Origin of the sequence: Paenibacillus cisolokensis (assembly GCF_050481165.1) — a bacterium.
Taxonomy (GTDB): Bacteria; Bacillota; Bacilli; order Paenibacillales; family Paenibacillaceae; genus Paenibacillus_AH; species Paenibacillus_AH cisolokensis.
The window spans coordinates 1-53897 of the sequence record NZ_JBCNFP010000060.1 but is presented as its reverse complement, the minus strand read 5'-3'; the positions used below and the strand labels follow the sequence as shown (position 1 = coordinate 53897).

The following is a 53897-nucleotide window of genomic DNA, read 5'->3' as shown; positions in this document are numbered from 1 at the left end:
GCGGCGCCGGGGCGGGGGGCCCGGCGCCGCGCCCCGCGCGTACACCCGCTGCGCCGAGAAGGCAGCGGGTGTACATCAAGATCGCCGCGCCGCGCGAAAATCCCGAGACGCTGGCGCGGCTCAAGTCGCTGCTGGCCGGTCATGCCGGCCCGCTCGACACGGTGCTGTTCTATGAGCGCGAACAGCGCACGCTGGCGCTCAGCGACAGCTACCGCGTCCGGCCGTCGCCCGAGTTGTTTCGCGCGATCGAGGCGCTGCTCGGCGAAGGCGCGGTCGTCGTGCGCTGACGCCGCCGGCTGGACCGTGACGGCGCATCCGTCGCCGGTACCGTCGGCAGCACAGTGATGGCGCGGCCAGCGCCTGTGCCGGGCCGCGCAGTGGCCCGTCGTGCCAGCACGGTGCAACGGCAGCGCAGTGACAGTGCGGCCAGCACGGTGCCAGCGGCAGCGCCTGTACCGGGCTGCACAGTTCCCCTGCGCTGCCAGCGCCGGCGCCGACGGCAACGCCGTAACGGCGCATCCGTCGTCCGTACCGGGCCCGCGCAATGCCCAGGCGCGTCGGCGCCGCCTGCCGCTCTCCCGACAATGCCGCCCGGGCGCGTTTCTCCGCACGGTAAGACGCGCCCGGGCGGCATCCGTTTTATCCCGCCAAATCTTGCCGCAGCGCCCAAGCTCCGCCTTTTGCGCGTTCCCGATGAAATTTGTTTCCGGCCGGCCACTTTGTTGGCACAGATTCCGATATTCGTGCATACATTTAGGAGACACGGGACAAATCTGGCAAGCGGTTGCCGCCATCTGATACGGAGGGATGCGCTTGATATCCGGTATTGAAAATTGGCTGAAAGAACGGGGAGTCGGACTCGACGATGTGGCGGAAATCGTGTACTCGCTGCAACGGCCGTACAACGCCGACTTATCGATAGACGAATGCAGGGAAAGCGTCGTTGCGGTGCTGTCCAAACGCGAGGTGCAATATGTGCTGTTTACGGGGATCGCGCTGGACGAACTGGCCGAAAAGCGGCTGCTGCCGGAGCCGCTGCAATCGATTATGGAAGCGGACGAGTCGCTCTATGGCGTCGACGAAACGCTGGCGCTCGGCATTACGAACGTATACGGGATGATCGGGTTGACAAGCTTCGGCTATCTGGACAAAGTCAAGCCGGGCATCATTCGGCAGCTCAACGGAAAGGGCGGGCAAATACACGTCTTTCTGGACGATCTTGTAGCCGGGCTGGCGGCCGCCGCATCGGCAAGGATCGCTCACCAGGATCCGAAAGCGCAAAAATACGACATACCCGGTTCGCCGTAAATCATTTTTGCCTGGAGCGGAAAGAAAGCGAGGCGCTGCAATCCGGTCGTCGGCAGGTCCGCTTCCGTCCTTCATCCGGCGTCTCGCGGCAGCATTCCGGAACCGTACCCGCCCTTCCCGGGACCGTTCGGAGCCGCTGCCTTCTGTTGCGGCGAAAAGAGGTCTTGTGCTATCATTATGTCAGCATATGGCCTGATACCGACGGTTTTGTAGGAGGGTGCCTTTCATGTGGACGGTCATTTATATTGCGCCAACGGCAAAAATCGCGGAAAGTATTCGAAGCAGGCTTACGGAAGAAGGATTTCTGGTTCAGGTGCGTCCGATCAATCTCTCCAAGCAGCAATTTGAAATCCTGGTTCCCTCCGGCGAACTGGACGAAGTGCAAGAAGTGCTAAACTCCATTCTCCATTCCTGACGGCCTGATCCATCACTTTCTCGCCCTTGAGAGGTGTCGCTAGTGTTAAAGGACTTGTTTCAGAAACGGAAATACGCCACGATCCCTTCGGAGCGCCCCAAACGGGACATTCCGGAAGGATTGATGAATAAGTGCCCGAAATGCGGCACCATCCAATACAGCAAAGAACTGGAAAAAAACTTGAAAGTATGCTCTTCCTGCGGGTACCATTTCCGGCTTAATGCCTGGGAACGAATCGCCATGACGCTGGACGGGGGCGAGCTTCAGGAATTCGACGCCGGCATGGAATCGGTAGATCCGCTCGGCTTTCCGGGCTATGCCGCCAAGCTGGAGCAGCAGAAGCAGAAGTCGGGCTTGCGCGATGCGGTCGTGACCGGCCAGGGGGCGATCGGCGGTTTTCCGGTCGTCGTCGCCGTCATGAGCTTCGACTTTTTTACCGGCAGCATGGGCTCGGTCGTCGGGGAGAAAATTACCCGGGCGATCGAATACGCGCATAACGCCAAACTTCCGCTCGTCATCTTCTCCACCTCCGGGGGGGCCCGGATGCAGGAGAGCATTCTGAGTCTGATGCAAATGGCGAAAACGAGCGCTGCGCTCGCCAGGTTCCAAGGGGACGGCGGGCTTTACATTTCTGTGATGACGGATCCGACGACGGGAGGCGTAACCGCCAGCTTCGCGAGTCTCGGCGACTACAATTTGGCCGAGCCCGGCGCGCTGGTCGGCTTTGCCGGGCGCATCGTGATCGAACAAACGATTCGTCAGAAATTGCCGGACAACTTCCAGACGGCCGAATTTAACCTGCAGCATGGACAGCTTGACAAAGTCGTTCACCGCAAAGACATGAGAACGATGCTGATCAAGCTTCTCGACATGCATACCGTAAGGGGGGACGTGTCCAATGGCGGGTGAACTTCCATTCGAGAAGCCGCTGAGCGACTTGCGCCAGAAGATCGCCGAGCTGAAACGGTTCGGCGAGGAGAAGGGAATCGACTTCACGGAAGAGATCGAGCGTTTGGAGCAGCGGTGCAAGCAGCTGGAAGACGAGCTGTACAGCGAGTTGTCCCCGGCGCAAAAAATGCATATGGCCCGCCATCATCAACGGCCGACGACGCTTGACTACATTCAGACGATATTTACGGATTTCATCGAATTGCACGGCGACCGTCTGTTCGCCGACGATCTGGCGATCGTGGGCGGGCTGGCCAAGCTTGACGGCGTGCCGGTAACCGTTATCGGCCATCAGCGGGGCAAGGATACGCGCGACAACATCGCGCGCTTCTTCGGCAGCCCCCATCCGGAAGGATTCCGCAAGGCGCTGCGCCTGATGCAGCAGGCGGACAAATTCAACCGGCCGATCATCACCTTCATCGATACGAAGGGCGCATATCCGGGGGATACGGCGGAGGAACGGGGACAGTCCGAAGCGATCGCCCGCAATTTGCGGGAGATGGCTACTTTTGGCGTGCCGATCGTATGCGTTGTCATCGGGGAGGGCGGCAGCGGCGGCGCGCTGGCGCTGGGCGTCGGCAATCGCGTCGTGATGCTGGAGAACGCGATCTATTCCGTTATTTCGCCGAACGGCGCCGCGTCGATTCTTTGGAAGGACGCCTCAAGAGCCGATCAGGCCGCGGAAGCGATGAAGATTACGGCCAAAGATTTGAAAGAACTCGGCGTCATCGAAGAGATCGTACCCGAGCCCAAAGGCGGCGCTCACCGCGATCTGGCGCTTCAGGCCGAGTATATCAAAGCTTCGATCGTCCGCCATCTGGCCGAGCTGTCGGCGATGTCGCGGGAGGAGCTGATCGCGGACCGCTACAACAAGTTTCGCCGCATCGGCCGATTCCGCGAAGAGCCGGTTCAAAGCGACAGCGCTGCCGGGGAAGAGCGGACTTACGATCGGCCGCAGGCATCAGGAGCGCATCCGGCCGAAGAATCCGGCATATCCGGCAAGGCGGAAGCGGCCGCGGCGGAACCCGGACTGCGGATGGACGAGCGGCCCGACGCCGACGTGCCGGAGAGCGCGGAAGGCGCCGCCGATTCGCTTTCCGAATCGGCGAGGACATGACGGCCGCCGGTTCCGCTCCTGTACAAGCTGCGCGGAATCGTGTATCGTTAACAGATAGATAGAAATTGCAAGCAAGCAGCAAACGGAGGAAACGATAACTATGCGCAAAACGAAGATTGTATGTACCATCGGCCCGTCCAGCGAGTCGCTCGAAAACACCCGGAAACTGATTGAAGCGGGGATGAACGTCGCCCGCCTTAATTTTTCCCACGGCGATTTCGAAGAGCACGGCAACCGGATTCGGAACATCCGCCAGGCGGCGGCCGAGCTCGGGAAAACGGTTGCGATTCTGCTCGATACGAAAGGGCCGGAGATCCGGCTCGGCAAGCTGAAAGAAGAGCCGATCGAGCTCGTGCAGGACGAATATATCGTGCTGACGACGGAAGAAATTTTGGGCGACAAAAACCGCATTCCGATTACGTACGCCAACTTGCCGAACGATGTGTCCATCGGTTCGACGATTTTGATCGACGACGGCCTGATCGGCCTTACGGTCGAGGACATACAGGGAACGGAGATCAAATGCCGCATCAGGAACGGAGGACAGATCAAGAGCAAGAAAGGCGTCAATGTGCCGGGCGTACATATTTCGCTGCCGGGAATTACCGAGAAGGACGCAAGCGACATCGTGTTCGGGATCGAACAGGGCATCGACTTCATTGCCGCATCGTTTGTCCGCAAAGCAAGCGACGTGCTGGAAATCCGTGAACTGCTGGAACGGCATAACGCCGGGCATATTCAAATCATTTCCAAGATCGAAAATCAGCAGGGCGTTGACAATCTCGATGAAATACTCGAGGTGTCCGACGGCCTGATGGTCGCGCGCGGCGACCTTGGCGTCGAAATTCCGGCCGAAGAAGTGCCGCTCGTGCAGAAGCTGATGATCGAAAAATGCAACCGAGCCGGCAAGCCGGTCATTACGGCGACCCAAATGCTCGATTCGATGCAGCGCAACCCGCGGCCGACCCGCGCCGAAGCAAGCGACGTGGCCAACGCGATTTTCGACGGCACCGACGCGATCATGCTGTCGGGCGAAACCGCGGCCGGCAAATATCCGGTCGAATCGGTGCTGACGATGTCCCGGATTGCCGAGCGCGCCGAAGCGGCGCTGGAATACCGTGAAATCTTTACGAAACAGGCCATCGCCCAGCAAACTTCCGTAACGGAATCGATCAGCCAGGCTGTCGCGAATTCGGCGCTCGATCTGAACGCGAAGGCGATCATTACGTCGACGGAGAGCGGATTTACGGCGCGCATGGTCTCGAAATACCGGCCGAAGGCGCCGGTCATCGCCGTGACGCCGAATGATTATGTGATGCGCCGTCTGGCACTCATTTGGGGCGTTATCCCGGTTAAGGGCAAAAACGCCGGAACGACCGACGAAATGTTCGAAATTGCCGTTAAGGGCGCCATGGAAACCGGACTGCTCAGTCTTGGCGATACCGTCGTTATTACGGCGGGCGTACCGGTCGGCCGCTCGGGAACGACGAATTTGATCAAAATCCATCATATCGGCGAGCTGGTGGCCAAAGGTCAGGGCATCGGCAGCCAGACGGCGACGGGCAAAGTCGTCGTGGCGCGCACTCCGCAGGAGGCGGTCGCCAAGACGACGGAAGGCTCGATACTTGTGACCGTATCGACGGACAAGGAGATGATGGCCGCTTTCGAGAAGGCGGCGGCGGTCATTACGGAACAGGGCGGCATTACGAGCCATGCGGCTGTCGTTGGCCTGAACCTCGGCATACCTGTCGTACTCGGCATCGAGAACGCGCTCGAGCTGTTCCATGACGGCATGGAAGTGACCGTATACGCTGAAACGGGCGTGATATATACCGGTCAGTCCAAAGTAATGTAACCTTTACGCGACTCCGAAGGGACAAGCTGAGGAGAATAGCGTGCGGACCGCGCTTCAAGGTCCGCGTTGGAGCGATGGCGCGCCGGCGCCGTCGCTCTTCCTCTGTCGGATTGATCTTTGCTGGCTGGCGGCCAGACCGGAAAGGAGCGGATAACGCGCGTCATGTCGACACCATCATTGTTCAACTGGCATCTCCATTCGATCCGGGTGCGCTATCAGGAAACGGATCGGATGGGCGTCGTATTCCATGCGAATTACGCGACATGGTTCGAAATCGGCCGGACGGAGCTGATCCGCGCCGCCGGATTGACGTATGCGGCGATCGAAGAGCGCGGTCTGCTGCTGCCGGTGGTCGAGCTGCGCTGCCGATACATCCAACCGGCCCGATACGACGATACCGTCGTCATCTGCACCCGCGTCGCCGAAAGCTCGAGCGTGCGGATCGCGTTCGATTCCCAGGTTCGCCGCATCGCGGAACAGGAAGCGATGCGGCTGCCTTCTTTCGTTGCCAGCGATGCCGATCTACCGGGCGAACTGCTTGCGGAGGGGGGCACCCGCCACGTCTGGGTCAACTCGCAGTGGCGTCCTGTCCGGCCGGACAAGCTGCTGCCGGACCTGTCGCGGCTGCTTGCGCCGGAACGCGCGAATCGCGAGGAGGAAGCGTGATGGCCAAACGGAGATACGGCGCGCGTGGAAACGCGAAATGGCTGCTGGCCGCTCTGGTGCTCGTTCCGGTTATCGAGCTGTGGGGCATATTGCAGATGAGCGACTGGATCGGAGGCTGGACGACGTTCGGCGTCATCCTGCTCACCGGCGTGCTGGGCGCCTGGCTTGCGCAGGCGGAAGGACGCAAAGTGTGGCGGGAGGCGCAGCTTCAGATGCAGCAAGGCATCATTCCCGGCCGGGCGATGCTGGACGGCCTGTGCGTGGCGCTCGGGGGCTTGCTGCTTATGCTGCCGGGCTTTCTGAGCGATCTGCTCGGCATCGCGCTGCTCTTCCCGGCGACCCGTCCGCTGTTTCGCAACGCGATGCTGCGCTGGCTGGAGAAGCGGATGCGGGACGGCTCGGTCACGCTTCGCCGCTGGTAGCGGCGGATAAGCTTACCGCTTGTCTCCCATAATATAACGGATCAGGTCGCGAAAGACATTGGCGCGGTGCAGCGCCGTCACGAAGACGAGCGCGATCGGCGCGACGATCAGCCCGGGCACGCCGAGCAGCTGCAGGCCGGCAAACATGGCGATCAGCAGAAACAGCGGATCGACCCCGAGCGTGCTTGCCATCACTTTCGGCTCGATCATTTGCCGGGCGATCAGCACGATGCCGTACAGGACGGACAGGCCGATGGCGAGGGTGACGTCGCCGTACAACCATTTGTAGGCGATCCACGGAATCATGACCGCGCCTACGCCCAGGTACGGGAGCAGGTCGACGAGACCGATCAGAATGCCGATCGTAAGCGCATATTCCACGCGAAGAATGATCAAGCCGGCGGTGATCGCCGTGGCCGTGATCGAGATCAGCAGCAGCTGGGCGCGAATGTACCCGGTAATCGCCTGCTGCAAATCGGCCCAGACCGCGCCGCTCGTAATTCGGATGCCGGAGGGAAGCCAGCCGCCGATGCGCTCGGCGTGTCTGGACCAGTCCTTGCTGATGAAGAACGCCGCCAGCACGATAATGACGAGCAGGGTGGCGACATTCGGCAACGATGTCAGCATCAGGCGCACCGTTTGAAAAAACAGTCCGACGATCGAGGTGCTGATATCCGTCAGGATGTCGGCCGATTTGAAGATGCTGTCGTTGATCGTTCTGCGATAATCGGGATGCTCGTTGTAGAAGGATGAGAGCTGGCGGATGAGCATCTGGATTTCCGGCGAGGAGACGAAGCGGTCGAACTGCTCCCTCCACCACCGGATCACGTTCTCGACCGATCCGGACAAGTTGACGACTTCCGCGACGATGCGCGTGATCAGCGCGGCGAGTACGACGAGCAGGGAGGAGATGCACACGAGCAACGCGATCGTAACGGCCAGCCAGCGGGGCAGTCTGGCGCGGCGCTGCAGCGCGCCGACGAACGGCTGCAGCGCATAGGCCAGCAGCCAGGCGATAATAAACGGATAAATAAGCGGCGTCACATATCGCACCGCCAGGACGATCGCCGCCGCGCAAGCCGCCACCCAGCCGGCGCGCATAAGCCGGGACCATATGTATCGTTCCATGGGGCATCCCTCCTTCGAACCGTACAAGTCCCTCTCTAATTACATATGCGGCTTGTCTCCGTATTAGCATCGAAACGGCAAGACCCATTTCGATGCCGGCCGAACGCGCCCGTCCGAGGCGAAGCTTGCCGGGACTCGAAAGCAATGAATCGGGATATTTTCCAGAATACGTTTGCGAACAGGTGCATGAATGACGACGTCAGGAGCGGTTTATGCATCACAAAAAAACTTTATGGTGTCGATAAATCAATTTTATGCCCCTTTCAGTTCACTTCGTCGACAAAATACTTTATTATATAAAAGACGACTGTGTATCGAATAACTTTATATTTTAGACAGAATTCCGATCGTAAAAGGAGAGAGAAAAATGACAGCAACCAAAGGTCTGGAGGGAATCGTCGCTACGACGTCATCCATCAGCTCCATTATTGACGGCGTACTGACGTATCGCGGTATCAATATCGACGACCTTGCGGCGCATGCTACGTTCGAAGAAGTTGCCTATCTTCTTTGGCACGGCAAGCTGCCGACAGCGTCGCAGCTTGCCGAACTGCGCAGCCGGCTTGACGAATACGCGCCCATCCCGGCCGAAATTATCGAGCAGATCAAGCTGTATCCTGACGGCACGAACGCCATGGCCGCGCTTCGTTCCGCCGTTTCCGCGCTTGCTCTCTACGACGAAGCGGCGGGCGACATGTCCGCTGAAGCGAATCTCGACAAAGCGATCAAGCTGCAGGCCAAGCTTCCGACGATCGTCGCCGCTTTTGCCCGCATTCGCGAAGGCAAAGCGCCGGTTGCGCCGAAGAAAGGCGTATCGATCGCACATAACTTCCTGTATATGCTGACCGGGGAAGAGCCGAAAGAAGTGGCTGTGAAAGCGCTCGATCAGGCGCTCGTGCTGCATGCCGACCACGAGCTGAACGCCTCGACGTTCGCCGCTCGCGTCACGGTCGCGACGCTCTCCGATATCTACTCCGGCGTGACTTCGGCGATCGGCGCCCTGAAAGGACCGCTGCACGGCGGGGCGAACGAAGCCGTCATGGTCATGCTCGAGGAGATCGGTTCGATCGATAACGTCGAAGCCTACATCACGAACAAGCTGAACAACAAGGAAAAAATTATGGGCTTCGGCCATCGGGTTTACAAGAACGGCGATCCCCGCGCGAAGCATCTGCAGAAGATGTCCCGCGAGCTTGGCGAGCTGACGGGCAATCTGGAGCTGTACGAAATGTCCGTCAAGATCGAAGAGCTGGTAACGGGACAGAAGGGGCTGAAGCCGAACGTCGACTTCTATTCCGCTTCCGTCTATACGTCGCTCGGCATTCCGCGGGATCTGTTCACCCCGATTTTTGCGATCAGCCGCGTATCGGGCTGGACGGCTCACATTTTGGAGCAGTACAGCGACAACCGTCTGATCCGTCCGCGCGCCGAATACGTAGGACCGGTCAACCAGCGTTACGTGCCGATCGAACAGCGGTAAGAAGCCGGCTTTCGGGAAGAAGGCGGGGATTCCCCGCTTTGTCCGGAATCGGCATGGCGACAGGATACAGCCTATTCACGCAAGGATAAGGAGGACTCTTTTACGATGAAACTTGAAAAATACGCCCTTCCGACCGAAGGCGAGAAAATTACGATCGACAACGGCAAACTTCAGGTACCGAATAACCCCGTCATTCCGTTCATCGAGGGCGACGGCACAGGCCGCGACATTTGGCGCGCTTCCAAGCGGGTGCTCGATGCCGCGGTAGAGAAAGCGTATAAAGGCGAGAAAAAATTGGCATGGTATGAAGTGTATGCCGGCGAAAAAGCCTATAATACTTACGGCGAATGGCTGCCGAACGACACGCTGGAAGTGATCCGCGAATATATCGTGGCGATCAAGGGCCCGCTCACGACGCCGATCGGCGGCGGCATTCGTTCCCTGAACGTCGCGCTTCGCCAGGAGCTTGACCTGTATACATGTCTCCGTCCGGTCCGTTACTTCAAAGGCGTGCCTTCGCCGGTGAAACGTCCGGATCTGGTGAACATGGTCATTTTCCGCGAAAACACCGAGGACATTTACGCGGGCATCGAATATCAGTCGGGCTCGCCCGAAGTGAAGAAAGTGATCGAGTTTCTGCAGAAGGAAATGGGCGTGAAGAAGATCCGCTTCCCGGAAACGTCCGGCATCGGCATCAAGCCGGTATCGTCCGAAGGCTCGAAGCGTCTGGTGCGCGCCGCTATTGAATATGCGATCAAGCACGGCCGCAAGTCGGTAACGCTTGTCCATAAAGGCAACATTATGAAATTTACCGAGGGCGCGTTCAAAAACTGGGGCTATGAAGTAGCCGAGCAGGAGTTCCCGGACAAAACCTTCACCTGGGGCCAATACGACCGCATCAAGGAAGCCGAAGGCGTCGAGGCCGCCAACAAGGCGCAGGACGAAGCGATCGCGGCAGGCAAAATCATCATCAAGGACGCCATCGCCGATATCGCCCTGCAGCAAGTGCTGACGCGTCCGACCGACTTCGACGTTATCGCGACGCTCAACCTGAACGGCGACTATCTGTCGGATGCGCTGGCTGCGCAAGTCGGCGGCATCGGCATTGCGCCGGGCGCGAACATCAACTATGTGACCGGACATGCTATCTTCGAAGCGACGCACGGCACCGCTCCGAAATATGCGGACAAGGACGTCGTCAACCCCGGTTCCGTCATTCTGTCCGGCGTCATGATGCTTGAGCATCTGGGCTGGCTGGAAGCGGCCGAGCTGATCTACAAAGGGATGGAAACGGCGATCAACAACAAAACCGTCACGTACGACTTTGCCCGTCTCATGGAAGGCGCGAAGGAAGTCAAGTGCTCGGAATTCGCCGACGAAGTCATTAAAAACATGTAAAGCGGCTGGGCCGTCCGTCAAACCGGCGGCCCGCTTTTTGTCCTATCCATTCCACCATACGGAGGTGGTCGACCGTGGCGATCAAACGCAAAAAAATTACAATCGTGGGCGCCGGCTTCACCGGTGCGACAACCGCATTGATGCTCGCGCAGAAGGAACTCGGCGATATCGTGCTCGTCGATATTCCGCAGCTTGAAAATCCGACCAAAGGCAAAGCGCTCGACATGCTGGAGTCGACGCCGGTGCAAGGCTGCGATGCCAACATTATCGGGACGTCCAGCTATGATGAAACGAAAGATTCCGACATTGTGATCATTACGGCCGGCATCGCCCGCAAGCCCGGCATGAGCCGCGACGATCTCGTCAACACGAATGCCGGCATCGTCCGTTCCGTCTGCGAGAACGTAAAGGCGACCAGCCCGAACGCTTACGTGATCATTCTGAGCAACCCGGTCGACGCGATGACCTATGTCGCTTACCAGACGCTCGGCTTCCCGAAAAACCGCGTGATAGGCCAGTCCGGCGTGCTCGACACCGCCCGTTACTGCACTTTTATCGCGCAGGAGCTGAACGTATCGGTGGAAGACGTCCGCGGTTTCGTGCTTGGCGGCCACGGCGACGACATGGTGCCGCTCGTCCGCTATTCGAACGTCGGAGGAATTCCGATCGAGAAGCTGATCCCGGCTGACCGGATCGAAGCGATCGTGCAGCGCACCCGCGTCGGCGGCGGCGAGATCGTCAACCTGCTCGGCAACGGCAGCGCCTACTATGCGCCGGCCGCATCGCTGGTGCAAATGACCGAGGCGATCCTCAAGGACAAGAAGCGGATTTTGCCGGTTATCGCCTTGCTCCAGGGCGAATACGGCTACGAAAACCTGTTCATGGGCGTGCCGGTCATTCTCGGCGGCGACGGCATCGAGAAAGTATTCGAGCTGGAGCTGACGAGCGAAGAGAAAGCCGCGCTGGACAAATCGGCCGAATCGGTGCGCAGCGTCATCAAGGTCATTACCGGCTAAGTTGCGGCCGCGATCGAGCCGTTCAAGCTATTCTTGATACAGAGGACCCTGACAGCTTACTGCCGGGGTCCTTCCGTTTTTGCGGAGGAAAGGAGGAGAGGAACGAGATGCTTGACCAGGCTAGGGCGGCGCTGAAGCGCATATACGGCTACGACTCGTTCCGCAAAGGGCAGGAGGACATTATCGAAGGCATTCTCGCGGGACGGGATACGCTGGCCATCCTGCCGACCGGCGGCGGGAAATCGGTCTGTTATCAAATTCCCGCCATGCTGCTGCCCGGCACGACGGTAGTCGTTTCGCCGCTCATCTCGCTTATGAAAGACCAGGTGGATGCGCTGAACCGGCTCGATGTGCCGGCCGCTTTCCTGAACAGCTCGCTCGGCGCCGCCGAATACCGGGACGTGATGCGGCACGCGCTGCAGGGCGATTACAAGCTGCTCTATATTGCGCCGGAGCGGATGGACGCGCCGATGTTCGCTTCGCTGGCCGAGCGGATGCATATTCCGCTTATCGCGATCGACGAAGCCCATTGCGTATCCCAATGGGGGCATGATTTTCGCCCGAGCTACCGGCAGCTGGCCGAATGGATCTCCCGGATGCCGAACCGGCCGGTCGTCGCCGGTTTCACGGCCACCGCTACGCCGGAAGTGTCCGCGGATATCGCGCGGATGTTGGGGCTGCGCTCGCCCAACATTTATGTGACGGGGTTCGCCCGCCCGAATTTGTCGTTGTCCGTTGTCAGCGGGACCGGGAAAAAGGCGTTTCTGCAACGTTTTCTGGCGGAAAGGGCGGAGCAGCCCGGCATCATCTATACGGCGACCCGCAAGGAAGCCGATCAGGTGCATGCGGAGCTGCTCGCGGCGGGCATTGCGGCGGGCAAGTATCACGGCGGAATGAGCGACGACGAAAGAACGGCCGCGCAGGAGAAATTCCGCTTCGACGAGATTCGCGTCATGGTGGCGACCAATGCGTTCGGAATGGGCATCGACAAGCCGAACGTCCGCTTTGTGCTGCATTGGCAAATGCCCGGCGACCTGGAATCGTATTACCAGGAAGCCGGAAGAGCCGGACGCGACGGGGAGGAAAGCGAATGCGTGCTGCTGTTCGAGCCGCAAGACATTCAGGTCCAGCGCTATTTGATCGAGCAAGGAGCGGGCGACGAGACGCGCAAATCGATTCAGCTGTCGAAGCTGTACCAGATGATGAACTATTGCCGCACGCAGCGCTGCCTGCAGCAGGCGATCGTCGCGTATTTCGGCGAAGAGGATGTGCCTCCGTGCGGCAAGTGCAGCAATTGTCTGGACAAGAGCGAACTCGTCGACCGGACGACGGAAGCGCAGAAGGCGCTGTCCTGCGTCGGCAGGATGAAAGGGCGGTTCGGCGTCACGATGGCGGCCAAAGTGCTGAAAGGCTCTCGCGACAAGCGGCTGCTGGAATTCGGTCTCGACCGCCTGTCGACATACGGCCTGCTAAGGGAATGGCCGGAGAAGGAAATCGCCGACTGGCTGTACTGGCTTGTGGCGGAAGGGTATTTGAAGATGAGCGAAGGGGCTTATCCGACGGTCTCGCTGACGGCGCGCGCGCTGCCCGTGCTTGACGGTTCCGAGCGGGTCATGCAGCGGGTGAGAGCGACCGTAAGGCGCTCGTCGTCCGATCCGGCCGCCGCTTCGCCGGCCTTCGAGGCGCTGCGCCAATGGCGGAAGGAAGCGGCGGCAAGGGAAGGCATTCCGCCGTTCATGCTGTTCTTCGACGCGACGCTGCGCGAATTGGCCGAACGGCTGCCGGTTACGGCCGATGAGCTGCTGGGCGTGAAAGGAGTCGGCGCCGCGAAAGCCGCAAAATACGGGGAAGAGGTGCTGGCGATTACCCGGCGCTTCGCCGATGTGGAAAGGAGCGGCGATGCGGACGGAGGAATGCGGATGCCGCTTCCGGATGCGGATGCGCCTTCGGCGAGGACGGAAGAGGAAGGTCCGAGCCATATCCGGACGCTGGAGATGTTCCGGGCAGGGAACACCGTCGAGGCGATCGCGGCCGCGAGAGGGCTGAGCAAGGTGACGGTGGAAGGACATATTATCCGGTGCGCCGAAGAAGGGCATGCGGTGGACTGGGAACGAATCGTGCCTCCGGATCGGGAGCAGCAGATTTTGGATACGGTAAGAGCGCTCGGCGCGGACCGGCTTCGCCCGATCAAGGACGCGCTTCCCGACGACATTTCCTATTTCGCCATCCATGGCGTCATCTGCAAGTACGGGCTGCGCCGCGGCTGATGCCGTCCCGAAAGAGCACGCAGGGAATCGCACATGGAATCCGCGCAGGAAATTCGCGCATGGAATCCGTCAAGAGCGCGAAGGGAATCCGTTCCGTCCGTTCGTCCGTTCGTTTTTGAGTTTCCCGCCGGGTTCGAGTATACTGGACATAAGAATGCCTGTAGGAGGATGAAACAGTGTCTAATGTCATGTGGTTTTTGCACTTGCTCGGCGCTGTCGGCATGGGATTTTACATCGTGCTGCCGGTGCTTCTCGGCAAGGCGCCCAAGCTGGCTGGAGGCGGCCAGGAAGGTTTGGCCGAAGGCTTGTCTTCCGCCAACCGGATCGCACAATATTTTTTGGTCGTGCAATTGCTGACAGGCGGCTACATTATGTCCCAGGGCAACTATTCGCCGCTGTGGATGGTGCTCGTGACGGTGCTCTTCCTCGGCATCGCGGCCGTTTCCGGCATGATGAGCAAGCCGCTCAAGCAAATTGTCGGCTCGATCCGCGAAAACCGGAGCGCAACGGCCTATATCGCCAAAGCGCGGGCAATGAGCTTCGCCGTACTCATTATGTATCTCGTCATTATTTATTTGATGAAATTTCCGTTCTGACGGCTTGACCGGGGAACGGCACAGACGGGGCAGGGAGGAAGAAGCAGTTGAAACAGCAGCTATCGCCGGATTTGGTGACTTTTGGGGAAACGATGGGGCTTTTCATGCCGCCGGAGCATCGGGCGCTGGAACGGTCGGCGCTTCTGGAGCAAAGCTTCGGCGGGGCCGAAAGCAATGTGGCGATCGGAGCCGTCCGGCTCGGCGTATCGGCCGGCTGGTTCGGCGTTCTCGGCGACGATCCGTTCGGCAGAATAATCAAGAAGACGCTGCGCGGAGAGGGCGTCGACGTTTCGCGCGTTCGCCTGGACGGCGAGGCGCCGACCGGTCTGATGTTTCGCGAGACGGTTGCCGGCAAGCTTGCCGTCCACTACTATCGCAAGCATTCCGCCGCCAGCCGGATGCGCCCGGAGCATCTGGACGCCGATTATATACGCGGCAGCAAAATTTTGCATGTGACGGGCATTACGGCTGCGCTTAGTCCGGAATGCCGGGCCACCGTGCGGGAAGCGGTCCGTATCGCCAGAGAAGCCGGCGTCGCCGTCTGTTTCGACCCGAATCTGCGGCTCAAGCTGTGGACGATCGAGGAGGCGCGGCAGACGCTGCTGCCGCTGGCGGAAGAGGCCGACTATTTTCTTCCCGGTTGGGACGAGCTTCGTCTGCTTTACGACAGCGACGATTTCGGGACGATTGCGGACAAGCTGTCGGCGCTTAAGGCCGTTACGGTCATTAAAGGCAAAGACGACCGGACGATCGTGCTGAATCGCGGGCAGCGCACCGAAGTGCCGTTTTATCCGGCGGAGCGGGTTGTCGATACGGTCGGCGCGGGCGACGGGTTTTGCGCCGGTTTTCTGGCCGGCATTTTGAAAGGAATGCCGCCGGAGGAAGCGGTGCGGCTGGCCAGCATCGTCGGTTCGCTCGTCGTTCAGATGCGCGGGGATTGGGAAGCGCTGCCGGAATGGCCGCTTGTGGAGCAGCGGCTCAACAACAAGGCATGGGTGGAAAGGTAAAAATGGCTGAAACGCAATCGTCCCGCAGCCATCGCCGCCGGGAAGCGGTGATGGAGCTGCTCAAACGTCAAGGACGAATTACCGTACAAGAGATGGTGGACCGGTTCGGCTGTTCGGAGGCGACCGCCCGGCGCGATCTGGAGCTGCTGGAGAAGACGGAGCCGATCATTCGTACGATCGGCGGAGCCATGTACGACGGATGGAACGCCGCCCGCGACTTGGCGTTTTCCGAACGGCAGGGGCTATCCTACCTGGAGAAGGAGCGGATCGCCAGACTGGCTTCGACGCTCATTGCCGAAGGCGATGTCGTCGGACTGTCGGGAGGCACGACAACGTACCTGCTCGCCAAGCTGCTGAAGACGAGAAAAGGAATAACGGTCGTTACGAACGCCGTCAACATTGCGATGGAGCTGGCCGGAAGCGATATCCAGGTTCTCGTCACAGGCGGCATCATGCGCCACAACAGCTTCGAGCTGTGCGGGCCGCTCGGGGAGGATACCGTAAGCCGGTTGAATATCGGGAAAATGTTCATCGGCGTGGACGGCATTTCTTCAGCCGGAGGCATTACGACGTATTCCGAGCAGGAAGCCCAGATCGCCAAAGCGCTCATTGCCCGCTCCCAAGCGACCTATGTGCTGTTCGACCATTCCAAGGTAGGCAAAACATCGCTGTTCTCGATCGCGCCGCTGTCCGGCGTGCAGGTCTGCATTACGGATGCGCCGCTGCCGTCCGAGCTGCTGGAGGCGGTCCGAACGAGCGGCATCGCCGTCCATATCGCCGCAGACGGCGATAACGGTTAAGCCCTGTCCGGTTAAAATCCATAATAAAGGACTGTCCTTCTGCCTGATTGATACGCTCCCCTTATCGTAAAAGGAGGGCGGTTCGAATCGGCTTCGGGACAGTCCTTCGTCGTTTCGGTAATGTTCAAGCGCGGGCAACCGTACGGCCCCTCACCCATGTCTGGCGAACGGCGAAACGTTCGTCCGTCCATACGAGGTCGGCCTGCAATCCCGGCGCGATGCGGCCGGTCCGGTCGGCGATGCCGAGCTGCTTCGCCGGATTGCCGCTTGCCATCCGGCTTGCGTCCTGCACGCTGACCCCTACTTGTTCGACCATAAAGCGGAGCGCACCGATCATCGTCAAGGTGCTGCCGGCGAGCGTGTCGCCATCCTTCAAACGCGCGGCCCCGTCTTTCACGACAACGGGGAGCTCGCCGAGCTTGTACTCGCCGTCGGGCAGGCCGGCAGCCGCCATCGCGTCCGTGATGAGCAGCAGCTTGTCGGCCGGCTTCGCGGCGACGAGAAGCCGGATGGCGGCGGGATGAACGTGATGGCCGTCCGCAATTACTTCCGCGCAGATGCGCGGATCGGTCAGCACCGCTCCGACCGTGCCCGGCTTGCGGTGGTGAAGCGGCGTCATCGCGTTGAACGTATGGACGGCATGGCTTAGTCCGCGATCGACTGCGGCGATGATGTCATCGTAGCCGGAATCCGTATGCCCGCAGGCAACAATGACCCCGCGCTCCGCCAGCATGGCGATCAGATCGCCGGCGCCCCGGCGTTCGGGGGCGAGCGTCAGCAGCCGGATCGTATCCGGCCAGCGGGCCATCCAATCCTCCAGCCATGCGGGCTGCGGATCGACGATGTATGCCGGATTTTGCGCGCCCGGCCAGCGCTCGCTGATGAAAGGCCCTTCCAGGTGAACGCCGTGGAGCGCGGCATAAGGCATGTCGCCGGCACGGTACGCGGCGACCTCGCGGATGACGGCCTCCGTTTCGTCATGCGGAGCCGTCACCGTCGTCGCCAGCATGCAGGTCGTACCGTTCGCGGCGTGAAACGCCGTAATCCGGTCGAACGCTTCGCGGCTCGCTTCCATAAATTCGGCGCCGTTGCCGCCATGCACGTGAACGTCGATGAAACCGGGCAGCAGCCAGCCGCCTTCGCCATCGACAACCGGCAGTTCGCCGTATGCAGCGGGAACGTCCGAACCTTCCGGATAGACGCCCGCGATTTTCCCCTCCGCGACGACGAGACTGCCGGAGATGATTTCCTCATCTGCGACGATGCGCACATTGGTTATGCGCCAGCTTTCCTGGGACTGCTTCGTCATTCCAATTCCCTCCCCGCTTCGCGGTCCAGCAGCACGATGACATGGGCATGCGTTTGCAGCAGGGAAGCGGGGCATTTCGTCGTAATCGGACCCTGCAGCGCTTCCTTCACAATTCGCGCCTTGTCTGTGCCGCGCGCCGCAAGCACAATCGTCTTTGCCCGCAGAATGGCGCCGACTCCCATCGTCACCGCATGGGTTGGAACATCCCGGATCGAGGTGAAGAAACGGGCGTTCGCTTCGAGCGTCTCCCTCTTCAGCTCCACGACATGCGTTCCCCCGATCAAGGACTCGTCCGGTTCATTGAAGCCGATATGGCCGTTATGGCCGAGCCCGAGCAATTGGATGTCGATCGGGTGCTTCGCGAGCAGCGCATCGTAGCGGGCGCATTCGGCAGCCAGATCGTCCGCCGTGCCGTTCGGCAGATGGACGTTTTCCGGCCGGATGTCGATATGGGCAAACAGATGCTTCTGCATGTACGTATAATAGCTTTGCTCGTGGTTGCGGGGCAGACCGACATATTCATCCAGATTAAAAGTCGTCACTTCCCGGAAGGAGAGGCCTCTGCGGTGTTCTTCCACTATTTTTTCATAAATTCCGATCGGTGTCGAGCCTGTCGCAAGGCCGAGCACGGCATCGGGCTTCCGGCGCACCGTCTCGGCGAACAGGGACGCGGCGTAACGGTCCAGCTCGCTTTGATCATCGAAAATGCGGATTTCCATACTCCGGCACTCCTATCTTGTTTGTTCTTACTCTTTATTTTAACGGAAGTTTGGAATTCCAACAATTAAAATGACGAAAATAATCAACAATATGATTAAAACGATCATTTATAACGACCTTGCGATAAGGGCCGCCGGTACGTTATGATGAACGGGCAATAGTGGAAATCTCGATTTATGACGAAGGAGGGACGGCATCATGACCGTTGGCCGGGAACAGCGGGAGAAAAGGGAAGACGCGCTGACGGCAAAACGAAAAGGGGAGCATATCCGGATTTGCCTGGAAGAGCGGGTCGAAGGCGAAGGCGTTACGACCGGATTCGAAAAGTATCGCTTCGTGCATAATGCGCTGCCGGAGCTGGATTTTGAAAGCATTCGGACGGAGACCCGATTTCTGGACAAGCCGCTGCGCGTTCCGCTGCTCGTCAGTTCCATGACCGGGGGAACCGCCGCAGCCGCTTCCATCAACCGCCGCTTGGCGGAGGCGGCCGAAGCGCGCGGGTGGGCCATCGCGCTCGGCTCGATGCGGGCGGCGATCGAGCGGGAAGAGTTGGCCGCTACTTTTCGCGTTCGCAAGGAAGCGCCGAACGCGCCGATTATCGCCAACCTCGGAGCCGTGCAACTGAATTGCGGCTACGGCGCCGATGAATGCCGCCGTGCCGTGGAGCTGGCGGAAGCGGATGCGCTGGTGCTGCACCTGAACGGCATGCAGGAGCTGTTTCAGCCCGAAGGAGATACGAACTTCGGCGGCCTGCTGCGCCGCATTGCGGAAGTGTGCCGGACGGCGGGCGTGCCGGTCGGTGTGAAGGAAGTCGGCTTCGGCTTCGATGCCGACACGGCCGCCGCCTTGCACGAGGCGGGAGTCGCGTTTCTCGATGTGGCCGGCGCGGGCGGCACGTCCTGGATTCAGGTGGAGAAATTTCGCTCGGCGGACGGGCTTCGCCGCAAAGCGGCGGAAGCGTTTGCCGACTGGGGATTGCCGACGTCCGACTGCGTGAAGGAAGTGCGTGACCGGTTGCCGGACGCATATATTATAGCGAGCGGCGGCCTGCACGATGGGGTCGAAGCGGCGAAAGCGATCGCCCTTGGGGCCGATTTGGCCGGTTTCGGGCGGACGCTGCTCCGGAATGCCGCTTCCTCAGACGGCACGGAGCCGCTTGAGGAACAGTTCGAACGAATCGAATTCGAGCTTCGCGCAACGATGTTCGGTATCGGCGCTTCGACGATCGAGCAGCTTCGGACGACGGACCGGCTGCGCAGGCTGCCGACGTGAGCGTCAGCCCGTCAGCTGCGCTTTTCGAATATGCCGGGTTCTGCTTACGCCGAAGGCGCAGCCGGACGCACGGAACGTCCTGTCGTCAGCTCGTTCGGCAGTACGATGCGCCGAGGGGGAGCGTCCCGGTTTTCGATCCGCTCGATCAGCAGGCTGATGCCCTGACGGCCGAACTCGTAAGCCGGCTGGGCCACCAGCGTAAAGAACGGATCGAGCACCGACATATACCCGAAATCGTCGAATGTTACGATCGACAGCTCTTCCGGCACCCCGATTCCGCGCTTGCGCAGCGACTGCAGCAGACTGAGAGCCAGCAGGTTGTTGGCGGCGAAAACGGCGGTCGGGGAAGGGGAAAGCGACAGCAGCCGTTCTGCGGCTGCTTCCGCATCCTGGGGCCGGTAGTTCGATTCCATCACATAAGCCGGATCGAAGCCGATGCCGCGTTCCGCGAGCGCTTGCCGGTAGCCGGCCAGCCGGTCCCGGGCCGTCGAAACTTCCGGCGAGCCGTTGACCAGGGCAATCCGCCGGTGGCCGAGGCCGATCAAATAATCGACCAGCTTGCGCGCGCCGCCTACGCTGTCCCCCAATACGCAATCGCAGGCGATGCCGGGCACTTCCCGGTCGAGGATGACGAACGGGATGCCGTGCCGTGCGAGCGTCTCGAGATGGGGACGCGAACGGTCTCCCGAAGGCGTAATCAGGACGCCGTCCACCCGGGTGGACAATACCGTATCGATATATTCCCTTTCCTTGTCGACGCTTTCGTCGCTGTTGCCGAGCAGCAGCTTGTAGCCGTTCTCGCGCGCCGCGTCTTCCGCTCCGCGGGCAACGGTCGTATAGAACGGGTTCGTGATGTCGGTAATGAGCAGCGACAGCGTCATCGTTCGCTGCAGCACGAGGCTGCGGGCCGTCGCATTGGGAACATAGTGAAGCTCCTCCATTACCTTCTGCACTTTCAGCCTCGTTTTTTCGCTGATTCGTCCCGTATTGTTGATCACGCGCGAGACGGTCATAGCGGAAACATTCGCTTTTTTGGCAATATCGTATATCGTAACGATCGCTATTCCCTCCGTTTATTCAAAGGTTCGCAAAAAGACATTTGGTCCGCAAAAAGACACTTGGTATTGCCCGTATCCATCGCGCTCGGCCTGATGGCAGTCGTGGGAATCGGCGCAAAAAGAAACTTCGTTCGCAAAAAGACATTTGATTCGTATAAAGACACTGGATTTGCAAAGTGGGTTTGCAAAAAGATACTTGATTCGCAAAAAGATACTTGATTCGCAAAGACAGTGGGTCTGCAAAAAGAAGCTTGATTCGCAAAAAGATACTTGATTCACAAAAAGACACTTGATTCGCAAAAAGATACTTAATTCGCAAAAAGACACTTCGTTTCTCAAAAAGAAACTTGGTCCGCAAAAAGCCATTGACAGCGGCAGTTTGTTTTTGCTAGGGTAGAGTTACCGATAACACTACATTACACTGTCCGGGAAAAATGCGCAAGCCGCGAAAACGCAAAACAGCCGGATAGATAAGGAGGCTTCTATCGAATGGCCGAGCATGTGCAGGTTGGGGCCGATGTCATCGTGATGAACGCCGTCGATCACGTGGCGACCGCGCTTCGCGATCTTCAGGCCGGAGAGACGCTGAGCTACACCATCGAAGGAAGAACCAATATGATCACTGTTATGGAAGCGGTGCCATTCGGGCATAAAATCGCCATTGTGCCGATCGCCGAAGGCGATTCCGTCCGCAAATACGGCGAGGTGATCGGCCGGGCGACCCGGGCCATCGAGCCGGGGCATCACGTGCACGTGCATAATATCGAAGGCATTCGCGGGCGGGGAGACAAAGCCCGAAAGGAAGGAGAAGCGCCGGTATGAAAACGTTTAAAGGTTATGCGCGCGCCAACGGCGATTTCGGCATCCGCAATCATTTGCTTATTATCCCGACGGTCATATGCGCGAATCAGGTATGCAGCCGCATCGAACAGATGGTGCCGGATACGGTGGCCATTCCGCACCAGCACGGCTGCAGCCAGATCGGCGCGGACAAGGACCGGACGTTCGACGTGCTGGCGGGAACGGGACGCAATCCGAACGTCGGAGCCGTGCTGATCGTCAGCCTTGGCTGCGAAGTGGTCGATCCGCAGGCGCTTGCCGACGCGATCCGCGAGACGGGCAAACCGGTCGAATGGTTCGACATTCAGAGCGCCGGAGGTTCGATCAAGGCGATTCAGCACGGGGTAGAGCTGGCGCGGCGGATGCGGGCGGAGCTGGATCGGGTGGAGAAGGTGGACGTGCCGTTCAGCAAGCTGCGGATCGGCGTCAAATGCGGCGGCTCGGACGCGACTTCGGGTCTCGCTTCGAATCCGGCGCTGGGTGTCGCCGCGGATGCGATTATAGCCGACGGCGGCGCGGTCGTCATCGGCGAGACGACCGAAATTATCGGCGCCGAACATCTGCTTGCCGAGCGCTGCGTGACGCCGGACGTTTCGAGCAAGCTCTATTCGATCGTCGAACGGTTCGAGCGCGAGGTCGAGCGCGCCGGCGCCGATATGCGCGGCGGCAACCCGAGCCCGGGCAATATTGCCGGCGGCCTGTCCACGATCGAGGAGAAGTCGCTCGGCTGCATCAGTAAATGCGGCACAGCGCCGATCCGGGCCGTTATCGAGTACGCCGAGCAAATTCCGAACGGCGGCCTGTACTTTATGGATTCGCCTGGCAATGACATCGAATGCGTATCGGGTATGGCTGCGGGAGGCGCGCATTTGGTCTGCTTTACGACCGGCAGAGGCACGCCGACCGGCTCCGCCGTCGTGCCGGTCATCAAAATTACGGCCAACGCCCAAATGTACCGCCGAATGGAAGACAATATGGACGTGGACGTCAGCGGTTTGTTGACCGGCGCATTCGATCTAAGGGAGGCCGGCCGCAGGATCGAGCGGGAAATTCGCGAGGTGGCGGATGGCAAGCTGACGAAAGCCGAAATATTGGGGCATCGCGAATTCAGCATTAACCGGATCGGTCCGAGCTTGTAAAGGTTGAAATCGGGAGGGTGGAAAGAAAGATGCAGCGTTTGAAAGACCGGATCGCGCTCGTCACCGGAGGCAGCCGGGGCATCGGCGAGGCGATCGTCATACGGCTGGCGGAGGAAGGAGCGCATGTCGCCATCAACTACACGTCGGCAAGCTCGCGCGAGCTTGCCGAGAGCGTGAAAGCCCGGGTAGAGGCGCTGGGCTGCCGGGCGATCGTCGTACGCGCGGACGTCGGCAACAAGGCGCAGGTCGAGGCGATGTTCGAGCAGGTGGAGCGCGAGCTCGGCGAAGTCGAAATTCTGGTCAACAATGCGGGCGTGGCGCCGTTCGAGCCGTTCCTGAAGGCGACGGAGGAGACGTGGGACCGCACGATCAACACCAATTTGAAGTCGATCTTCCTCTGTTCCCAGCGGGCTGCCAAGCGGATGGTGGAGCGGCGGTACGGCAAAATTATTAACGTTCTGTCAACTGCGAGCGTCGTCGTAACCAGTCCGGTCATTCCGCATTACCAGGCGTCGAAAGCGGGCGCGCACATGCTGACGAAAGGAATGGCGATCGAGCTGGGCCGCTTCAACATCAATGTGAACGCGGTCGGGCCGAGCACCGTCGATACCGATATGTGCGCCGATTTTCTGAACGATCCCGAGCAGCGCCGGCGCGAGGAGGAGGCCAATCCGATGAAGCGGCTCGGCACGGCCCGCCAGATCGGGGATGCGGTCGTCTTTCTCGCATCGGAGGAGGCGATGCAGGTGAACGGCCATCTGCTGATGGTGGACGGCGGCCTGAGCGTCAAGGCGGCACAGCCGGAGGATCATATGGAAAGATAAAAACGAAGGGGCTTGAAGGGGCTGTCCCTAGAGGTCTTGAATAGCCTAGGGATCGTCCCTTCTATTTGTCTCTTGGAAAAAGTAACCGCTCTTTGGTAAATGGAAGTGGCGAGCCACCCTATACGAAAGGAGCGGTTTCTTTATACGTTCAATCTGTCATGGATCGACTCTGCTTGCTAATGAGCTTGGAGGATGACATGCCTTCGGGTCATCTAGCTCGTGTCGGCAACGAGGCGGCCAACTGTCTGACGACAAGATTTTCACCGCGGTAACCGTGTGGCGGACAAGATTCACCCCAAAATGTTCGCCAAAGCCATCATCTACGTCTACACCGTTTTTTTCGGAAGAGAGGCCCCCGCCCCGCCGATTATGTTGCTATCTGGCCGCTTCAGCGAACCGGTGCTGTCGGCGACAGCCGAGCGGGTATATGGGCGGCCGGTAACAGCCAAGCGGTCTATGCCTGCGAACCATGGGCGGCCGGTAACAGCCGAGCGGTCTATACCTGCGAACCATGGGTGGCCGGTAACAGCCAAGCGGTCTATGTCTGCGAACCGATGCGCCGGTGGCTGAGCGACCCATTCCAATGAGGCTAGAGCGACCGGTAACAGCCGAGTGGGCTTTGCCAGCGAATTGATGTCACTGGTAACAGCCGAGCAGGTCCATTCCAACGGACCAAAGGGGTCGGTAACAGCTGAAGGCCGTGAATACTGCAAAAGTGCAGGATTTTTGCCCCTTACGGACGCTTTTGGCTCACATTCCTGCAAAAGTACAGGAATTTTTGACCATTTCTGCCTGACTCGTCGTTTGGAGGTCAAAAATACTGTATTATCGCAGAAATTTGAACGTTCGGGCCGTCGATAGCGGGAAAAAGCTGCACTTTTGCAGGATTGGTTGATTTAACAATTTAACACGAATGAAAACAGCGGCGAACAGGTGCCGGGGATAAACGGCATCGAACAGGTGCTAGGGCTAAACGGCATCGAACAGGTCCCGGGGCTAAACGGCATCGAACAGGTGCTAGGGCTAAACAGCGGCGAACAGGTCCCGGGGCTAAACAGCAGCGAGCAGGTGCTAGGGCTAAACGGCATCAAACAGGTGCCGGGGCTAAACGAGCATCGAACTGGCGTCGTGGCTGTAGTCCGGCTGCAATCGGGCGGCTCCATACCGTCGCGCAGCGGCTCCGGGACAACCTGTCGCCCCCGCCTCGCTTCCGGGCTCACGGGCTCATCCGTTTCAGAACGGTCGGCAGGTCCAAAAGGTCCCGAACGGATCGACGTTCGCCTCCGAAATCAAGATAAACAGCCGCCCAAACGGCTATTTTCCGAGCGCCCCGAACGTTTCTTGCTGTCGCTGGCCTCTGTTGATTTTGCTCGCCGCGGACGATTGCAGTAAAATGGATACGATATGCGGCAGTTTCGATGCACGCAGGGAGGAATGTACAATGCCGGAATGGTATGAAAAGAGCTTCGGCTCTGATTATATGGTCGTCTACAGGCACCGGGACAGGGAGAATGCGGAGCGGGAAGTGCGGAACATGGCCGGATGGCTGGCATTGCCGCCCGGGGCGGAAGTGCTGGATGTCGGCTGCGGCATGGGAAGGCACGCGCTGTCGCTGGCCGATCTCGGCTACCGGGTAACGGGGCTGGATTTGTCGGAAACGCTGCTTGCCGAAGCGCGGGCAAAAGATGAAGGCGGCCGGGTCGAATGGGTGCGCGGCGATATGCGCCGGCTGCCGTTTGCGGACGGACGTTTCGACGTTACGGTCAATCTGTTCACCTCGTTCGGCTATTTCACCGATGAACGCGACAATTGCGCGGTGCTGCGCGAGCTGCGGCGAGTGTTGCGGCCTGCCGGCCAATTTCTGATCGATTACTTGAACCCGGTCTTCGTCGAGCGCAATCTTGTGCCGCATTCGGAAAGGGTCGATCCCGAGACCGGCTGGACGATCGAGGAGCGGCGGCGAATCGAGGACGGCTTCGTGATCAAAACGATCACCATCCGAACGGAAGACGGGGAACGGCACTACGAGGAACGCGTACGGCTGCTTGGGCGCGACTGGTTTGAACGGGCGCTCGCGGAGGCTGGTCTCGAACTGAGGAGAATATACGGCGGGTACGACGGTCAGCCGTACGAGCAAGCAACTTCGCCGAGACTGATTCTGATCGGGAGGGCGGCACGTTGAACGGCGCTAGCGGCAGGCGCGAGCCGGTAACGGCGTGGCCGGATGGCTGGCTGCAGATCAAAGTTCCGCTCCCCTTCTCGCTCCGCTGGGTCAACGCCTATTTGTTGCCCGAGCCGGGAGGCGGATGGACGCTGATCGACCCGGGGCTGCATACGGAAGAGGCGGTAGCGCTATGGGAAGCGGTGCTGAAGGAACGGCGAATCGGCTTCGGCTCGATCGAGCGCATCGTGCTGACCCATCAGCACCCGGACCATTACGGGCTTGCCGGTTGGTTTCAGGAGCGGAGCGGGGCGCCTGTATATATGTCGCGCGCAGCCCGCGATTACACGCTGCGGCTGTGGGGGCCTAAGCGGTCGTTCGAGACGGATCTGAATGCGCTCTTCAAGGCGCACGGCATGCCGGATGTGCTCCGGGAAGGGATAGCCGGCCACCTGGAAAGCTTCGTGGCGAAGGTGTCCCCGCAGCCGGCGGTCGATTTCATCGAAGCGGGCGGAAGGATCGCGATGAACGGCCTCGAGTGGAAAACGATCGCCGCTCCCGGACATGCCCGCGGCCAGCTTCTGTTCTACCAACGGGAGAGCAAGCGGATCATCTGCGGTGATCAGGTGCTCCCCCGCATTACGCCCAATATCGGACTTGTGCCGGGACCGGATGAGGATAGCAATCCGCTGCGGGCGTTTCTGGATCACCTGACTGAGCTGGCGATGTACGATGTGAAGCTGGCTTTTCCGGGACATCGCGATCCGTTTCCGAATTTCGCGGACCGGATCGCCGAGCTGATCGCCCACCACGAGCGCCGGTTGCAGGAGATTGCCGCTATGCTGGCGGAGCCGCTTACCGGTTATGAGGTATGTATTCGTTTGTTCGGCGCGCGGATTGCGGACGATATGCATCATCTTCGATTCGCCATGGCGGAGACGCTGGCTCATCTGGTCGAGCTGGAGGCCGCCGGCGCAGCCGTACGGACGGAACAGGGCGGCGTCGCCCGGTTTCGCGCAGCGGCTAACATATATTGACAAATGTTAAGACAGGCGTCTATGATTACATATATTAATTTCATAGGCGGTGTAATCGATGAAATATTGTACGCAATGCGGCGTACCGATTGCGGATGATGCCGGAACCGTGTGCGAAAACTGCGGCGGCGGTCAGACGGCGGCGGAAGGGGCGTCATCTTTTCAGACGAACCGGCCGGAAGCCTATGCGGCGCTCGCCCGCAATTACCTTTTCCATCCGTTGCAGGCGCTCGGGGATATGGCCGCTGTTCGTTCGTTTGTCCCCGGTCTGGTCGCAGCCGGCACGGCCGCGCTCATTCTGGCTGTCGTCGTGCTCGTCTATTTGCATCAGACGGTGGGGGCGCTCAGCTTTATTTTTGGCGGATTTGGCGGATTTAACGGATTCGATGTGCCTTACTTCAGTCTGTTTGTCCGCGTATTGTTCGGCGCGCTCCTGCAGTGGCTGCTGCTGTCGGGCGTGATCGTTGGCGGAGCGAAACTGTTTCGGATGCCGGCGGAGAATGTCCAGGCGTTCAATATGGCCGGTTTGACCAAGCTTTATTTCGCGGCTGCCGCGCTGGCCAGCATGGTGCTCGGCTTCATCCACCCTTGGCTTGGCCTTTCCGTTTTGGCCGGGGGTCTCGTGCTGTCAGCGCACGTGCTGTACAAAGGGATGCGGGCGGCTTCCGGCGACGTGCCGTTTTATTTCGTCCCGGCCGTGCTGACCGCCTACTACATCCTGCTGGGGGCGCTGTTCAGGCTGATGTTCTGACGGACAGGCAGCCGCACGGAGGCAGGATCGGAGCAGCATATGCACGTAAGCGGCGTATACGAGTCATAGAAAAGACTGCCAGTTCATTGGAACTGGCAGTCTTTTCTATGACCCGGTTTTTCAGAAGGTCGGTTCGCGCACGTTTAATCGATCGTGTCCTCGCGCTCCGCCTGTTTGCGGTGGGCGATGCGGCTGCTCGCCGAAGCGGCGATCGCGCCGACGATGTCATCAAGGAACGTATGGGTTTGTCCGTCGGTTTTATTGTTCAGCTTAAGCAGAATGCCCGGCTTCAGCTTGTCGATGTAGCCGAAATTAGTGAAGCCGATGCTGCCGTAGACGTTGACAATGGACAGCGCGAGCACCTCGTCGCAGCCATAAAGGCCTTCGTCGTTCCGGATCATCTCCTGCAGCGGGGACATCAGCTTCCCTTCCTCCGCCAAAATATCGAGCTGGATACCGGTGAGCACCGCATTTTGCACTTCGCGTTTCGACAGAACGGCATCGACGTTCTCGAGACATTCCTCTATCGTCAATTCCGGGAAATAATCTTTTTGCAAAAAGTAAGCAAGCTCGGCAATTTCAGTTTTCGTTACGCCGCGCTTGGCAAGCCATTGCTCGGTCGCTTCGGCGACTTGGCGGCTGTCCAGGCTGTATGCTTTCGGTTCGGACATTGGGCAATGCCCCCTTTGACTTATATTTGTTGGACGAAAAGCTGGTCTAAAAATGGGAAGGGCTCGTATACATAGTACTACAAAACGGGAGTTTGTACCAAGCCGCAGCGGCAAATACGATTTTGGGGAGGAAAGGTCGAGATGACGCAATACCGATGGATTCGGCGGACTGCGCTCGCAGGGGCGCTAATGCTACCCGTCTTCATGGCGGGATGCGGGTGGTTGTCGCAGGAAACGAGCAAGGAAATCGATCCGCCACCCGCCGAAAGCGGCAACACGCAGCAAGACGGGCAGATTGACGGGAACGCCGGGGAGCAAGCGCAAGGAGCGGATGACGGACAGTCAGCTGCGACGCAAGGCGACCAAACGCAGTTGACGGTTTATTTGCGGGATGGGAACGGTTATTTGACGCCGGTGACGCTCAATACGGCATTGGAACAGGAAGCGCAGGCCGGTCAGAGGGCGCTCGAAATGATGGTGGAAGGGGGCCGTTACGCCAATCTTCTCCCGGAAGACTTCACGCCGGTACTGCCTCAGGGGACGGAGGTGCTCGGCTACAATCTGGTGAAGGACCAGCAGCTGGCCATCGTCGATTTTTCCAAGCCGTTCACGGAATACAATGCGGAGGATGAGCGCAAAATTGTCGAGGCGGTCACTTGGACGCTCACTTCGCTGCCCGATGTGAAGCAGGTTGAAATCCGCTACGAAGGCGAGAAGCTGAACGAAATGCCGGTTGACGGTTTTCCGCTCGACGAGCCGCTGACCCGTGCCGTCGGTATCAATCTGGAATGGGACGACGGAGTCGATTATACCCGGTCGACGCCGGTGACACTCTATTTCTCCTCCCAGACGGCCGATGCCGAGCAATATTTCGTTCCGGTCACCCGGCTCATTAACCGGACGGACGATACGGCCAAGGCCGCGCTGGAGCAATTGATTGCCGGCCCGCTTGACGGCAGCGACCTGATCGGCGTCATGACGCCCGACGTGCAGGTGAACCGACTGGAGAGCAAAGACGGGACGGTGACCGTAGACCTGCTGGAGCTCGGCTATGACGAGAGTCAGAAGCCGCCGGCGGAAATGCTGGAGGCGGTCGTGCTGTCGCTGGCCGAAAACACCGGAGCGGATAAGGTGCAGATTATGCTGAACGGCAAAACCGGCATTACCGATACGAAAGGGATGTCCTACAGCGAGCCGGTAAGCAAACCGGAGCATGTGAACGCGCTGGAATCGTAACTCTGACTGGCAAGCAAGGAGGGGCATGTCGTTCATGCCTCTTCCTTTCTCTATTGATGCAAATAGATTTTACGAGATGTCTTTGGTAAAATGGGGGAGATTAACGGAGCAATCAGTGACAGAGCAGGAGGCCAGCTACATGAGAACAGACGGTCGGAAACCGGACCAGCTACGGCCGGTCAACGTAACGCTAGGAGTAAACAAATATGCGGAAGGATCCGTACTGATCGAGGTGGGCGATACGCGTGTCGTGTGCACGGCATCCGTCGAGGAGCGGGTTCCCCCTTTCATGAAAGGGCAGGGCAAAGGGTGGATTACAGCGGAGTATGCCATGCTGCCGCGGGCGACGCAGACGCGCAATCAGCGGGAATCGGCAAAGGGAAAACTGTCGGGGCGTACGATGGAGATTCAGCGGCTGATCGGAAGAGCTTTGCGCTCCGTCGTCGATCTGCAAGCATTGGGCGAACGGACGATTACGCTCGATTGCGACGTGCTGCAAGCGGACGGCGGCACCCGCACGACCTCGATCACAGGCTCGTTTCTCGCGCTGGCGCTCGCTGTGGACAAGCTTTCGGGCACGGCGTCGTTTCCCCGCTACCCGATAACCGACTACCTGGCTTCGGTCAGCGTCGGTATCGTCGGCGAGGAGCCGGTGCTGGATCTGCATTATGAAGAGGATTCCAAAGCGAAGGTCGATATGAACGTCGTTATGACGGGAAGCGGCAAGTTCGTGGAAGTGCAGGGAACAGGGGAAGAAGCGCCGTTTTCCCGCTCCGAGCTGGATGCGATGCTCGGTCTGGCGGAGCGCGGCATCCTCCAGCTTGTCGAGCTGCAGAAGCAAACGCTGGGCGAGCTCGGCCGGCGGATCGGGGAGGTGTCGCCATGACGGGCCGCAAGCGGGAAATCGTGATCGCGACGCGAAATCCGGGCAAAGCCCGCGAGTTCGCGCACGCCTTCGCGGCATTGGAGGTTGCGGTGAAAAGCTTGCTTGACTATCCGTCTATTCCGGATATCCCGGAGGATGGTTCGACGTTCGCCGACAATGCGCGCATCAAGGCGAAGACGGCAAGCGAGCTGCTCGGGGTTCCGGCGCTTGCCGACGATTCCGGCTTATGCGTCGATGCGCTGGACGGTGCGCCGGGCGTGTACTCGGCCCGGTACGCGGGCAAAGGAGCGTCGGATGCCGATAACAACGCCAAGCTGCTGGCCGAGCTGACAGGCCGCGGTGCGGAGACGCTCGGCACGCTGCCGGACGGAACGCGGCTGCTCAGCCGGGGGCGGTTCGTGTGCGTGCTGGCGCTGTATGATCCGGAGCGCGGCGCCTTCATCGAAGCGGAAGGAGATGTGGCCGGCTTCATTGCCGACCGTCCGCGAGGCAGCGGCGGCTTCGGCTACGATCCGCTGTTCTGGCTGCCGGAGCTGGGCCGGTCGATGGCAGAGCTGACGCAAGAGGAGAAACGCGCGATCAGCCATCGCGGAAAAGCACTGGAAGCGCTGCTGAACCGGCTGCGGGAACGGTAGCTTGCATGCATGAACGGATCGTTCGTTCGGGTTCTGAACGAGACTGGAGGGTGTTTGCCGTGTGCTGGGCTCAAGCTGGCCGTTGCAGTCACGCGGCGACTTCGACCGGTCACCGGACTGGAAGACGATCTGCACGACCCGGGAGTAATATTAAGTATGAAGTTTATCGCAGGCTGATCGAAAAGGTAGTAAAAAGTGCGAACCCCAAGCGAACATGATTTTCCCGGGAGATTCGCACCCCTTGCTGTGCCTGGCTTTTTAGCCATTTCCGGCAGGTAAATCGCTGTTATAGGACGAGGCAAAATGGGGTTTCGCGAAAACGGGCGTAGAAACCCTTGCTGCTCAAGGGTTTTCACGCCATACTGTCGCTCCCCGTGCGGGAGCGTGGATTGAAACTACGATCGGCACTTGCCAGATGCGGAAGTCGTGGCGTCGCTCCCCGTGCGGGGGAACGACCGATAAGTGGAACTGGTAGAAAGCGGTTTCGTAAAGAGTCGATCGCCTCCTAAATTGAAGAGGGTATACTTTGGAGCATGTTGTTGCGGGCTCCGGATTCGTCGGTGTGAATTCGGTCCAGTATTGATGCTTCCGAGCTATTCGGGAAATGCGGAACTTCGAAATTATAGTTCGGAATTTGTTTTCTGCGAAAAATGAATATGTGATATATTTGGATGTATCTCAAGCCTCTACACGACCGAACCAATCTGGTGCGAATGTGAAGCTCCCATAAAAACCCCGGATCCTTCGCACCTCGAAATTTGTCGAAAAAGAGAGATTTTAAGATGATTCATTAAAAGTCAATCGTAGATTTATACGAAAATGGCATTGAATAATGCAAAATGCAGTATAATTGATGCCCTATTGAGATTGATTGCCCCTTTTTTGCTGTCGCTCCCTACACGGGAGCGTGGATTGAAACAAAAGCGTCCGTACCTCGTAATTGAACGTCTGAATGTCGCTCCCTACACGGGAGCGTGGATTGAAACACCGACGTCGTTACGTTCGAACGCAAATCGCGCGCGTCGCTCCCTACACGGGAGCGTGGATTGAAACTTTACTGAACGTTTCGATGACGCGCTTTTCCGTTTGTCGCTCCCTACACGGGAGCGTGGATTGAAACAACGACTAACGGTTGAGGATGCCATACCAATAAGACGTCGCTCCCTACACGGGAGCGTGGATTGAAACCTGTCAGTGGCAACCCATCCGATGTAGTGTCTATCTTGTCGCTCCCTACACGGGAGCGTGGATTGAAACACCATCCCAACCGATAATCTTTAATCGTATAACCGAGGTCGCTCCCTACACGGGAGCGTGGATTGAAACTCCCGATCTTTCAGCCGGCGCTTGTTGCCGGACTCGTCGCTCCCTACACGGGAGCGTGGATTGAAACCGGTCCGTAGACATATGCACGATCTTGGCCAGTGTCGTCGCTCCCTACACGGGAGCGTGGATTGAAACACCCCTTCGTTAAATACGTTACCTTCCGAAACTACGTCGCTCCCTACACGGGAGCGTGGATTGAAACAACGTATCAACCGAATTTAAAACGAAGGAGTGAACGTCGCTCCCTACACGGGAGCGTGGATTGAAACACCGATGTCTGAATGTTCAGCCCGCCCTCGCCCTTCGTCGCTCCCTACACGGGAGCGTGGATTGAAACGGAATTGAACGAAGAATCAGCGGCCTGGGTCGCGGAGTCGCTCCCTACACGGGAGCGTGGATTGAAACGATAACGCTACCGACTAGCGCGATCCTTTCGTCGTCGCTCCCTACACGGGAGCGTGGATTGAAACAGGCACAACGTTAAGCGGAGAATATAGCGTTCAATGTCGCTCCCTACACGGGAGCGTGGATTGAAACGTTATGCAACAGGTGCCATGCGAAGATTGATCATAGTCGCTCCCTACGCGGGAGCGTGGATTGAAACGGATATACCGGATCGTACGGCACAAAGCCTTCGACGTCGCTCCCTACGCGGGAGCGTGGATTGAAACGCAGCGGGCGGAGCTGCTTTTTATCGACGACATGTGGTCGCTCCCTACGCGGGAGCGTGGATTGAAACCGCAAGATGAGGAGCTAGGCCATGAACTCGCTGCGTCGCTCCCTACGCGGGAGCGTGGATTGAAACATCGTTATGACGTCGCCAGTGTCATTCCGAAAGTGGTCGCTCCCCCCGCGGGAGCGTGGATAATATCACGCTACCGCAAAACTCTTCAAATCGGCACAAATGAGCCGTTCCCCAGAAAAACTACCTAACTGACTTGCCATCTTCTCCAACTCCATCTATCATAGAAGCAACGTTGAAATGCCTGAAACGAGGGGAAACGGATGGAGCACCAAGGACAGGGATTGCCGTCGCAAGCGTTGCGCGGAATACCGGAATTGAAGTATGTCAATGCGGACAATGTGGCGCGGTATCGCGCGATTATGCGTTTTTTCTATCAGGAATATAAGCGGTTGAAATACTGGCTTAAGCCGGAAGAAGTCTACGAAACGATGAAGGCCTGGAACATATGGCCGGACTATACGCAGGAGATGTGCCATCATGATCTCGAGCAACTGGTTGAATGGCAAAACTTGACCGCTCGCCACGATGGCGGGCGGTCTTCCACGTTGGAAGAATATTTGAAGAAAAAAATGCAATATTCCCTTCGTCCGTATTCGATCGAAATCGAGCGTTTGCTGGAAAATTTGGAGAAGGTGACCGGCTACGGCGGATCGCTCGAAGCGTCTCTTTTCGACACGATTGCCGAGAAGCTGTTCGCGATCCGGCGCGACGCGGACCGGTGGCAGCCGGAAGAGGCGCTCGAGCTGTGGAATGTGCTGTACCGGTCGTTCGTTAGTCTGCACGAGAACGCAGCAGATTACATCGCCAGCCTGCAGACGGCAAAAGCGGAAGAGATGATGGTGACGGAAGCGTTCCTCGTTTTCAAGGAGAAACTGACCGATTATTTGCAAAATTTCGTGCAGGCGCTTCAGCGCAGCGCCTATAAAATAGAAGGAAACCTGCTGCGCATTAACGATACGGTCCGGGATCTGTTTCTGGAAAAAGTGGTGGAAGGCGAGCTCGCCAAACCGCGGCTGGAGGAAGGTCCGGATAAAGAGGAATGGATGGAAGAGCTGCAACGCGGCTGGGCGAATATCCGGCGCTGGTTTATCGGGGAAGGGAACACGCCAAGCGAGCTGACGCTGCTGGAAAGAGCGACCAAAGATGCGATCGCGCGCATCGTCCGCAGCGCCATCCGTATTCAGGAGCGCAAGCGTGCGGGGCTTAGCCGCAAAAAAGAGCTCGAGCATCTGGCACGCTGGTTCGCCTCCCTCGATTCGGTGGACGATGCGCATCGATTGGCCGCTTTTGCGTTCGGCCTGTTTCCGACGCGGCATCTGCAAGGAGAAGACTTGCGGGATTCCGACCGGGCGGACATGTCTTCCTGGGAGGAGCGTCCGATGGTGCGGATGCTGCGTTCGCGCAGCCGCAAACGCGGCGAAAGGCTTCAGTCTGATCCGGTGCGCGACAACGAAGAAAGGAAGCGGCGCGAGCGGGAGGCGTACCGGATCCGGCAGGCGGAAGAAATGCGGATGATCGAAGCGATGCTGGAGCGGGGACGGGTCCGGATATCGGAGATGGGCGTCGTAACGGCCAAGGAACGTCTGCGGCTGCTCCAATGGATCGGCCGTTGCATGACGGCGGGCAAAACGTATACGTTCGTGACGCCCGAAGGCGTGCGCATAAGGATGAGTAACCCGCGGACGGACAAACGGACGATTTTATACGCCGAGGACGGAGAGCTGGAGATGGCGGATTACGAGCTGCACTTCATGCTGACGAATACGGCGGCGGCGCTGGAAGCGGCGGCATCCGTGGAAGAAAGGGGAGATCAATAGCATGGCTTCCGGAGCATTGCGAAGAGCGGTCAGAAAGGAACGTAATGCGGAGCAACTTGCCGAGCGGAAGCGGGCGTGCATGCATGCGCTGCTGAACCGTCCGTGGGTAACGAAGGAAGACGATCCCGATTTGTACTTCGCGATCAAAGATCATTACGAGGAATTGCGGGACTGGTTTATGGACAAGGCGGGGTTCCCGCTGATCGTGACCCGGTCGATGGCCAAGCTGGACAAGACGCCGGTGAAAGCTTTTCCGTGGATGGGATTTGCGGAGTTTCGCGAAACATCGGATTATGTCTTTTTCACATACGGTTTATGGTATTTGGAAGGAAAAACGGAGCTGGACCAGTTTCTGCTTTCCGATATTGTCGAAGAGGTTCGCGAGCAGATGCTTGGAGCGGGCTTGGAAGCGGATTGGCGCAACTACTATCATCGCTTGTCCATGGCCCGTGCGCTCAAAAAGCTGCGCTCGCTCGGCGTGCTGTACAGTGTCGACGGAGACGAAAGCTTCTGGGCGCAGGACGCGGAGCGCAACGCCCTGTACGAATGCTCACCGCTGGCCCGGTATGTGCTTCGGCGCTTTCCACGCGACCTGACCGAATGTTCGCGTATTGAGGAATTGACAGACCCGATTCCTTACGCGGATACGCAGGACGGCCAGTCGATGAGGCGCAGGCATCGCGTCTACCGACGGCTGCTGCTCGAACCGGTCGTTACGGATCGTCAATGGGACGAAGAAGATTTGAATTATGTGCTGTGGCAGCGGCGGGCAATTATTGATCAATTGGAGAAAACGTTCGGCTGGGTCGGCAGGCGCTATCGCGAGGGGCTGTTGTTCTTTCATCCGGAACTGACGGGCGAGGGGGAGCTGTTCCCGACGCTGTCGGCTGCTTCGGACCTGGCGTTGCTGGCGGCCGGCGAAATCCGCAGGCAATTGGCGGAAGGAGGCGGACTGTATACGGAGGACAACGGAACGATCCGGCTAACGAGAGCAGAAATGGAGACGATCATGTACCGGCTGCAGTCCAGACATAAAGAATATTGGAGCAAAGAGCTGCGGGAATCCGCATCGCAGGAACTGGCGGAGCTATGTATGAACCATTTGGCGGAATGGGGGCTCGGGGAATGGGAAAGCGAAGCTTCGTTTCTCGTATCTCCGGTGCTGGGCCGGTGGAATGCGGATTATGCCAATTCCGATTTTGATGCGTAATGGGGAGAGGATAGGCGATGGAGCAAACGACAGTCGGAACGACGGAACGGACAGCGGAGCTCGGGACGGCATCAATGCGTCGGGCGGATGGCGCGCAGCCGCCGGACAGATGGCAGATGAACCGGGTCGGCATTCTGAATTTTTGGTATTACGACGAAGAAGAATTTCAGCTGGAGGACGGCCGTCTCATTCTTCGCGGAGCGAACGGCTCGGGCAAATCGGTTACGATGCAAAGCTTCCTGCCGCTCGTGCTCGACGGCGACAAACGTCCCCACAGGCTCGACCCGTTCGGTTCGCGCGACCGCCGGATCGAGTACTATTTGCTCGGCGAGGATGACGACGGCAAAGGCAAGACGGATGCGACCGGCTATCTGTGGATGGAATTCCGGCACGGACGGACGGGCGCTTTCAAGACGATCGGTATCGGACTGAGAGCGCGGCGCAACGCTTCGCAGGTGCAATTCTGGGGGTTTGTACTGGAGGACGGCCGGCGCATCGGGCGGGACTTCTGGCTGTACGACCGCAACCGATGGCTGGAGGACCAGGTGCGTATACCGCTTGACCGCAAGGAACTGGAGGGGAAAATCGGTTCCGGGGGCATGGTCGTTCAGGATCAGAAGTCGTATCAGGACCTCGTAAACAAGCAAATTTTCGGCTTCGCGGATATCGAGGCTTTTCAGGATTTGCTTCAGCTTATGATCCAACTGCGGAGCCCGAAGCTTTCAAAAGATTTCAAGCCTTCGGCGATATACGAAATTTTGCACCAGGCGCTGCCGCCTCTGATGGAGGAAGAACTGCGGCCGCTGTCGGAAGTACTGGAAGATATGGACCAAATGGCCGACCGTCTGGACGAGATCCGAAGGCATCGCGGCGAGATGGTCAGGCTGCAGGAGCGGTACGATTTTTACAACAAGCATATTCTTTATACGAAGGCGGGAGAACTGCTGGAAAACCACGCTTCTTACAAGGAAGTGGCTGCCCGGGTGAAGGCGTCGGAGACGGCGCTGGAGCAAGCGGAGCGGGAGAAGGAAGCGGCGGCGGCGGAGCGTGCCGATATACAACGCAGGCTGCAGGACATCGCCTTGGAGCGGGAGCTGCTGGAGAAGCATGAGGCGATCGGCAAGCAGCGGGAATACGAGGCGGCTGCGAAAGCGCTCGAAGATACGGAGCGGCAGCTGGAGCGTTCCCGGGACAAGGCGCAAAAAGCCCGCATCAGGCAGGATCGACTGCAGCGCGAGCAGGAGGAGGCGGCCTCAAGCAGAGACGCTTCCGAGCGGATACAGCGGGAAACGCTGGACGAGATGGAGCAGATGGCGGGCGAGATGGAGTTTGCCGAGCATGCGGTATACCATCGCTATTGGACGCCGAATGTGCCGGAAGACGACGCCTGGAAGGATGCATGGCGCCGGGATATCCGCCGTCATCGCGAGCGGGTCGAGCTGGCGCTGGTCAAGGCGGCAGAGGAGCGCGAAGCTGCGTCGATGGTGAAGGAGCGGGAGATCGAGCTTGGCGAAGCGAGCCGGGTGCGGGATGAAGCGGAACGCGAGCGCGCCGAGCGGGAAAAGCGGCTCGAGGAAGCGAAGGAGCGGCTGAAGGATGCGATCGTCGTCTGGAGGGACGGATTGAAGGAGCTCGAATTCGGCGACGAAGCGATAAGGGAAACGTTCGGCGCGATTCGGAATTACGGACCGGAGCAGCCGTCGCTTGAGCTTGTGCGAGCGCCGCTGCTGCAGCGCTATGCAGTCGGCCGCGATGCGCTTGTCGAACGGAGGCTTGGCTTCGAGCGGCGCCGGGACGAGCTGTTGGAGCAGAAGCGCAGGCTGGAAGAAGAGAAACGCAGCTGGGAAGAGAGCCGCGAGCCGGAACCGCCCCGCAGCGAAGCGAGGGAAAACTTCCGGCGCGGTAAAGCCCGGGCGGGTGCTCCGCTCTACGCCTTGTGCGACTTTCGGAAGCAGGTTGGCGAAGAGGAGCGGGCGCGCATCGAGGAAGCGCTGGAACGCGCCGGTCTGCTGGACGCCTGGATTTCGCCGGATGGCCGGCTCGAAGATTGCGGCAGCGGCGACGAAGAGGCGTGGATCGTCCCGAAACCAATCGAATTCGGGTATACGCTTGCCGACCTGCTTGTAGCCGATCCGCCGGAGGAAAGCGGCGTGACGGCTGAAATGGTTGATGCGGTGCTGAGAAGCTTTTTATGGGACGAAGGAAGCGCTCTGCAAGACGGCGCCGACTGGCATGGCATCATCGCGGCGGACGGCTCGTACCGGCTCGGTCCGTTGGCCGGCCGTTCGCGGGTGAAGGTGCGTGCGGAATATATCGGAAGAGAGACGCGCAAGCGAACACGAATGTTTGAAATCGCCCGGCTTGCCGAAGCGATCGCCGCGGTGGAGGCGGAGCTGCATGAGGTGCAGCTGTCGATCGACGGGCAGCGGGAAGCGGAGAGCCGGCTTGCCGAAGAGCGCGACCGGTTCCCGGATGGAACCGAATTGACAGATGGGCTGCGGGCGCTGCAGGAGGCCGGTTATCGTCTGGAGGCCGCGCTCCGTCATGAGGAGCGGGCTCTGGAGCGGTTCAAAGCGAAATCGGAGGAATGGCGCGAGCTGCAAAGGCAGCTCCATGAGCTGACCGCCGGTTGGTCGAGGCTGAAGCGCGAGAAGGAGCTGGCCGAAGCGGCAAGCGTTATTCGAGAATACGAAGGTGCGTTGTCGGAACTGCATTCCTTGTGGCGTCAATATCGGGATGCGAGTGCCGCTTGGGAGCGGCTGGGGGATGAGCTTGAAACGACCGCTCTCGAGTTGGAAGACGAAGAAGCGCAGATGGATGAGCTCGACGAGCGGAGACGGGATCAGCGGGCGCAGACGGAAACGCTGCGGAAGCTGATCGAAGAGTTGGGCCTTGCCGATGTGGCACGAAGACTGGAGGAGATAAGAGCCGAGCAAACCGCGCTGGTGAAGCGTAACCGGGAGCAGGAGCGGCTGCTCGATGCGGCGAAGGACAAAGCCGCCCGGGCGGAAGCGCAGCTTGCGCTGCTGAGCGAGCAGGCGGAAGGCAGGAAGCTCGGGCTGGATCGTGCGACCGTGCAACTGTGGACCGAGCTGCGCCGGGGCCTCGTGCCGGAATGGCGGGAGGAGCTGCGGGAGGAATGGCCGGGTGATGAGCGCAACGATGCGGAGCCGTTTGCGGCACAGCCTCCGGAAGGGGATGCCGCCTGCCAGCTGGCCAGGGAAATTCGCCGCCGGTATGAGCCGCTGTTCGCGGGACGCAACGCGGAAAATATTACGAATCGTCTGCTGGAGCAATTTACGGCCGCCCGGATGATGCTGACCGAATATGTGCTGCAGACGACCGACGATGAAACGACGGGACGCATTTTGATCCATTCGATGCGTGACCCGCATCGGCCGCTGCCGCCCCAGACGCTTCTCGATGAACTGGCAGAGCAGGAAGCGGAGCAAAGCGCTCTGCTCAGCGAGAAGGACCGGGAACTGTATGAGGAAATTATTTTGCGCAGCGTCGGCAAGGCGATTCGGCAGCGGATTCACCGGGCTGAACAGTGGGTGCGCGAGATGAACAAGCTTATGGAAGAGCGGGATACCTCGAGCGGCCTGAGGCTGCGACTGGAATGGGAGCCGAAGCCGGCGTCGGGCGAGCAGCAGCTGGACGTGTACGATCTCGTAGAGATGCTCAAGCGCGATTCCCACCGGCTGCGGGAAGACGAGATCGATGCGATGATCGAACATTTCCGCGCGCAAATCGCGGGAGCCAAACAGTCCGCCGAGGAAGAACAAGAGTCGCTTCGGCAGCATTTGTACCGTGCGCTCGATTACCGGAATTGGTTCTACTTTGAGCTGAAATACAAAAAAGGCGAGCAAACCGGCTACCGTCCGTTGACCGACGCACGTTTCAACGTGCTGAGCGGAGGCGAGAAGGCGATGGCGATGTACATCCCGCTGTTCGCGGCGACGTGGTCGCGGTATTCCGACGCGCGCAGCGACGCTCCCCGGCTCATTTCGCTGGACGAGGCGTTCGCGGGCGTAGACGAGGAAAATATGCGCGACATGTTCAAGCTGCTGACGGATATGGGCTTCGACTATATGATGACGTCCCAGGTGCTGTGGGGCTGCTTCGATACGGTTCCGAAACTGGCGATTTACGAAATATACCGGCCGAAGGACGTCGATTTCGTCACATTGTTCCGCTACCGTTGGAACGGCAAGCGGCGGGAATATGTGGAAAACGTCAGAACAGAGTAGTCGGGTGGATGTGCTGCATATTTGCAGCAACGCTCGGCTAGATGACTGGCTGGCAGTCGTCAAGGCGCATAGTCGGAAGTTCGGGCTAGATGCAAGACAGATGTTTGCAAATTGTCCGGTATATAACGCGGTTAGACAGAGGGCAAGCGGGTGACGGCATGAACGGTTTTCAAGGATTTAACAGAGAGGATCGGACAAACGGATTACGGGCTGACCGGGGGGAGCGGGCGAAAGCTTATTTCTCCCGCCCCGGTTTCGAGCGGCCGCTGCAAGCGATATGGGATCGCTACGCGAGTTTCGGGAAAGCGAGAGGGAACGCGGTCGTCCGCAATGCGACACCGGAAGAGTGCGAAATGGTGAACTCGTTCATGGGGTGGAATGTGAAACCGGGCGGCGACATTCGGCTTCCTCTTGCGGCGTTCGAGCGGGAATTGCTGGAATCCGCCTTCGCGATGACGATCGAAGAGCTGCACGCGGTGCTGACCGGCGAACCGTTGCTGACGAAATCGGACCGGCAGCAGCTTGACCGGCAGGAATGGGAGGAGTTGTTCCGGATCGTCAAAGGGAAGCTGGAGCGGGAGGAGGGGCTGCTTCATCCGGTTGTGGCGGATTGGCTCGAACAATTGAAGGCGGGAAAGGCGGACGGTTACCGGATGCTCCGGGAGCTGTGGCGGCAATACGCGCAGGATGCCGAGCGCGAGCTAGCGAACGCTGCCGCGGCATGGAATTTGCTGCTGGCGAGACATCTTGGTTCGGAACAGCGTTTGGAGCAGAGTTCGATGCAATCGATAGAGCCGTTGCTGGGCGGTTTGCGATCTGATGATTCGCGTCTTGACGGCTCGCTTGACAGGAGCGGCCCGGCGTCGCCGAGCGACGGTTTGCATCCGATCCGTTTGCCGGTGCTGGCCGCGCTCGCCACGGGCAACCCGCATGCGCTGGACAGGAACGTCCCGGCTGGCCGGTTGCTGTTTCAGGCGCTGCGTGTATCGGCGCGGCGAGCCGTGCCGGAACCAGGACAAGATCAAGAAAGTGAAGTAAGATGCCGAGCAGACCGGATTGGCCAAGTAGATCGTACGGGGCAAGCGGTGAATGCCGCTGACAGTGCCGAAGCCATAGCCGGCTCAGATTCCGATTCTGATTTCGAATCAGAATCTGCAGGTACTCCGGAACGCGACAGCTCCATTGAAGAGCCGGAAGCGTCGGCGATCGAAGCTGACAGTCTGGCGTCACGGGAGATTTACCGGGTCGCGGGCATTGCGGACGACGATATCTCGACGTTCGTTCATGTTTTCATCCCTTGGGAGTCGGGCGGGCTGTCTATTCTGTCTTTACGACAGATCGAAAGGATGAAGCAAGTACCGTTTGCCGGTGATCTGTATGTGGTTGAGAATCCGGCTGTATTTTCTACGTTGATCGATATGACCGAGCGATGGCTGGAGAAGGGGGGAGCGTTTCGCCTTTCTGTCGACGGTCCCGCGCTGCTTTGCACAAGCGGTCCGGCAAGCGCCGCGGCGCTTCGACTGTTGGATCGGTACGTCCAGGAAGGCCCGAGGTGCGGTACGCTGTACTATTCGGGCGATTTTGACGTGAAAGGGATCGAAATCGGGAATGTGCTGGCGGCCAGATATCAAGGGCAGTTCAGATCATGGCGGTTCGATTCTCAAAGCTACGCAGCCGGAAGCCGCAGCTCCAACCGGGAAGGCGTCCGGTTTTCCGATGAAGAACGCAACCGGCTGAAACAAATGGGAGCCGTGTGGGATGACTCTCTTTGCAGAGCGATGAGCGGAATCGGACGAAAGCTGTTTCAGGAAGAGCAGATCGCTTTCTACATGGAAGATTGGATGTGCGCTTTGGAGCATGCCGTTGCGGGAGTTTCGGATTCTTCGAAGTGAGTATTATACCGTTTGGTGGTTCCGAGTTATTCAGGAAATGGGCGGCCTCGAAATTATTGTTGAATTTTGATTCCGGTGCAAGTTGGATATGTGATATATTGAATGTATCACAGGGAAAACTTACTATCGAAAATTTCGTCCCTGAATGTAGGTGCGAATGTGAAGCTCCCATAAAAACCCCGGGTCTTTCGCACCTCGAAATTTGTCGAAAACGAAGGTTTTTGAGACGATTCCTTAAAAGTCAAGCGTAAATTTATATAAAATTGGCATCGAAAATGGAAAAAAGCAGTGTAATTGATGTCTTATCGAGATGGATTGACCTCTTTTTGCTGTCGCTCCCCATGCGGGAGCGTGGATTGAAACATAACGGTAAGCGTCGCTCCCCATGCGGGAGCGGTCGCTCCCCATGCGGGAGCGTGGATTGAAACTTTCGCAATGCGTTCTTTATCGTCTTCCGTCAGTGTCGCTCCCCATGCGGGAGCGTGGATTGAAACTCAAACCGCGTCGTTGTTGGCGCAACGATACGGAGTCGCTCCCCATGCGGGAGCGTGGATTGAAACCAACGGCGAATATTTAGCGTGCGCACCCGCTATATCGTCGCTCCCCATGCGGGAGCGTGGATTGAAACCGTGGAAAGAAACGGAAGCCTACGCGAAATTTAGTCGCTCCCCATGCGGGAGCGTGGATTGAAACGTCACGCTTGGCACTGAAAGAGCCGGGTCCCGGGGTCGCTCCCCATGCGGGAGCGTGGATTGAAACGTATTTATGCAGCGAAGGCGGCGGATTAACTCAATGTCGCTCCCCATGCGGGAGCGTGGATTGAAACCTCGACAAGCCAGGACGCAGTTGACTGTCCAATGTCGCTCCCCATGCGGGAGCGTGGATTGAAACTGACCATGTTTGACAACGGCAAACCTTTGACGCAATGTCGCTCCCCATGCGGGAGCGTGGATTGAAACCTGCGGCATGTCGAAATGGCGTTCGCCAAGGAGAGTCGCTCCCCATGCGGGAGCGTGGATTGAAACAAGCAGCGTAAAGGGCGTTGGGGTCGAAAGGAGAGCGGTCGCTCCCCATGCGGGAGCGTGGATTGAAACATAACGATATTGAACGCCATGTGCAAGCTTAACCGTCGCTCCCCATGCGGGAGCGTGGATTGAAACCCGGTAAACCTCTCGTACTTTTGCCGTATACGAAGTCGCTCCCCATGCGGGAGCGTGGATTGAAACGCCTTTGGAGCAACCACCGAAATAAAGATATTTACTGGGCGCTCCCCATGCGGGAGCGTGGATTGAAACTCGTTACGCCGACGACGGGCTTCGGGAAAATACCGGAGTCGCTCCCCATGCGGGAGCGTGGATTGAAACCTCGCGTTCGCGGTCGAGTTCGGAGAGGAGAAAGCGTCGCTCCCTATGCGGGAACGATAAAGCTCAACCACTAACTTGACGACCGTTTCCAATGTCCCCCCATGGTAGTATGGATTAAAATCCAGTCTTCCCTTCCACTCAAGTGATCCCCCATGATGAAGTAAAAATATAAAGATTTCCAAAAAATACGATAGATTTGGGAGGAAAAAATCTAACGATGTCGTACATATAAATCAATAGTCTCATTTTTAAACGATGTCCCTTATCAAAATTAGCCTTAAAGACCTTGTTTTTCGGAGGTGCTATGGACTACATTGCTCACATCCGTGAAAAGGACGGAAAAATTCAGACGACAACCGAACATTCGATTGAGGTAAAGCAAGCTTGCGAGGATTCCGGCAGCAAGATCGGTCTCCGGTATCTGGCCGGACTCTCCGGGTGGCTTCATGATATGGGGAAAAATACCCTGTCATTCAAATCGTATATTGAAGAGGCGGCGGCAAACCCGGACAATCCTCCGCGCAGAGGTTCGGTCGATCATTCGACGGCGGGGGGCAAATTATTGTACGACCGGTTCCACCGGGGAGCAAAGACATCATTAGACAAATTAACGGCGGAATGTGTTGCCAACTGCATCATTTCTCATCATCAAGGCCTGCGGGATTTTTTGGATCCGCAATCATCGTCGCCATTTCTCGACAGAGTCGCCAACAAAGAGTTGCCGGACTACGAGCAGGCCAAAGCCGTTTTTCTCCGAAGCGTCGGCGATGCCGAGTTCGAACAATACTTTGCTGAGGCCAGGAAGGAATTGGCGGAGGTTTTGGAGCGGATTCAAAAACATGCGCTTCCCCCGATCGTTTTCTCGCTCGTCATGAAATACATATTCAGTTGTTTGATCGACGCCGATCGGACCAATACAAGACAATTCGAAGAGGATGAAGCCCCGGAGGCGCCGTTCGACAGTACAGCGTTTTTCAACCGTTGCTACGATTTATTGATGAAGAAAATTAGGGGATTTGACCGTGATCGGAACGCCAGTCATCCGATCAACCGGCTAAGACGGGAGATGTCCGATCAGTGCGAAGCTTTTGCGTTGGAACGGCCGTCCGGAATCTATACATTGTCGATTCCAACGGGAGGAGGCAAAACGCTGGCAAGCCTCCGTTATGCCATCAAGCACGCAATCGCCACCGGGAAAGAAAGAATCGTATACATCGTTCCGTACACGACGATTATCGAGCAGAACGCAGCCGAGATACGGGATATTTTGCAGGAGCACGATCTGATATTGGAGCATCATTCCAATGTTGTGGAGGAGATCGGGGAGGAGACGGAAGATTACGACGTTCGTAAGAAAAAAATCCGGCTGGCCAGAGACAATTGGGACCGGCCGATTATTTTTACGACGATGGTGCAGTTTCTGAACACGTTTTACGCCAAAGGAACGCGAAATATCCGCAGAATGCATCGTTTGGTCAATTCCGTGTTGATCTTCGACGAAGTGCAATCCGTACCGCTCAAGAGTATTTCCTTGTTCAACGCGGCGCTTAACTTCCTGCATTTTTTCGGCCGGTCCAGTGTCGTGCTTTGTACGGCCACGCAGCCGGCGCTCGATTACGTCAAACATCATCTTCGGTTGTCCGAACGGCCCGAGATGATCGGCAGTCTGGACAAAGTCGCACAACGTTTCAAGCGGGTGGAAATCGAAGACCGGACCGAGCCGGAAGGGTGGGGGGCCGAACGATTAGCCGAATTTGTCGGGGAGCGGCTGGAAGAGGTTCGCAGCGTCCTCGTCATCCTCAATACCAAAACGGCGGTACGGAAATTGTTTGACCGGCTTGCGAAGGATCCGAGAACCGGTGAAAGCGGCACGAGGCTGTTCCATTTAAGCACGAATATGTGCGCAGCGCACCGCAAAAATGTATTGGCAGAAATGATAGCGGCGCTTGAAGCCGAGGAACGGGTTGTCTGCGTTAGTACGCAGTTGATTGAAGCGGGGGTCGATATCAGCTTTGAATGTGTAATCCGGTCGCTCGCCGGTCTGGACTCCATCGCACAGGCGGCGGGGCGGTGCAACCGTCACGGCAAAGACGCGATCCGCAAAGTTTATATCGTGAAATCCGCCGATGAAGTGTTGACGCGGCTGCCGGAGATGAAGACCGGAGCCCAGATAACGGAGCGGCTGCTGTACGAGTTTCGTCAAAGTCCGGAACGCTTCGGTCATGAATTATTATCTGCAGCGGCGATGAACGCCTACTTCCGGTATTTCTTTCATCAAATGAAAGAGGAAATGGACTACCCGATCCCCCAACTGGATCATAAAATGTTTGATCTGCTTAGCGCCAACAAAATGTACTATGAGGCATACAAGAACAAACATGGACGCGCCCCGGAAATATTAAGCCGCTCGTCGTTCGCAACGGCGGAACGGTATTTCGAAGCGATCGGCAACGCGGCAGCCTCGGTATTGGTTCCTTACAACGAGGACGCGGAATCGCTGATTCTGGATTTGAACGGAGAATTAGATAGCCGAAAGCTTGGCGATTTGTTGCGCAAGGCTCAGAAATATGTGGTCAACATCTATGATCACGAGATGCGCAAGCTGATCCGGAATGAGGATGTTTATCCGTTGCTGCATGGCCACGTGTTGGCTCTGCGCAAAGTCGCATATTCCGATCTGGCAGGTGTCGAAACGGATGGCGAAGGCGAGTGGGAGACAGCCGTCATATAGCAGCGGATTTCCGATTGATAAGAAGGTGGTGAAAAAATGCGAAACCAGATCGAATTTGAGGTGTATGGCAATTATGCGCTCTTTACCGATCCGTTAACGAAAATCGGGGGCGAGAAGTTTTCCTATCAAATTCCGACCTATCAGGCATTGAAGGGCATTGTAGAATCTATATACTGGAAACCTACTATTATATGGTATATAGATGAGGTCCGCGTTATGAATCCCATTCAGACCGAGTCCAAAGGCATTCGTCCGATCGAGTACAACGGTGGAAATACATTGGCCTACTATACGTATCTCAAAGATGTAAGGTACCAGGTACGGGCCCATTTCGAGTTTAATCCGCACCGCGAAGATTTGGTACACGACCGGAACGAGCATAAGCACCATAACATCAGCAAAAGAGCGTTACAAGCTGGCGGGCGACGGGATATTTTTCTGGGAACGCGCGAATGCCAGGGCTATGTCGAACCGTGCGTGTTTGGCGAAGGAGCTGGCTTCTATGACCAAACGCCGGAAATCGATTTTGGCATCATGGTTCACGGCATCAATTACCCGGACGAAACCGGAAGGCAGGAGCGGGAGACCCGCTTGTGGAGAGCCAAGATGGAATACGGCATCATTCGCTTTATCCGCCCCGAAGATTGCACGCTCATTCGCAAGACCGGCGAGGGGACGATAAAGCCGTTCGATACCTCCAATATCCAACCGGTAGATGCCATGTATCAAGAACTATTTGCGGATGGAGGGGCGTGAATGACTTGGTTGGCGCAATTAAACAAGACCTACGAGAATCATTCGCATGCCGTCGGTCAATTCGAAAAAAAATGGAACGATCGTGAATATGCGCTGATCCCGGTCTCCCATACGACGCAAAGTGCGCATATCGAGGTCCATTTGGACGATCGGGGCCATTTTGTATCGGCCAATGTGGTGGACAAGAACGAGGCCAACACGATCATTCCTTGCACCGAGGCTTCCGCCAGCCGGACAAGCAAGCCTGTTCCGCATCCTTTGTTCGACAAGCTGATGTACGTGGCGGGCGACTTTGCAAAGTATTGCGAAGAACCCAAAGGTACGCCATACGAAGATTATATGGCTCAACTGTCGGACTGGTGCGAATCGCCTGCGGCGCATCCCAAAGTGAAGAGCGTATATACATATCTTCGCAAAGGAACGTTGATGGAAGATCTCATTAATTATAAAGTGCTGTGGCTTGACGGGCAGGGCAAGCTGGCGGATAAATGGACGGAAGAACTGGAAAACCGGTACGGCGAGCGGCCGGAAATATTCAAAGTGATCGCTTCGGATCAGAGCTCGGCGTTTGTCCGATTTGCCGTCCATGTGCCAGGTGACGTCGAACCTCGGTTATGGCGGGATATGTCCGTTCAAAATTCTTTTATTCAATACTATGAAATGAAGCTGACGGATTACGATTTGTGTTACGTTTCCGGCCGTGAGCTTCCTTATGCGGACAAGCATGCATCACGTATCCGCAACTCGGCGGACAAGTCCAAGCTGATCTCCGCTAACGACACGGACGGTTTTACGTTTCGCGGACGTTTTCGCACGAGCCGGGAGGCGGCCGCAGTTGCGTACGATGTGTCGCAGAAAGCGCACAATGCGTTGAAATGGCTGATCGACAAGCAGTCTTTCACGATTGACGGCAAAGTGTTCCTCGTATGGGGAACCGAAAATCTGAACGTTCCCGATCCGTTCGCCGATTCGTTCACCTTGTATGACCATGAGGACGAAACTCAAGGCATTGGGGATAGCACGCACAAGGAGTTCGCGAAGCGGATCCGGCTGGCGATTAACGGTTACCGTTATGACGGCGATTATAAATCAGAAGTCATCGTCATGGTACTGGATGCGGCTACGCCCGGGCGGATGTCGATTGTCTATTATCGCGACATGAACAAAGAACTTTTCCTCAATCGCTTGCAATATTGGCATGAAAGCTGCTTCTGGCTGCATCGTTATCGTAAAGATTCGGAGAATCGTACCGTTTCGTTCGTCGGAGCGCCGGCTGCCCGCGACATTGCCTTTGCCGCCTATGGTCCGCAGGCCAACGACAAAGTGGTCAAGGGACTGATTGAGCGAATGCTGCCCTGTATCATTGATGGGCGTAAAATCCCGTTTGATATTGTGCGCAGTGCGATCCACCGCGCTTCCAATCCGGTGGGGATGGAAGAGTGGGAATGGGAGAAGACGCTCAGCATCGCTTGCGCGCTCGTCAACAAAACATATGAGAAAGAGGGATTCGATGTGAGTCTGGATACGAATTGCCAGGACCGCAGCTATTTGTTCGGCAGAATGCTGGCCATCGCCGACAGGCTGGAAAGGAAAGCGCTTGGACGGGAGGAGAAACGGGCGACCAACGCGATCCGTTATATGAACGCTTTCGCACAGCGTCCGATGCGGACCTGGACGATTATTCAAGCCGCTATCCAGCCTTATCAGGCTAGGATGGGGACCGATGCGAACTTCTATAACCGTTTGTTGGATGAGGTGGGCTCGCAGTTGCAGCCCGAGCATTTTACGGACAAGCCGCTGAGCGGTTTGTACTTGCTCGGATTTTACAGTCAGCGTCATGAATTGAGCAATTTTAAGAAAAACAATGACACCGTTGAAGCGATGGACAATGAAGACGATGAACAGGAGGAAATCTGAATGAAAGCACTCGATCGAAAAATTGATTTTGCCGTCGTCCTGTCGGTTCGCAATGCCAACCCGAACGGCGATCCGCTGAACGGCAACCGGCCGCGGCAAAATTATGACGGGCACGGTGAGATTTCGGATGTCTGCATCAAGCGGAAAATACGCAATCGGTTGCAGGATATGGGAGAGTCGATCCTTGTCCAGTCCGATGACAGGCGCACGGACGAATATCGAAGCATCAAAGAACGGGTAGACGCCAATGCGGACGTCCAGGAATTCGCCAAAGGCAAGAAGCAGAACAACGAGCTTTTTGCACGGGCGGCTTGCGAAGCCTGGTTGGATGTGCGCTGCTTCGGACAGGTGTTCGCTTTCAGCGGCACGGATGTTTCCATAGGCATTCGCGGTCCGGTTTCCATTCATACGGCCGTTAGCTTGCATCCGATCGATATCACCAGTATCCAAATTACAAAAAGCGTCAACGCCGTGACGCCCAAGGATCCGAACAAGCGAAGCTCCGATACGATGGGCATGAAGCATAGAGTTGATTTCGGAGTGTATGTCTTCTATGGAAGCATGAATCCGCAGTTGGCCGAAAAGACCGGATTTACGTATGAAGATGCGATTAAAGTTCGCAATGCCTTGATCACCTTGTTCGAGAATGACGCTTCTTCCGCCCGCCCTGACGGAAGCATGGAAGTGCACCGCGTTTATTGGTGGGAACACAAGTCCAAAATGGGACAATATTCCTCTGCAAAAGTACATCGTTCCTTACAGTTGCGGCTAAGGGAAGGTGCGGAAGAGGCCAAATCGGTGGACGATTACAGCTTTACGGTACTCCCGCTCGAAGGGTTGGACGTACAGGAATATGCAGGATTATAACGAAGAGGATGATTTGCTTCTTTCGGGGATCCAGCACTTTAATTTTTGCAGAAGGCAGTGGGCATTGATCCATATCGAACAGCAATGGGAAGAAAATGTTCTTACGGTTGAAGGGGGACATATACATCGGATAGCGGACCAGCCGTTGATTCGCGAAAAGAGAGGGGACAAGCTGATCGTTCGCGCATTGCCGGTACGTTCCAGACGTCTTGGCGTTAGCGGCGTTTGCGATGTGGTGGAATTTGTCCGCCATCCCGAGGGAATATCGTTGGCTGGGGAGGAAGGTTTATACCTTCCTTTCCCTGTCGAGTACAAACGGGGGAAGCCCAAGAAAGACGATTCCGACCGCTCCCAGTTAATTGCCCAGTTAATGTGTCTGGAGGAAATGCTCGTTTGCGAACTGTCGCTCGGCTATCTGTACTATGATGAGATCAAACACAGGGTTGAAGTGCCCGTCACTCCTGCGGACAAAGAGCGGGTAAGCAATATATTTGAAGAGATGCGCCATTATTACCAGAAACGCCATACACCGAAGGTCAAAACGGGGCCGCATTGCCGAAGTTGTTCGCTTAGCGGCATTTGTTTGCCGGAAATGATGAGCAAGAGAACGGTTTCCAGCTACATTGAAAGCAGGTTGGAAGAATGAAGAAGCTGCTCAATACGTTGTTTGTGACAATGCCGGATACGTACTTGGCCCGGGATGGCGAAAATGTCGTGATCAGGAAAGACGAGGAGGTCGTTGCGCGGTATCCTCTGCACAATTTGGAAGCCATATGTACATTCGGATATGCCGGTGTCAGCCCGGCTTTGATGGGAGCCTGCGCCGAGCGCCGGATCGCTCTCACTTTTATGACTCGCAGCGGTCGATTTTTGGCCAGGGTCATCGGGGAGGACAAAGGCAATGTGGTACTCCGGAAAGAACAGTACCGGATTTCGGACGATGAGAGAAGAAGCGCGCTCATCGCGAGAAATATGATTATAGGCAAGCTGTATAACAGCAAATGGATTCTGGAACGGGCCATTCGAGATTATTCGCTTCGCATTGATGCAGATCGAATCAAGCGGGTCAGTGTCTCGTTATCCGAAACGATGAAGCTGGTGCGTGGTGCCGAAAATTTGGATGTTTTGCGCGGGCTGGAAGGAACTGCGGCCGTACAGTACAACTCCGTTTTCGATCAACTGATTTTGCAACAGAAGGAACATTTTTTCTTCCATGGCCGCAACAAACGTCCTCCGCTGGATAATGTCAACGCGTTGCTGTCCTTTACTTACACTCTGCTGGCAAACGAAGTGAAGGCGGCATTGGAAGCGGTAGGGTTGGATGCGTATGTCGGATTTCTTCATCGTGACCGCCCCGGGCGCGCTTCACTGGCTCTGGATGTTATGGAAGAACTGCGATCGGTGTATGCCGACCGTCTGGCGCTCTCTTTGATCAACAAAAAGCTGATTAATGAGAAAGGCTTTCACAAGAAAGAGAACGGCGCGGTCGTAATGGATGATGACACAAGAAAAATCATATTGAAGTCATGGCAGGAGCGCAAACAGGAAAAGATCGTGCACCCCTATTTAAATGACGGATTGTCAAGCTAAATGCGACAGCTCATCCATGAATGCTTCGTGAGCAGATTTCCAGTTCAGGCATTTTCGAGGGCGGTTGTTAATGAGGTGAACAGCCCTCGCAAGCTCCTCGTCAGTAACAGTGGCGAAATCATGTCCTTTGGGAAAGAACTCCCGTAGCAGGCCATTGGCATTCTCATTGGAACCACGTTGCCATGAAGAGTAGGGATCTGCGAAATAGACCTTGATACCATGTGTATTTTCGAGTGCGGTATAACAAGCAAATTCCTTGCCGCGATCCGTTGTTGCCGTCTTGAAGGTCTCTTTCGGGTACTGGCTTGCCGCCACGCCAAAGGCGATCTCCATGGAATGGGCTGTGCGATCCGGCATTTTCACCGCAAAGTAAAGCCGGGTTTTGCGTTCGATGAACGTCGCCGCACAAGCCTTGCTCTTCCCTCGGCTCGACACGATGGTATCCAGTTCCCAATGGCCGAACGTTGTGCGCTTGCGTACTTCTTTGGGACGCTGACGGATGGGGGTGCCGACGAGAAAGCGTCCGCGTGTCTCCATGGGCTTGCGTCGCTTGCCCTTGTCGAAGCACCTGAGTCTCAGAGACGGTCAGCTTGCCAGCATATAACCAGCGGTAGATCGTCTTGAAGCATACGAATGTTTGACCTTCACATCGCCGCCTCTCTGCGATCTGCTCGGGCGACCAGGTCTGCTCCAACTTCTCTTGCAGCTTTGCAGCCAGCTCGGGTGTGAACTTGCCAGATGGCACACAAGCAGCTCTTCGCTCTTGATAGGCGTCTTGTGCGGGCGCAGCTTCATAGTACGCATTCACTTGTCCTCTACAGAGTTCACGGGCAATCGTGGAGTGATGGCGTCCAAGCTGTCGGCCAATCTCCCTTGTCGACCAGCCGAGTCGATGCAAAGCCTCTATTTGTCCGCGCTCAATTATGCTAAGATGGGAGTAGCTCATGAATGGATCCTCCTGTACGAATGGGTGTTTGGCGACTTCCATTTTACACGAATCCATCCATGGGCTCCTTTATTTTTTTCTGTCGCACTTCATATTACAATCCGTCAAAATGAAAAAATATCCTGGGGGCTTGTCCCTTATGCGCAGGCGCTGCTTTTGGCCAGAACCATTCGGGGCGATCTTGACGAATACCCCCCATTTTTGTGGAAGTAGGTGAAGGCTTGCTGGTATTGATTACTTACGATGTAAGTACGACAAGCGCGGAAGGCAGAAGAAGGCTGACTCGAGTAGCGAAGAAATGTCTCAATTATGGCCAACGGGTTCAAAATTCTGTGTTTGAATGCATTCTTGATCCAACGCAATTCCGGCGGTTAAAATATGAACTCGAAGCATTGATTGATAAAGAAAAGGATAGTTTGCGCTTTTATAATTTGGGGGAGAATTACAAGGCCAAGGTGGAGCATATTGGTGCCAAAAGTTCATACGACATGGAAAGTCCATTAATTCTATAGTCAGAAAACAAGGTGCGAATGTGAAGCTCCCATAAAATCCCCGGGTCCTTCGCACCTCGAAATTTGTCGAAAATCATAGAAAATCTAATGATTTGGAAAAAGTCAATAGATTATTCATATGAAATAAGCATTAATTCTTGAGGAATTGCATTAAATTGATGCTTCATATGGATGGATTTAGTCATTTTTGCTGTCGCTCCCCATGCGGGAGCGTGGATTGAAACGATTGTTGCCGGGTTGATCGTCCCGAGTTTTGCGGTCGCTCCCCATGCGGGAGCGTGGATTGAAACCTCCCTCATGAAATACAAAAAGGTCACCCGGCAACGTCGCTCCCCATGCGGGAGCGTGGATTGAAACGGCCACAATGGCCGCGTCGCGCCGGAAAGGGACGCCGTCGCTCCCCATGCGGGAGCGTGGATTGAAACCTTGGTCATCAAGCGGTTGCCGGAGCTGCGCCAATGTCGCTCCCCATGCGGGAGCGTGGATTGAAACCGGTAATACTTTTGGGTATGTTTTAGGAGTGGATTATCGTCGCTCCCCATGCGGGAGCGTGGATTGAAACCGAAGAAGACGTCAACGAATCGACGCCGAAACCGCGGTCGCTCCCCATGCGGGAGCGTGGATTGAAACTGCAAGGGCCTGCTCATGCTTTCGCCGTGCATAGAGTCGCTCCCCATGCGGGAGCGTGGATTGAAACGCATGCTTTCAGATCAATGCAAACGTAGTAGCCTGTCGCTCCCCATGCGGGAGCGTGGATTGAAACCATCCTGGCGTGCCGGATGACTATATCTGGAGCGTCGCTCCCCATGCGGGAGCGTGGATTGAAACATCGAAGAAGACGAATTGAACGAAATTATGTCAAGGTCGCTCCCCATGCGGGAGCGTGGATTGAAACTCTTTCAAGGCTTGTTCTGCTGCTGACAGGCTCGTCGCTCCCCATGCGGGAGCGTGGATTGAAACCTCCAGTCCAAGCAGGTGATCATCGACATCATGGACCTCTGTCAATAGATTG

39 protein-coding genes, 3 pseudogenes and 3 CRISPR repeat arrays are annotated in these 53897 nt (G+C 57.5%); of the genes and pseudogenes, 36 read left to right on the top strand and 6 right to left on the bottom strand.

Going from position 1 to position 53897, the window contains the following annotated elements:
* Positions 1-68: 68 nt before the first annotated feature.
* The 8 genes and pseudogenes from ABEV74_RS10785 to ABEV74_RS10750 all read left to right on the top strand — a co-directional run bounded on the left by ABEV74_RS10785 (position 69) and on the right by ABEV74_RS10750 (position 6731).
* Positions 69-287, top strand: coding sequence for a hypothetical protein (locus ABEV74_RS10785; RefSeq protein ID WP_430145928.1), 219 nt, complete (start codon positions 69-71; stop codon positions 285-287).
* Between the two features lie 520 nt (positions 288-807).
* A complete protein-coding gene (locus ABEV74_RS10780; RefSeq protein ID WP_062491746.1) occupies positions 808-1308 on the top strand; it encodes a phosphatidylglycerophosphatase A family protein in 501 nt (166 codons plus the stop codon).
* Between the two features lie 226 nt (positions 1309-1534).
* The gene (locus tag ABEV74_RS10775; protein WP_062491748.1) at positions 1535-1723 is read left to right on the top strand and encodes a hypothetical protein; all 189 of its coding nucleotides are present in this window, start codon (positions 1535-1537) and stop codon (positions 1721-1723) included.
* A 42-nt stretch (positions 1724-1765) separates the two neighbouring features.
* Positions 1766-2632 (top strand): acetyl-CoA carboxylase, carboxyltransferase subunit beta, encoded by an 867-nt coding sequence (gene accD, locus ABEV74_RS10770; RefSeq protein ID WP_062491750.1) that lies wholly within the window; start codon positions 1766-1768, stop codon positions 2630-2632.
* A pseudogene (gene accA / locus ABEV74_RS10765) lies at positions 2622-3572 on the top strand (acetyl-CoA carboxylase carboxyl transferase subunit alpha); the annotation flags it as partial. The gene accD and the pseudogene accA, both read left to right, overlap by 11 nt.
* Before the next feature lie 316 nt (positions 3573-3888).
* Positions 3889-5643: a pyruvate kinase gene (gene pyk, locus ABEV74_RS10760; RefSeq protein WP_062491752.1), complete on the top strand. Its 1755-nt coding sequence runs from the start codon at positions 3889-3891 to the stop codon at positions 5641-5643.
* A gap of 162 nt (positions 5644-5805) precedes the next feature.
* On the top strand, positions 5806-6309 hold the full coding sequence (locus ABEV74_RS10755) for an acyl-CoA thioesterase (RefSeq protein WP_430145925.1): 504 nt from the start codon (positions 5806-5808) through the stop codon (positions 6307-6309).
* On the top strand, positions 6309-6731 hold the full coding sequence (locus ABEV74_RS10750) for an FxsA family protein (RefSeq protein WP_213530423.1): 423 nt from the start codon (positions 6309-6311) through the stop codon (positions 6729-6731). Before ABEV74_RS10755 ends, ABEV74_RS10750 begins: the two co-directional genes overlap by 1 nt.
* Before the next feature lie 12 nt (positions 6732-6743).
* Here the strand turns inward: ABEV74_RS10750 and ytvI are convergent, their stop codons facing one another.
* On the bottom strand, positions 6744-7859 hold the full coding sequence (gene ytvI, locus ABEV74_RS10745) for a sporulation integral membrane protein YtvI (RefSeq protein WP_430145923.1): 1116 nt from the start codon (positions 7857-7859) through the stop codon (positions 6744-6746).
* Positions 7860-8226: 367 nt separating this feature from the next.
* Here ytvI and citZ point away from each other — a divergent pair, with 367 nt between their 5' ends.
* The 7 genes from citZ (at position 8227) to ABEV74_RS10710 (ending at position 16423) form a co-directional block, all read left to right on the top strand.
* Positions 8227-9339, top strand: a complete 1113-nt coding sequence (gene citZ / locus ABEV74_RS10740) for a citrate synthase (protein WP_062491760.1) — start codon at positions 8227-8229, stop codon at positions 9337-9339.
* 105 nt (positions 9340-9444) lie between these two features.
* Positions 9445-10737 carry an NADP-dependent isocitrate dehydrogenase gene (gene icd, locus ABEV74_RS10735; protein WP_062491762.1) on the top strand — a complete coding sequence of 431 codons (1293 nt, stop codon included), beginning with the start codon at positions 9445-9447 and terminating at the stop codon, positions 10735-10737.
* A gap of 74 nt (positions 10738-10811) precedes the next feature.
* On the top strand, positions 10812-11753 hold the full coding sequence (gene mdh, locus ABEV74_RS10730) for a malate dehydrogenase (RefSeq protein WP_062491764.1): 942 nt from the start codon (positions 10812-10814) through the stop codon (positions 11751-11753).
* Positions 11754-11860: 107 nt separating this feature from the next.
* Positions 11861-14020 (top strand): DNA helicase RecQ, encoded by a 2160-nt coding sequence (gene recQ, locus ABEV74_RS10725; RefSeq protein ID WP_430145920.1) that lies wholly within the window; start codon positions 11861-11863, stop codon positions 14018-14020.
* 176 nt (positions 14021-14196) lie between these two features.
* Positions 14197-14616 carry a hypothetical protein gene (locus ABEV74_RS10720; protein ID WP_082655126.1) on the top strand — a complete coding sequence of 140 codons (420 nt, stop codon included), beginning with the start codon at positions 14197-14199 and terminating at the stop codon, positions 14614-14616.
* Positions 14617-14663: 47 nt separating this feature from the next.
* The gene (locus ABEV74_RS10715) at positions 14664-15623 is read left to right on the top strand and encodes a sugar kinase (protein ID WP_430145918.1); all 960 of its coding nucleotides are present in this window, start codon (positions 14664-14666) and stop codon (positions 15621-15623) included.
* 2 nt (positions 15624-15625) lie between these two features.
* A complete protein-coding gene (locus ABEV74_RS10710; protein WP_430145916.1) occupies positions 15626-16423 on the top strand; it encodes a DeoR/GlpR family DNA-binding transcription regulator in 798 nt (265 codons plus the stop codon).
* A 124-nt stretch (positions 16424-16547) separates the two neighbouring features.
* Here the strand turns inward: ABEV74_RS10710 and nagA are convergent, their stop codons facing one another.
* Positions 16548-17732, bottom strand: a complete 1185-nt coding sequence (gene nagA / locus ABEV74_RS10705; RefSeq protein ID WP_430145914.1) for an N-acetylglucosamine-6-phosphate deacetylase — start codon at positions 17730-17732, stop codon at positions 16548-16550.
* Complete coding sequence (gene nagB / locus ABEV74_RS10700; protein WP_430145912.1) at positions 17729-18451, bottom strand: glucosamine-6-phosphate deaminase; 723 nt, start codon at positions 18449-18451, stop codon at positions 17729-17731. Before nagB ends, nagA begins: the two co-directional genes overlap by 4 nt.
* Positions 18452-18650: 199 nt before the next feature.
* Here nagB and fni point away from each other — a divergent pair, with 199 nt between their 5' ends.
* On the top strand, positions 18651-19724 hold the full coding sequence (gene fni / locus ABEV74_RS10695) for a type 2 isopentenyl-diphosphate Delta-isomerase (protein ID WP_430145910.1): 1074 nt from the start codon (positions 18651-18653) through the stop codon (positions 19722-19724).
* Positions 19725-19768: 44 nt separating this feature from the next.
* Here the strand turns inward: fni and ABEV74_RS10690 are convergent, their stop codons facing one another.
* Positions 19769-20782: a LacI family DNA-binding transcriptional regulator gene (locus ABEV74_RS10690; RefSeq protein ID WP_062491778.1), complete on the bottom strand. Its 1014-nt coding sequence runs from the start codon at positions 20780-20782 to the stop codon at positions 19769-19771.
* Between the two features lie 489 nt (positions 20783-21271).
* Here ABEV74_RS10690 and ABEV74_RS10685 point away from each other — a divergent pair, with 489 nt between their 5' ends.
* The 6 genes from ABEV74_RS10685 to ABEV74_RS10660 all read left to right on the top strand — a co-directional run bounded on the left by ABEV74_RS10685 (position 21272) and on the right by ABEV74_RS10660 (position 27534).
* Positions 21272-21604, top strand: a complete 333-nt coding sequence (locus ABEV74_RS10685; RefSeq protein WP_430145908.1) for a UxaA family hydrolase — start codon at positions 21272-21274, stop codon at positions 21602-21604.
* Complete coding sequence (locus ABEV74_RS10680; RefSeq protein WP_430145906.1) at positions 21601-22761, top strand: UxaA family hydrolase; 1161 nt, start codon at positions 21601-21603, stop codon at positions 22759-22761. Before ABEV74_RS10685 ends, ABEV74_RS10680 begins: the two co-directional genes overlap by 4 nt.
* 29 nt (positions 22762-22790) lie before the next feature.
* Positions 22791-23585, top strand: a complete 795-nt coding sequence (locus tag ABEV74_RS10675; protein ID WP_062491784.1) for an SDR family NAD(P)-dependent oxidoreductase — start codon at positions 22791-22793, stop codon at positions 23583-23585.
* A gap of 1441 nt (positions 23586-25026) precedes the next feature.
* On the top strand, positions 25027-25767 hold the full coding sequence (locus ABEV74_RS10670; RefSeq protein WP_213531653.1) for a class I SAM-dependent methyltransferase: 741 nt from the start codon (positions 25027-25029) through the stop codon (positions 25765-25767).
* The gene (locus tag ABEV74_RS10665) at positions 25764-26783 is read left to right on the top strand and encodes an MBL fold metallo-hydrolase (protein ID WP_430145903.1); all 1020 of its coding nucleotides are present in this window, start codon (positions 25764-25766) and stop codon (positions 26781-26783) included. Before ABEV74_RS10670 ends, ABEV74_RS10665 begins: the two co-directional genes overlap by 4 nt.
* Positions 26784-26841: 58 nt before the next feature.
* The gene (locus ABEV74_RS10660; protein WP_430145901.1) at positions 26842-27534 is read left to right on the top strand and encodes a hypothetical protein; all 693 of its coding nucleotides are present in this window, start codon (positions 26842-26844) and stop codon (positions 27532-27534) included.
* Positions 27535-27677: 143 nt separating this feature from the next.
* Here ABEV74_RS10660 and ABEV74_RS10655 read toward each other — a convergent pair whose 3' ends face one another.
* Entirely contained in the window at positions 27678-28205 is a 528-nt protein-coding gene (locus tag ABEV74_RS10655) for a phosphatidylglycerophosphatase A family protein (protein WP_430145900.1), read from the bottom strand.
* A gap of 141 nt (positions 28206-28346) precedes the next feature.
* Here ABEV74_RS10655 and ABEV74_RS10650 point away from each other — a divergent pair, with 141 nt between their 5' ends.
* The 13 genes and pseudogenes from ABEV74_RS10650 to cas1c form a co-directional block, all read left to right on the top strand.
* The gene (locus ABEV74_RS10650; protein WP_430145899.1) at positions 28347-29441 is read left to right on the top strand and encodes a GerMN domain-containing protein; all 1095 of its coding nucleotides are present in this window, start codon (positions 28347-28349) and stop codon (positions 29439-29441) included.
* A gap of 139 nt (positions 29442-29580) precedes the next feature.
* The gene (rph, locus tag ABEV74_RS10645) at positions 29581-30327 is read left to right on the top strand and encodes a ribonuclease PH (RefSeq protein ID WP_062491796.1); all 747 of its coding nucleotides are present in this window, start codon (positions 29581-29583) and stop codon (positions 30325-30327) included.
* Complete coding sequence (locus ABEV74_RS10640) at positions 30324-30962, top strand: XTP/dITP diphosphatase (RefSeq protein WP_430145898.1); 639 nt, start codon at positions 30324-30326, stop codon at positions 30960-30962. The genes rph and ABEV74_RS10640 overlap by 4 nt, the downstream gene beginning before the upstream one ends.
* Positions 30963-31849: 887 nt before the next feature.
* Positions 31850-33093: a CRISPR direct-repeat array (repeat unit 32 nt; unit sequence GTCGCTCCCTACACGGGAGCGTGGATTGAAAC).
* Between the two features lie 200 nt (positions 33094-33293).
* Positions 33294-34850: a TIGR02677 family protein gene (locus ABEV74_RS10635; RefSeq protein WP_430145897.1), complete on the top strand. Its 1557-nt coding sequence runs from the start codon at positions 33294-33296 to the stop codon at positions 34848-34850.
* Position 34851: 1 nt separating this feature from the next.
* Positions 34852-36060: a TIGR02678 family protein gene (locus ABEV74_RS10630; protein ID WP_430145895.1), complete on the top strand. Its 1209-nt coding sequence runs from the start codon at positions 34852-34854 to the stop codon at positions 36058-36060.
* 17 nt (positions 36061-36077) lie between these two features.
* Positions 36078-40310 carry a TIGR02680 family protein gene (locus ABEV74_RS10625; RefSeq protein ID WP_430145893.1) on the top strand — a complete coding sequence of 1411 codons (4233 nt, stop codon included), beginning with the start codon at positions 36078-36080 and terminating at the stop codon, positions 40308-40310.
* Between the two features lie 158 nt (positions 40311-40468).
* On the top strand, positions 40469-42202 hold the full coding sequence (locus ABEV74_RS10620; RefSeq protein WP_430145891.1) for a TIGR02679 domain-containing protein: 1734 nt from the start codon (positions 40469-40471) through the stop codon (positions 42200-42202).
* 331 nt (positions 42203-42533) lie between these two features.
* Positions 42534-43566: direct repeats of the CRISPR family, unit length 32 nt; unit sequence GTCGCTCCCCATGCGGGAGCGTGGATTGAAAC.
* 304 nt (positions 43567-43870) lie between these two features.
* Entirely contained in the window at positions 43871-46297 is a 2427-nt protein-coding gene (cas3, locus tag ABEV74_RS10615; protein WP_430145889.1) for a CRISPR-associated helicase Cas3', read from the top strand.
* A gap of 36 nt (positions 46298-46333) precedes the next feature.
* Positions 46334-47053: a type I-C CRISPR-associated protein Cas5c gene (gene cas5c, locus ABEV74_RS10610; RefSeq protein WP_430145887.1), complete on the top strand. Its 720-nt coding sequence runs from the start codon at positions 46334-46336 to the stop codon at positions 47051-47053.
* Complete coding sequence (cas8c, locus tag ABEV74_RS10605) at positions 47054-48970, top strand: type I-C CRISPR-associated protein Cas8c/Csd1 (RefSeq protein ID WP_430145886.1); 1917 nt, start codon at positions 47054-47056, stop codon at positions 48968-48970.
* Positions 48971-49837: a type I-C CRISPR-associated protein Cas7/Csd2 gene (gene cas7c, locus ABEV74_RS10600; RefSeq protein ID WP_062491834.1), complete on the top strand. Its 867-nt coding sequence runs from the start codon at positions 48971-48973 to the stop codon at positions 49835-49837.
* Entirely contained in the window at positions 49824-50483 is a 660-nt protein-coding gene (cas4, locus tag ABEV74_RS10595; protein ID WP_430145884.1) for a CRISPR-associated protein Cas4, read from the top strand. Before cas7c ends, cas4 begins: the two co-directional genes overlap by 14 nt.
* Positions 50480-51421: pseudogene (gene cas1c, locus ABEV74_RS10590) on the top strand (type I-C CRISPR-associated endonuclease Cas1c); the annotation flags it as partial. The gene cas4 and the pseudogene cas1c, both read left to right, overlap by 4 nt.
* Here cas1c and ABEV74_RS10585 read toward each other — a convergent pair.
* Positions 51419-52373: pseudogene (locus tag ABEV74_RS10585) on the bottom strand (IS30 family transposase). The pseudogenes cas1c and ABEV74_RS10585 overlap by 3 nt on opposite strands.
* Before the next feature lie 221 nt (positions 52374-52594).
* Between ABEV74_RS10585 and cas2 the strand changes: the two are divergent.
* Positions 52595-52885, top strand: a complete 291-nt coding sequence (gene cas2 / locus ABEV74_RS10580; RefSeq protein ID WP_062491838.1) for a CRISPR-associated endonuclease Cas2 — start codon at positions 52595-52597, stop codon at positions 52883-52885.
* Positions 52886-53077: 192 nt separating this feature from the next.
* Positions 53078-53845: a CRISPR direct-repeat array (repeat unit 32 nt; unit sequence GTCGCTCCCCATGCGGGAGCGTGGATTGAAAC).
* Between the last annotated feature and the right edge of the window lie 52 nt (positions 53846-53897).

Bases quoted from the DNA above. Each gene is read 5' to 3' on its own strand.
- ABEV74_RS10780 (WP_062491746.1), top strand. From the start codon at position 808: ATGCGCTTGATATCCGGTATTGAAAATTGGCTGAAAGAACGGGGAGTC.
- ABEV74_RS10775 (WP_062491748.1), top strand. From the start codon at position 1,535: ATGTGGACGGTCATTTATATTGCGCCAACGGCAAAAATCGCGGAAAGT.
- pyk (WP_062491752.1), top strand. From the start codon at position 3,889: ATGCGCAAAACGAAGATTGTATGTACCATCGGCCCGTCCAGCGAGTCG.
- ABEV74_RS10755 (WP_430145925.1), top strand. From the start codon at position 5,806: ATGTCGACACCATCATTGTTCAACTGGCATCTCCATTCGATCCGGGTG.
- ABEV74_RS10750 (WP_213530423.1), top strand. From the start codon at position 6,309: ATGGCCAAACGGAGATACGGCGCGCGTGGAAACGCGAAATGGCTGCTG.
- ytvI (WP_430145923.1), bottom strand. From the start codon at position 7,859: ATGGAACGATACATATGGTCCCGGCTTATGCGCGCCGGCTGGGTGGCG.
- citZ (WP_062491760.1), top strand. From the start codon at position 8,227: ATGACAGCAACCAAAGGTCTGGAGGGAATCGTCGCTACGACGTCATCC.
- icd (WP_062491762.1), top strand. From the start codon at position 9,445: ATGAAACTTGAAAAATACGCCCTTCCGACCGAAGGCGAGAAAATTACG.
- recQ (WP_430145920.1), top strand. From the start codon at position 11,861: ATGCTTGACCAGGCTAGGGCGGCGCTGAAGCGCATATACGGCTACGAC.
- ABEV74_RS10710 (WP_430145916.1), top strand. From the start codon at position 15,626: ATGGCTGAAACGCAATCGTCCCGCAGCCATCGCCGCCGGGAAGCGGTG.
- nagA (WP_430145914.1), bottom strand. From the start codon at position 17,732: ATGACGAAGCAGTCCCAGGAAAGCTGGCGCATAACCAATGTGCGCATC.
- nagB (WP_430145912.1), bottom strand. From the start codon at position 18,451: ATGGAAATCCGCATTTTCGATGATCAAAGCGAGCTGGACCGTTACGCC.
- fni (WP_430145910.1), top strand. From the start codon at position 18,651: ATGACCGTTGGCCGGGAACAGCGGGAGAAAAGGGAAGACGCGCTGACG.
- ABEV74_RS10685 (WP_430145908.1), top strand. From the start codon at position 21,272: ATGGCCGAGCATGTGCAGGTTGGGGCCGATGTCATCGTGATGAACGCC.
- ABEV74_RS10680 (WP_430145906.1), top strand. From the start codon at position 21,601: ATGAAAACGTTTAAAGGTTATGCGCGCGCCAACGGCGATTTCGGCATC.
- ABEV74_RS10675 (WP_062491784.1), top strand. From the start codon at position 22,791: ATGCAGCGTTTGAAAGACCGGATCGCGCTCGTCACCGGAGGCAGCCGG.
- ABEV74_RS10670 (WP_213531653.1), top strand. From the start codon at position 25,027: ATGCCGGAATGGTATGAAAAGAGCTTCGGCTCTGATTATATGGTCGTC.
- ABEV74_RS10660 (WP_430145901.1), top strand. From the start codon at position 26,842: ATGAAATATTGTACGCAATGCGGCGTACCGATTGCGGATGATGCCGGA.
- ABEV74_RS10655 (WP_430145900.1), bottom strand. From the start codon at position 28,205: ATGTCCGAACCGAAAGCATACAGCCTGGACAGCCGCCAAGTCGCCGAA.
- ABEV74_RS10650 (WP_430145899.1), top strand. From the start codon at position 28,347: ATGACGCAATACCGATGGATTCGGCGGACTGCGCTCGCAGGGGCGCTA.
- rph (WP_062491796.1), top strand. From the start codon at position 29,581: ATGAGAACAGACGGTCGGAAACCGGACCAGCTACGGCCGGTCAACGTA.
- ABEV74_RS10640 (WP_430145898.1), top strand. From the start codon at position 30,324: ATGACGGGCCGCAAGCGGGAAATCGTGATCGCGACGCGAAATCCGGGC.
- ABEV74_RS10635 (WP_430145897.1), top strand. From the start codon at position 33,294: ATGGAGCACCAAGGACAGGGATTGCCGTCGCAAGCGTTGCGCGGAATA.
- ABEV74_RS10630 (WP_430145895.1), top strand. From the start codon at position 34,852: ATGGCTTCCGGAGCATTGCGAAGAGCGGTCAGAAAGGAACGTAATGCG.
- ABEV74_RS10625 (WP_430145893.1), top strand. From the start codon at position 36,078: ATGGAGCAAACGACAGTCGGAACGACGGAACGGACAGCGGAGCTCGGG.
- ABEV74_RS10620 (WP_430145891.1), top strand. From the start codon at position 40,469: ATGAACGGTTTTCAAGGATTTAACAGAGAGGATCGGACAAACGGATTA.
- cas3 (WP_430145889.1), top strand. From the start codon at position 43,871: ATGGACTACATTGCTCACATCCGTGAAAAGGACGGAAAAATTCAGACG.
- cas5c (WP_430145887.1), top strand. From the start codon at position 46,334: ATGCGAAACCAGATCGAATTTGAGGTGTATGGCAATTATGCGCTCTTT.
- cas8c (WP_430145886.1), top strand. From the start codon at position 47,054: ATGACTTGGTTGGCGCAATTAAACAAGACCTACGAGAATCATTCGCAT.
- cas7c (WP_062491834.1), top strand. From the start codon at position 48,971: ATGAAAGCACTCGATCGAAAAATTGATTTTGCCGTCGTCCTGTCGGTT.
- cas4 (WP_430145884.1), top strand. From the start codon at position 49,824: ATGCAGGATTATAACGAAGAGGATGATTTGCTTCTTTCGGGGATCCAG.